Below are 56,005 nucleotides of genomic sequence, written 5' to 3'. Positions count from 1 at the left end.
ATGCCGCTCATCCCCGGCATGTCGTGGCCGGAGTGGCCCCCGCCCGAGCCGCCCATGCCCGCGCTCAGCTCCTTGAGCACGGCGTCCGGGGTCGAGCCGTCCACCCCGTCGACCCAGTCGTCGAGGACGACCACCCACTCCTTGTCGTACGAGAGCGGCTCCTTGGGGTCGTCCACGATCAGCGGCGCGTACAGCCCCCGGTCCTGCTGGACGCCGGAGTGCGGGTGGAACCAGTACGTGCCCGGGTGCGGGACGGTGAAGCGGTAGGTGAAGTCGGCGCCCGGGGCGACGGGCTTCTGGGTGACGCCGGGGACGCCGTCCATGTCATTGCGCAGGGCGATGCCGTGCCAGTGCAGCGATGTGGACTCGGGGAGGTGGTTGGCGAGGGTCAGGGCGAGCGTGTCGCCCGCGGTCACCCGGACCTCCCGGCCGGGCAGGTCGCCGCCGTACGACCAGGACCTGACCGTGCGGTCGCCCAGGTCGAGCGGGGTCGCGGCGGCCGTGAGCCGCACGGTGCGGACGGGGCCGGAGCCGCGCTTCTTCTCCGCGGCCGCGACCTCGGCGCCCGCCGGGTCGACGAATCCCGCGGGCGCGGCGCCGCCCGAGCCGTGACCGCCGTGCCCGGAACCGGAACCGGAGTCCGATCCGGAGCAGGCGGCCAGAACTCCCGTGACGGCCACGGCGAGGGACGCGCCGAGCAGGGCGCGGCGGGTCGGGGAGCTTGGGGGAGGAGTGCTGTTGCGCATGAGTGAGTGCACCTCGATGTCGGTGTCGTGCGTACTGCGTGCGGTGGGCGAACTCATCCGCTGCTTCTGATACACCGCTCGGCCCCAAGAGGTTCCACGCAGCGCGAAGCAGCCGGTGCGCAGGCCTAGATGCGCAGCACCGACAACCGGGACAGCAGGGATCTCGGCGGTGGCGGGTTCGGGCGCCGGGCGAACGCCGTGCGCCGCGGGACCGGGCCCCGCAGGACCGCGCCCGCCAGGGGGCGCAGCACCGCCGCCGTCAGCAACAGCAGCGTGAACGAACCGAGTACGGCCAGACAGACGCTCAGCGGATCCATGCCGCCGTCGCCGGGCGAGGGGTGCTCGTCCACCACGACCCGGGGCACCACGACGTGGGCCGGCGCGGCGTGGGCCGGCGCGACCTGGGCCGGCGCGGCATGCGTGGACATCGCCGTGCCGTGGCCCGCCGGGTGCTCCATCGCGTGCCCCGTCGGATGCCCCAGCGTGTGCATCCCCACGATCCCGAAGAGCAGCGCCACGAACAGCAGCAGCTGCCCGCGGCCCGTGCGGCCCTTCGTCGGTGGGGACGTCATGGCCCGCACCCTACCCCCACCCGGTATCACGCGACGTGCGGCCTCCCCGCCCGCCGCCGATCATGAGCCCATGACGACTACGGACGAACCGGGGCGGAACGCTGCGGTCGGGGACGACGGCACCCGGCGTCAGTTCATCTCCTGGGTCACCCTCGGCCTGATGACGACCGCCTCCGTGGCGAGCCTGCGCCCCTCGCCGACCATGGCGATCTACGGCCTCGCGGCGATCTTCCTCTATCTGCTCCCGGCCCTCGTCTTCCTGCTGCCCACCGCCCTCGTCGGCGCCGAACTGGCCTCCGGCTGGACGGGCGGCATCTACCGCTGGGTCAGCGAGGCGCTCGGCAAACCGCTCGGATTCATCGCCGTCTGGTGCCAGTTCGCCATGACCATCGCGTACTACCCGAGCCTGCTCGCCTACGTGGCGTCCACCTTCGCGTACGTGATCCACCCGAGCCTGGCCGAGAACGGCCTCTACGTCGCCATCTGCATCGTCGTCATCTACTGGACCGGGGTGTGGGTCAGCTCGCGCGGCACGAGGACCGTCGCGGGCCTGTCCTCGCTGGGCCTGATCATCGGGACGCTCGTCCCCGGCGTCGTGCTCGTCGTCCTCGGCATCGTCTTCCTCGGCCAGGGCAACCCGTCGGCCGCCCCGATGGGCGCGAGCCACTGGCTGCCCCCGTGGACGGGCCTGGCCAGCCTCGTCCTGATCGTCAACAATTTCCTCTCCTACGCGGGCATGGAGATGAACGGCGTCCACGTCTCGTCGCTGCGCAACCCGCGCGGCGAGTACCCGCGCTCGATCTTCCTCGCCACCGGCCTCGTCCTGCTGATCTTCATCCTTCCGGCGCTCGCCATCAGCTGGGTCATGCCCGCGAAGCAGCTCAGCCTGACCGCCGGTCTGATGCAGGCCTTCCAGGCGTTCTTCGACCACTTCCACGTGGGGTGGATGACGAGGATCGTCGGCGTCATGCTGGTGTGCGCGGCGCTCGGCGGCATGCTGACCTGGCTCGCCGGACCCGCCAAGGGACTCGTGCTGCTCTCCCGGCAGGAGGGTTATCTGCCGCCCTTCCTGCAGAAGTTCAACAAGCACGGCGTCCCGCAGAACGTGATGATCGCCCAGGGCGTGCTGACCACCCTCATCGGCGTCCTGTACGCCTTCAGCGACAACGTCTCCAGCCAGTACTGGATGTTCTCCGTCATCACGATCCAGATCTACCTGGTCGCCTACCTGCTGATGTTCCTGGCCGTCGTACGGCTGCGGCGCACCCGGCCCGACGTGCCGCGCGGGTTCGTCGTGCCCGCGGTCACCCTCGTCGCGGGCGTCGGGTTCGTGGCGTCGCTGCTCGCCCTCGTCATCGGGTTCGTGCCGCCCGACCAGTACGACACCGGGCCGCTGTGGCGCTACCTGCTGGTCGTCGGCGGCGGGCTGCTGCTGCTCGGCATCGTGGCGCCCGTCGCGTTCCTCAGGTTCCGCAAGCCCGGCTGGATCCACCCCGACCACCGCGACCCGGTGGGCCCGCCCGCCCCGTGACGGACGTGACGGGCCCTACGGGGCGAGGCGGCGCACGCTGTCCCGGATCACGATGTGCGTGCCCAGGAGCTGGCGCTGCTGCCCGCTCCTGCCCGCCCCGTTGAGCGCGAGACGCACCGCGGTGCGGCCCACCTCCTCGCCGGGGATGTGCACCGTCGTCAGCCCAGGGGTGATGTCGGCGGCCACCGGGTCGTCGTTGTAGCCGACCACCGAGATGTCCTCCGGGACTCGCAGGCCGTACTCCCCGAGGGCCCTGATCACGGCGGCCGCCACCCGGTCGTCGCCCGCGAAGACGGCCGTGAAGTCCGGCTTCCCGTCCGCCTTGCGCAGCAGGTCGCGGATCGCCTCGTCGCCGTTGTGCTGGCCGAACCCGATGCCGTGCAGCAGCGCGTCCGCCCTCGGCACCCCGTGGTCGTCCAGGGCCCGCAGATAGCCGCGCACCCGGTCCTCGCCGGTCGTGTTCCCCGGCTGGTAGCCGATCAGCGCGATCCTGCGGTGGCCGGCGCCCAGCAGATGGCTGGTGATCGCGTGGGCGCCCGCCTCGTTGTCGTACTCGACGACCACCGCGGGGACGTCCGGCGCGGGCGCGGGCCGGCCGCACAGCACGAGCCGTGAACCGGCCGCCGCGAGCGACTGCGCGTACTGCGCCATCCGCTCCCGGTACGCGGCGTCCTCCACGACGCCGCCGACCAGGACGACCGCCTCCGCGGCCTGCTCCCGCATCATCTGCACGAGCGCCAGCTCACGGGCCGGGTCCGCGCCGGTCGACGCCACGAGCGTCAGCCGGTCGTGCTGGGCGGCCTCCTTCTCGACGCCCTGCGCGATGGCCGCGTAGAAGGAGCTCACCACGTCGAGCATCAGCACGGCGATCGTCTTGCGCCCGGCGCCCGCCAACGCGCGCGCGTGCGCGTTGGCGACGTAGTCCAGGTCCTTCGCCGCACGCAGCACCTTGGCGCGCGACGCGGCCGAGGTCGGGTAGTTGCCCGCGAGCACCCGGGACACGGTCGCCACCGAGACCCCCGCGCGCGCCGCCACGTCCCGGATCGTGGCCCGCTCGCCCACTTCGCATCTCCCTCGGTCGGCCCGGCGGGGCCCGCAGGTACCGCGGGTCCCGCACCATCATCGCGTGCGCCGCCGCCGGCGGTGCGCCACGTCCGTCAATGGGCCGCCGCGTACTCCGCCGTGAACTCCTCGACGACCTTCTTGCCGCCCTGAGCCTGCCACTTCGCGTACACCGCGTCCCAGTCGGAGACCTTCTTGCGGCCGGACACGATGGCGGTGACCCCGTCGTCGATCAGCTGCTGGAGGGCGGCGCCCTGCCGGTTGTAGGTGTCCGACTGCAGTCCGAAGCGGATGTTCGGCTGCATCAGCGGGACGACCTCCTGCTGCCAGGCGTGCAGCCGCTCGACGACGGTCGGGAAGCCCGGCACGTACAGCACCTGCGGGGCGTCCGAGAGGTAGGTGAACGGCACGTTCGTCTTCGACTCCAGCAGACCCAGCTCGGTGGGGATCGGGTTGTTGTCCTTGTCGCGCTCGAAGTGCGTGCCCTCCAGGCCGAAGTGCGTCAGCTCGTACTCCTCGGTGCCGAACGGCGCCGCCAGGTAGTCCAGGACGCGCAGGATCAGCTCGATCCGCGCCTTGGACGCCTTCTTGAGGACGGTGTAGCCGAAGATGCCGCGGCTCTGCTGGTACTTCGCGGTCGCGCCGTCCACCGCGTACGGGACGAGGGCGTCGAGGTCGAAGGCTTCCTTGATGCCCTGCGCGGCGGCCGGGTAGGCGAGGAAGCCGTCCGTCATGGACAGCACGGAGCCGTTCCAGAACTGCGTCTTCAGGTCGACCTGCGAGACCGAGGTGGCCTCCGGGTAGTACGAGCCCTGCTTGCGCACCTTCGCCAGGTACTCCAGCGTCGCCCGGAACTCGTCGGTGCCGCCCCAGTGCACCGCCTTGCCGTCCTGCATGGCGAACTCGTTGGGCGCGCCGAACCAGTTGGCGTGCGTCTTGTAGCCGAAGAAGGCGGTCGCCGAGGCGCCGAGCGCCCACTTCTTGCCGGCGGTCGCGTCCTTGGACATCGCCGCGAAGTCGTCCGCGGACATGCCCGCCTTGTAACCCGCCTTCGTGAAGGCGCCGCTGTTGAAGAACAGTGTGTCCTGCGGCTTGGGCCGCTCCACCGGCACCCCGTAGATCCGGCCGGAGATCCGGCCCATGCCTTCCCACGCGTACTGGGGGATGCCCGCGAGGTTCGGGTAGTCCTTGATCGCGTCGCCCGACAGGTACTCGGTCAGGTCGGCGCAGCGCGACTTCACGAACTGGGCCTCGCGGGGCAGGACGTAGCCGCCGCCGATGTTGATGACGTCCGGGATGTCGTCGCCCGCGAACAGCGTCGCCATCTTCGAGCGGAAGTCGGCGTCGGGCACGACGGTGAACTCGACGTCCACGCCGAGGGCCTTGTTGACCGCGGCCCAGTACTTGTTCTGCGCGGCGGGCTTGGGCGGGGTGCCGTACGTGATCGAGAGGACCTTGATCTTCTCCTTGCCGGTGCCGGGCCGCTCGGCGATCGCCTTCACCAGGTCGGCCGGGTACTTCGTGTAGCCGGCCTGGACGCCCTCGGCGGTCGGCGCCAGGTCGGGCGTCGCGCCCTTCGCCGGGGTGTACGCGGGCCAGGCGGCGGCCTTCTTGCCCGCGTTGGAGACGGAGCCGCCGCCGGCGGAGTCGGAGGAGCAGGCGGTCAGCAGGGACGGCGCGGCGATCGCGGCGCCGCCGACGGCGATGGAGCGCAGCAGGGTGCGGCGCGACATGGCGGAAGAGGACATGGCGAAGGGCCCTTCGGCTAAAGGAGGTCGGGACGTGCGGAGAGGAGGGGGTGGTGACTCAGCTCTTGATGGCGCCGGTGAGCACGCCCTTGGTGAAGTACTTCTGCAGGAAGGGGTAGACGAGCAGGATCGGCACGGTGGCGATCACCAGGACGGCCATCTGCGTCGTCTGCGGCGCCGAGACCATGCCCGCCTCGCTGAGGCCGGTGTCGGCGATCTGCGCGCCTCCGATGACGTACGTGCGCAGCACCTGGGAGAGCGGCCAGTGGCCCGACTCCAGGTAGATGGAGGCCGTGAACCACGCGTTCCAGTACGACACCGCGTAGAACAGCCCGACGACGGCGAGCGCGGCCTTCGACAGCGGCAGCGCGATCCGCCAGAACGTGGCCCAGTCACCCGCGCCGTCCAGCCGGGCCGCCTCGTACAGCTCCTCGGGAATGCCCTGGAAGAAGCCGCGCAGCACCACCAGGTTGAACACGTTGATGAGGACCGGCGCGATCACCGCCGCGTACGTGTCCATCAGCCCGAGCCCCTTGACCAGCAGGAAGGCCGGGATCATGCCGGGCGGGAAGAGGAACGTGAACAGCACGACCAGCAGCACCGGCTTGCCGCCGTAGACGCCGGGCCGGCTGAGCGCGTACGCGAGGCACGCGGTGCACGCGAGGGAGAGCAGCGTGCCGACGACGGTGATGCCGATGCTCACGCCGAGCGCCTTCGTCACGATGCCGCCGCTGAGGATGTTCTCGTACGCGCGCAGCGTCGGCTCGCTCGGCCACAGCACCCAGCCGCCGTTGGCCACCACCTCCTTGTTGGAGGCGAGCGACGTGGAGACGATCACCAGGAACGGTACGAGGACCAGACACAGCAGCGCGATGACGGCCAGGCCCTTGGCGGCCTTGGTGACGGGCTTCGGCTTCTCCATCCACGCGGGACGGACCGGGGTTGCGGACGTGCTCACTTGTAGACCCCCTGCTCGCCGAGCTTGTGCGCGATCCGGTTGGCGACGAACACGAGGAGCGCGCCCACCAGGCCCTTGAAGAGCCCGGCCGCGGCGGCGTATCCGGTGTCGCCGCCGACGATGCCCTGCCAGAAGACGAAGGTGTCGAGCACCTCGCCGACCTCCGGGCCCACCGACTGCCGCTGCAGCAGCATCTGTTCGAAGCCGACGGAGAGGATGTCGCCGAGCCGCATGATCAGCAGCAGCACGACGATCGGCCGGATCGACGGCAGCGTCACGTGCCAGAAGCGGCGCCACGGCCCGGCCCCGTCGATCGCGGCGGCCTCGTACTGCTGCTCGTCGACCTGCATCAGGGCGGCCAGGAAGATGATGGTGCCCCAGCCGGCGTCCTTCCAGATCACCTCGGCGACGACGAGCGGCCGGTAGGCGTCGGCGTTGCCGATGATGTCGACGGTGTGCAGCCCGCTGTCGCCCAGGAAGCTGTTCAGCAGGCCCGTGTCGGACAGGACCTGCTGGAACAGGGCGACGACGATCACCCACGACAGGAAGTGCGGCAGGTAGACGACGGACTGCACGAAGCGGCGCAGCAGGTCCGAGGTCAGGCTGTGCAGCAGCAGCGCGATCGCCAGCGGCACGGGGAAGTAGAAGGCCAGCTGGAGCACGGCGATGTAGAGCGTGTTCCACGTCGCGTGCCAGAAGTCCGGGTCGCCGAACATCCGGCTGAAGTTGCCGAACCCGACCCACTGGCTGCCCCACAGGCCGGCGAACGGGTCGTACTCCTTGAACGCCACGACGTTGCCGACGAAGGCGCCGTAGTGGAAGACCAGGAAGTACACGACGCCCGGCACCATGAGCAGCAGCAGGGTACGACTGCTTCGAAACCGTTTCCAGCCCGCAGGTCGCGGGCCTTTCGCCGTCTTTGGGCTGTTCTGTGGCCCGCCGGGAGGGACCGCCACCCCGGCATCGGGCCTTTCCTTCGCCACCGTGGGCACGGGAACCCCTCCGTCGTTGGAACAAGGTGAGGCGGAATCTAAAACGGTTACTACGGGCGGTCAACCCCCTTGGCGTCGGAGAACCTTGACCCCATGGCCCGCGAGTGCCTAGCCTCCTGGGAAATTGATGTAACCGGTTACAGAGTCTGAGGGGTGGAACGAGTGACGGCACACCGACCGACCGCGGCACTGGCCATGGGTGCCCAGGTGGTGGAGCGGGTCTTCCCGCCCGACCTGAGGGAACGGCTGGGCCGCAGCGTGCGGTTGGCCGCGCCGCCTCTGACGGGGGAGCTCGACGGGAGCGCGGCCGCGGAGGTGCTCGGCGGGGTCGAGGTCCTGGTCACCGGGTGGGACTGCCCGCCGCTGACGGAGCGGGTGCTGGACGCCGCGCCGCACCTGAAGGCCGTGGTCCACGCGGCGGGGTCCGTCCGGCCGATCGTCACGGATGCCGTGTGGGAGCGCGGGCTGCTCGTCTCGTCGGCGGCCGACGCCAACGCCGCACCCGTCGTCGCCTTCACCCTCGCCGCGATCACCTTCGCGGCCAAGGGGGCGCTGCCCGCCGCCGCGGCGTACGCGACGGCGTGGCCCGGGTTCCTGGAGCGGGAGGGCGCCGACGGACGGGTCGTCGGCGTCATCGGGGCGTCACGGATCGGGCGCCGGGTGATCGAGGCGCTGCGGGCCGACTCCGCGGGGTACCGGCTGCTGCTGTGCGATCCGTACGTGTCCGAGGGGGAGGCCGCGCGGCTCGGGGTGGAGCGGGTGGGGCTCGCCGAGCTGTGCCGGCGCAGCTCGATCGTGACCGTGCACGCGCCTCAACTGCCGGAGACGCGCGGGATGCTGAGCGCCGAGATGCTGCGGCTCGTGCCGGACGGCGGGGTGGTGGTCAACACGGCGCGGGGGTCGTTGATCGATGCGGAGGCGCTGGCCGCGGAGTGCGGGTCCGGGCGGTTGTCGGCCTACCTCGACGTCACGTCCCCGGAGCCGCTGCCCGCCGGGCATCCGCTGCTGACGTTGCCGAACGTGCTGGTCACTCCGCATGTGGCCGGGGCGCAGGGGAGTGAGGTGCGGCGGCTCGGGGTGTATGCGGTGGAGGAGGTCGAGCGGTATGTGGGTGGGGTGCCGTTGGTGGGGATGACGGGGCGGGGGGACATGGCGCGGGTGGCGTGAGCGGGGGCGCTCGCGCGTCTGCCGGGTGCCCGTTCGTCGGCGGGTGCGGGCCGGTGGGGCTTCTCGCGCAGTTCCCCGCGCCCCTGAGATGCGCACTGCGTGCGCCATCTCAGGGGCGCCCCGTCAGGGGCGCGGGGAACTGCGCGACCAGCCACCACGAGAGCCGCGGTGGCCAGGGGTCAGGACGCGGCAGACGCCTCAGTGGCGGCGGAACGACGTCACGTAGCCCGGGGCCGGCGAACCGACACCCGTCACGTCGTCGTAGCCGCGGACCGCCTTCAGCGAAGCGTCCTCACCGAGGCTGCGCACGGAGGTGAGCAGCCCCTCCGACGCGTCGTAGCTGTTGGCGAAGTCGACCCGTGCCACGGCGAGTTCACCCTTGACCGGGTGGTCCGTCACGTCGTGGTAGAGCGGCGAACCGTACCGGGCGTAGATCGACGGGTTGGCGAAGCCGAGCGGCTGCCCGCCCCGCGTCTGCTGCGCCAGCGCCTGCACACCGGCGATGACCGGCGCGGCCAGCGACGTACCGCCGATGCGGTACTCGTCGTAGCCGAGCGACCCGTCGGGCAGCGTCTGCGTCTGGCCCACCAGGAAACCGGTGTTGGGGTCGGCGATGGCCGCGATGTCCGGGACGACGCGGTTCACGCCGCCGTTGGCCTTCGCCAGCGCACCCGGCACGACGCCCTTCTGGTAGAAGGGCTGCGGGACGGTCTTGCTGGTGCCGCCGCCCGCGCCGGAGGTGTACGCGCCGGGGAAGTCGGTCCAGCTCTTGCCGTCCGCCGACAGGTTGGCCTTCAGCGTGCCCCAGCCGGTCTCCCACTTGTACGTGTCGCCCTTGCCGACGGCCAGCGAGGTGCCGCCGACCGCCGTCACCCACGCCGAGTTGGCGGGCGTGTCGACCTGCTTCGTGCCGGTGGAGGCGACGTTGTCGCCGTTGTCGCCGGAGGAGAAGTAGAAGCCGATGCCCTCGACCGCGCCGAGCTGGAACACCTGGTCGTAGGCGGCGGCCAGTTCGGGCGTCTGGTTGGCCTCGATGTCGCCCCACGAGTTGGAGACGATGTCGGCGAGGTGCTTGTCGACGATCGTGTTCAGCGAGTCCAGCAGGTCGTCGTCGTAGCAGGACGACGCGCCCACGTACGTGATGTCCGCCTGCGGCGCCACCGCGTGCACGGCCTCGACGTCGAGGGTCTCCTCGCCGTACCAGCCGGCCGCGCCGCACTCCTCGGTCTTCGTGTAGTTCTTCGGCAGGACCTGCTTCAACTGGCCCTTGGCGTACGGCGCGTCACCGTTCTTGGCCGCGTACGTCGCCGCGTCCTTCGCGATGGTCGGCGAGGCGTACGCGTCGGTGATGGCGACCCGCACGCCCTTGCCGGTGGCCTTGCCCGCGCCGTAGGCGGCGCGCAGCTGCTTGCCCGTGTAGCCCTTCACGGCGTACGGGACCTTCGTGCCGTTGGCGTCCGGGAGGGTCTTGGCGACGTTGGAGCCGTAGTACGAGGAGAACGGCCCGGCGTTGCGGAACACGGCGTCCGGCGGCGGCAGTTGGTCCTGGTGGTCGACCGTGTGCGGGGCGCTGTCCAGGCCCGTGACGGTGAGCACGGCGCCGTCGAGCGAGGCCGGTACGGACGCGGCGGCGGACGGGGCGCGGTAGGTGTGCGTGCCCTTGGCGTAGTTGTGCAGCTGGGTGCCGAACGCCTTCTCGGCGGCGCTCACGTCGCCCGACACGGATATGTAGTGCGCGGTGCTGCCGGTCACGGTCAGGCCCGCGGACTTCAGCCACGCCGACACATCGGCCATCTGCTGCTTCGTGGCGCCGAAGCGGGCCTGCGCCTGGTCCGCGCTCAGGTACTTGCCGTACGAGGCGGAGGACGGGTCGGACACGGCCTTCGCGTAGGCGGCGAGGCCCTTGGCGTCCCGGCCGGCCAGGTACACACGGGCGTTGACCTGGTTGCCGTTCGCGGTGGAGCCCTGGTCGGCGGAGCCGGTGGCCCACAGCGGCCTGGTGCCGGAGAGGGTGTCGCGGCCACCGGTGTCGGCCTGGGCGACCGGGGAGACGAGCGCCAGGGCGCCGGCGATGAGCGGCAGCGTCGCCGCGATGCGGATGGATCTCGTGGATCTCAAGGTGGAACCCCCTGGGTGAGATGCATGCGTGATGCACACGCAGGGGGCCCACTCTCGTCAGGAAGCGTTCACGTGAGGGGAATGGGTCGATCAAGAAGACGTCAAGTCGGATCAAGCCAGTTCAAGTATGGTTCAAGTCCGGTCAGGATGGACCGATTTGGGCCGGGTTCATCGGGTCACGGGGTGGCGCCACGCTCCTTCAGCATCCCCGTCATCAGGTCGATCTCGGACTGCTGCGAGGCCACCATGCCGCGCGCGAGCCGCCGTTCGGCCCCCACCTCGCACCGCTTCACGCACCCCTCGGCCATGTGTACGCCGCCCTTGTGGTGCGCGATCATCAGCCGCAGGAACCGCACCTCGGCCCGCCTGCCGCTGTCCGAACGGAGCTGCTCCAGCTCGGTGTTGGTCGCCATTCCCGGCATCAGCGCGCCGTCCTCGCCCGCGGGCATGTCGGCCATGCCCATCCAGGCCATGGGCGGCTTCTCGGACACCTTCGGCAGTTCCCACAGATCGAGCCAGCCGAGCAGCATGCCCCGCTGGTTGGCCTGGGTCTGCGCGATGTCGTAGGCGAGGCGGCGCACGTCCTCGTCCTTCGTCCGGTCGCGCACGATGTACGACATCTCCACGGCCTGCTGGTGGTGCACGGCCATGTCGCGCGCGAACCCGGCGTCCGCCGACTCGGCCGCCGGCACCTTCAGGTCGTTCGGCCCGCCGTCCCCGTCGGCGACGGCGTACGTGACGGCGCCGCCCGCGACGAGCACCGCCGCCGCGGCCGACGCCAGCCACCCCGTACGACGCCTCACTGCGCGAGACCGCCGGTACAGGCGGCGCCCGGCTCAGGGGTCTGCTTGCCCTGCACGAACGTCGAGAAGAACGAGGCGACGGCCGGGTCCGAGGCGCTCTTCACCGTCCGCTGGTGCCCCCACGCGCTGAGCATGATCGGGTCCTTCTGGTCCTGCACCGGGCTCATCAGCGAGTACGGCGTCGCCTTGACCTTGGTCTGCAGGGCCTTCACGTCGGCCGCGCTCGCCTTGTCGGTGTACGTCACCCAGACGGCCCCGTGCTCCAGGGAGTGCACCGCGTTCTCGTTCGCGAGCGCCTTCTCGTAGACGTCGCCGTTGCAGTTCATCCACACCTGGTTGTGGTCGCCGCCCACCGGGGGCGTCATCGGGTAGGCGACCTTCTTGGCCACGTGGTTACGGGTGAGCTTGCCGCTCCACGTGCCCACGCCCGCCTTGTCGTAGTCGAACTTCCCCGAGCCGGCCGCGGCCTTCGAGTCCGCCTGGTCGGAGCCGGAGTCGTCGCCCTTGGTCACGGCCCACGCACCGACTCCTATCAGAGCGGCCACGACGACGGTGCTCACCGCGACGACGGCGATCCGGCCCCGGCGCTCGCGGGAGCGCTCGGCTCGGCGCATCTCCTCTATGCGGTCCCTGCGGGACGCGGAGGATGCGCTGGACGTGTTCTTGGCGGAACCCATGGAATGTCCTTCGGTGAAAAGGATGAGACGGGCGGGTCCGCTGATCGTAGTGGGGAAAAGGGCCGGTGGGGAGGACGTCTCCGGGCCCGCTGTCGTCGGCGTACCGAACGGCAGGCACTATGGCCCTGGGGGGTTCAACAGGCACTATGAACACAACACCGGCCGATCAAGGATGATCATGGTCGGCAACGCGCACGAAACGGGCGTGTGGTGGGATGTGAGCAGGCCCTTCGACGTCCCCTGATCGACGTCCCGCAGCGTGGGAGCAGGCGGCCTGACCAGCAAGGATGGGTGGAAGCGGAAGATGGACAAGCAGCAGGAATTCGTGCTCCGGACTCTGGAGGAGCGCGACATCCGGTTCGTTCGCCTGTGGTTCACGGACGTGCTCGGCTTCCTCAAGTCGGTCGCCGTGGCCCCGGCCGAGCTGGAACAGGCCTTCGACGAGGGAATCGGCTTCGACGGCTCCGCCATCGAGGGCTTCGCCCGGGTCTACGAGTCGGACATGATCGCCAAGCCGGACCCGGCCACCTTCCAGGTCCTGCCGTGGCGCGCCGAGGCTCCCGGCACGGCCCGGATGTTCTGCGACATCCTGATGCCCGACGGCTCCCCGTCCTTCGCGGACCCGCGCTACGTCCTCAAGCGCGCGCTCGCCAAGACCTCCGACCTCGGCTTCACCTTCTACACCCACCCCGAGATCGAGTTCTTCCTCCTCAAGGACAAGCCGCTCGACGGATCGCGCCCGACGCCCGCCGACAACTCGGGCTACTTCGACCACACCCCGCAGAACGTGGGGATGGACTTCCGCCGCCAGGCGATCACGATGCTCGAATCGATGGGCATCTCGGTCGAGTTCAGCCACCACGAGGGTGCGCCGGGCCAGCAGGAGATCGACCTGCGGTACGCGGACGCGCTCTCCACGGCGGACAACATCATGACGTTCCGCCTGGTCATGAAGCAGGTCGCGCTGGAGCAGGGCGTGCAGGCCACCTTCATGCCGAAGCCGTTCTCCGAGCACCCCGGCTCCGGCATGCACACGCACCTCTCGCTCTTCGAGGGCGACCGGAACGCCTTCTACGAGTCGGGCTCCGAGTACCAGCTCTCCAAGGTCGGCCGCTCCTTCATCGCGGGCCTGCTGAAGCACGCCGCCGAGATCTCCGCGGTCACCAACCAGTGGGTCAACTCCTACAAGCGCATCTGGGGCGGCTCCGAGCGCACCGCCGGCGCCGGCGGCGAGGCCCCCTCCTACATCTGCTGGGGCCACAACAACCGCTCGGCCCTCATCCGCGTGCCGATGTACAAGCCCGGCAAGACGGGCTCGGCCCGCGTCGAGGTCCGCTCGATCGACTCGGGCGCCAACCCGTACCTCACGTACGCGGTCCTGCTCGCCGCCGGCCTCAAGGGCATCGAGGAGGGCTACGAACTCCCGCCGGGCGCCGACGACGACGTGTGGGCCCTCTCCGACGCGGAGCGCCGCGCGATGGGCATCGAACCGCTCCCGCAGAACCTCGGCGAGGCGATCGCCCTGATGGAGCGCTCGGAACTGGTCGCCGAGACGCTGGGCGAGCACGTCTACGACTTCTTCCTCCGCAACAAGAAGCAGGAGTGGGAGGAGTACCGCAGCGAGGTGACCGCGTTCGAGCTGCGGAAGAACCTGCCGGTGCTGTAGTCGCGCAAGAAAGCCGCGGACGCGTCTGCTCGTCGATGAGCAGACGCGTCCGCGGCTTTCGTCGTGGCTGAGGGCGCCCCTGCCGGGGCTACAGCGCGTCGCGCAACGGCACCGTCGCGCGCTTGCGGTACTCCTGGATCGCCCAGCCGTTGCCGTCCGGGTCCTTGAAGTGCATGAACGTGCCGCCGTCGTCCGGGCCGAAGGAGACCGGCTCCGAGACCTCCAGGCCGCGGGCCGTGAGTTCGTCGCGGGCCGCCTTGATGTCGCTGACGACGAGCTGGAGGCCGTGGTACGTGCCGGGGGCCGGGGTGCCCGTCGGGATCGGGACGCCTTCGGCGAGGACGATCGAGCAGCCGGAGCCGGGCGGGGTGAGCTGGACGATCCGGGAGCCCGGCATCACCTCGCGGTCGACGTCGCAGCGGAAGCCGACCTGGTCCACGTAGAAGGCCTTGGACCGGTCGATGTCCGAGACGGGGAGCGGGATCACTTCCAGGGTCATGTCCATCGGTCAAAGGTAGGCGGGGGACACCGCCGCCGTCAGGATTTCGCGCGCGGATCCGGTGCCGTCGGCGGCGACCGTGTACAGGTCGGCGCCGTAGTCGCCCGGAAGCGCGTACGTCACGTGCCGGTCGTCGCTCCACTCCGCCTGATCGTCGACGCTGCGGGTCTCGGCCAGCGGCGTCTCGTGCAGGGTGGCCAGGTCCAGTACGTACAGACGCCAAGGAGCGTCCGCGGGCAGGCCCGGGACACGCTTCTTGTACGCGATCCGGGTGCCGTCGGGGGAGAGCGAAGGGCACTCGACGTTCGTGTGGAGCGTGGTGACCGTGCGGGTGCGCAGATCGCCGCGGACCAGGTACGTCTTCCCGTGCGTGGCGAGCGTCGCGTAGAAGTGGCGGTCGTCCGCGGCGAAGGTGACGCCCCAGAAGTTGACGTCGGGCGCGCGGTAGCGGTGTCCGTCCTTGACGATCGCGTACGCCTCCAGGGACGGGGTGAGGACGCCGGTCGCCGTGTCGAGGATCGCGGCCCGCGTCGAGAAGTTCGTGCCCGCGTAGCTGTCGCCGCCGACGAACGCCGTCCACGCCGCGTACCGCCCGCTCGGCGACACCCGGGCGCGGGACGGGATGCCGGGGACGGCGTAGTGCTCCTTCTCGTGGAGCGCGGAGTCGAGGACGGTGGCCCGGTAGGTGTCGGACAGCGCGCCGTGGACCGCCTGGAGGCAGATGCCCGTGCCCGAACGGGCGTGGAAGCGCAGGCACTTGAGGCCGGTCGCGGTCGCCGTGCGCGGGCCGGAGGGGTGCGCCGCGCGCGTGGTGGTGAGCTCGTCGCGGTGCGGGCCCCAGGCCATGTTGCGGAACACCAGCTCCCGGGTCTCCGAGGTGAGCCGGAACTGGCCGGCGGTGATGGCGGGCCCGCCGGGGCGGGCCCGGTCCCTGCGGTCGGCGCGGGCCGACGCGTGCAGCACCGCGGCGGTCGCCACCGCCGCCAGCGCGAGCACCGCCGCGAGGAGGATCGTGAGCTTGCCGCGGATGGTCATGTGCCCGCTTCCGTACGAGGGGTGGTGGGCCGGAGCACGTACGCCACGACGGCGCATCCGGCGAGCAGGACAGCGGCGACACCGAGCGCGGTGCGGTCGCCCCACGCCGTCCAGGCCGCACCGAACCCGAGGGAGCAGCCGAACCGGGCGAGCGCCTGGCCCGTCTGGATCACGGCGAGGCCGGACGAGCGCCGCGCCTGGGGCAGGCCGGCGGAGGCCGCCGCCATCAGGACGCCGTCGGTCGCCGCGTAGAACGTGCCGTGCAGGAGCAGCACCGCGTAGGGCAGCACGGGGCTGTGCGCGTGGGTGAGGAGCAGTCCGTAGACCGCGAGCAGGGCGACGTGGCCGCCGAGGAAGACCCGCCAGGCGCCGACCCGGTCGGACAGCCGGCCCAGCGGTGCGGCCAGCGTCAGGAACGCGGCGGCCGTGCCCAGCGGGAGGAGCGCGAACCAGCGCTCGGGAACGCCGAGTTGGCGTTGCAGGAGGAGATAGACGAAGGCGTCGCTGACGGTGGCCAGGCCGAGGAGGGTGGCGCAGACGGTCGGCCGGAGCAGGGGGCGCAGGGCCAGTTTCGCGGCCGGCCGGGGCGCGGCGGCGGCCGGCGCGGCGGCCCGCGACGACGGCACGAACAGCACCAGGACCAGCACGCCGAGCACCGCCACGCAGAAGCTCACCGTGAACACCGCGTCGTACCCGTCCACGGTCCACCGCAGGATCAGGAACGCCACCAGCGGCCCGAGGAGCGCGCCCGCGGTGTCCATCGCCCGGTGCACCCCGAACGCCCGCCCCCGCGCGGCCGGTTCGCTCGACAGCGAGATCAGCGCGTCGCGCGGCGCCGTGCGCAGCCCCTTGCCGGTGCGGTCGGCGGCGAGGACCGCGCCGATCAGCGGCAGCGAACCCGCGACCAGGAGCAGCGGCTTGCACAGCGCCGACAGGCCGTAGCCGAGCACGGCGACCGTCTTGTGGCGGCCGCCGCCGCTGTCCGCGAACCGGCCGCCGACCAGCCGGACCAGCGCCGAGAAGCCGTTGTAGACGCCGTCCAGGAGGCCGAAGCCGAGCGGGCTGAGGCCGAGGCCCGCCACCAGGTACAGGGGCAGGACGGCGGTCACCATCTCGGACGAGACGTCGGTGATCAGACTGACCGTGCCGAGCGCGAACACGGTGGGGCCCACGGCGCGCCGCCGCCCGGCACGGGGCCGGGCGGCGGGCTCCGCGGACGTCGGCGCCGACGGTGTGGCGCGGCTGTCCGCTACGTACATGTCACGACGTCCAGATGCCGGTGATGTCCTTGGCCGACGCCGCGTTGCCCGCGTGCGAGGTCAGGCCGTGCATGTCCTCCAGGGTGCGCAGGAGGTCGTAGTGGTTGTAGGTCGTCGAGGAGGTGGCCCCGGGCGTGACCTGCTGCCCGTAGAAGACCGTGGGGATCTTGTTGCCGCTGAGCCGGTTGTCCTCGTCGAAGGTGACGACGAGGAGGCTGTTGTGGGCCTTCGCCCAGGTCGCGTACGCGCCCAGGTTGTCCTTGAGCCAGGTGTCGCCCGTCTTGACCGAGCAGTCGTGCATGTCGCTGCACAGGTCGGGGACCACGAAGGAGACCTGGGGCAGCGTCGAGTAGTCCGAGGGGAACTGCGCGAAGGTCTTGGCGGACGACGTCGGCACGTTGCTGAAGCCGAACCACGGGTTGTGCTTGCGGGCGTAGTCACCGGACGAGCAGGTCGTCGAACCCTGGCTCGGCAGGCCCTCGTTGTAGCTGCCCCACGTCTTGCCCGCGGCGATCAGCTCCGACGCCAGGTTCGGGGCGGAGGAGAAGCCGGGCGTGTAGCAGCTGTCGTCCGTGACGCCCTGCGTGGAGCCGGAGAACAGGGCGAAGTAGTTGGGCTGGCTGGGGTGGGTCTCGGCGTACGAGGCGGTGAGGTTGGCGCCGCCCGTCTTCAGGCTGTTGATGTACGGGGCGCTGGAGGAGCCGATGACCTGGCTGTACGCGTGGTTCTCGAAGACCACGACGACCGTGTGGTCGGGGGTGGGGACCGTCGACGCGGCGTGCGCCGGGGTGGAGCCGGTGAGGGCGAGCCAGCTGCCGGTGGCGGCCGCCGCCAGCGCGAGCGCAGAGGCGAGCACCTTGCCACGGGCACGCCCGAGGAATGTTCTGCCGGACACGTGAGACCTCCGAAGAAGGGGAGGAGCGGGGATCTTGGCGGTGCGGCCAGAGCATGCACACGCCAAGAATCCCCTGAGTCACGTCGTCCGGTTCCGCCGGATGAAGCGTGGGTGAACGCTTACCGCTCGGACAGCGGAGACGGCGCCTCCTGCACCGTCCAGCCGTTGCCGTCCGGGTCCGTGAAGAACATGAAGGAGTTCCACGCCTCGCCGCCGGGCCCCTCCGTCCAGCCCTCGGGCCCCGCGTGCTGCACCGGGCTCACCTCCACACCGCGCCCCACCAGCTCCTCCCGGGCGGCCGCGATGTCCGTGACGCACACCTGGAGCCCGGTGAGCGAGCCGGGCGCCATCGCGTCCTGGCCCGGCGCGCCCGGCAGGCCCTCGGTCAGCGCGATGGAGCAGCGGGAGCCGGGCGGCGTGATCTGCACGATGCGCACGCCGGGCGCGACCTGGCTGTCCAGGTCGACCTTGAAGCCCACCTTGTCCGCGTAGAACTCCTTGGCCCGGTCCACGTCGGAGACGGGGACGACGATCACTTCGAGGGTCCACTCCATGGCCTGTCCTTTCGTAGGCGTCACTGGAGGCGTCACTGGAACCGCCAGCGGGTCTGCGTGAACTGTTCGCCCTTGCCGAAACCGAAGACCGTGCGCGGCGCGACCGCGAAGACCAGGGAGGCGCCCTGCTGCCCCTGGAACGCACCGTCGGCACGGACCTCGAAGTGCCATGCCGGACCGTACTTCCCCTCCCACGCCTTGGCGAGGGCGCCCAACCGGTCGGCCGCGGTGACCCGCACCGCCTCGCCCTCCACGACCACGTCGAAACCGGCGGCCCACGCGTCGCTGCCGGTGGTGAGGGCAACGTGCGGGTTCGCCGCGAGGTTGAGCGCCTTGCGCTCCCGCTCGCCCGTCGTGAAGTGGAGCGCCCCGTCCAGCCAGACCCCGAGCAGCGGCGTCACGTGCGGGCGGCCGTCCGGCCGTACGGTCGAGATCCAGAACAGCTCGGCGGCGGCCAGCTGCCGCTCGGCCACCGGCCAGGGGACGGGGGCGGCGCCCGGCGAGCTGTAGCGGGCGTCCAGCGAGGTGCTGTGCGGTGAACTGCGCGGGGGGCTCTGCGGGGAGCTGTGCGGGGAATCCTGCGACATGGCGACGGTCCTTCTTCCGGCCCTGTGAATCCTCTCCTCATCAGAACGACTCCGCACGCCGTCACAACTCATCGGTCCCGCCGGGACCGCAGTAGGCTCATGCCAGCGTGTGATCGAACAGGAGGCCGGGATGTCGGTGCCGCGAGGGCGACGGAGCAGTACCTTCACCCGTCTGTTGCGGCACGGATTCACCGATCCGTCCGGCGCGGAGCGGCTCCTCGACAGCGAAGCGCTGTCCAGCGTGCGCTCCGACCCGCTGCTCCTGGACGCGCTCGGCGCCACCGCCGACCCCGATCTGGCCCTGCTCGGCCTGGTCCGGCTCGTCGAGGCGCAGGAGCGGGTGGCGGGCGACGCGGGCCGCCGGGAGCTGCTCGACACCCTCATCACGGCGAAGCCGCTGCGCGACCGGCTGCTCGGCGTGCTCGGCGCCTCCGAGGCCCTCGCCGACCACCTGGCCCGGCACCCCGCCGACTGGCAGGCGCTCGTCACGTACGAGCCCAGCGATCTGCACCCGGGCGTCGAGGAGTTCGAGCGCGGGCTCGCCGACGCCACCGACCCCGACTCGCTGCGCGTCGCCTACCGGCGCTGTCTGCTCTCCATCGCCGCCCGCGACGTCTGCGGCACCACCGTCATCACCGAGACCGCCGCCGAGCTGGCCGACCTGGCGACGGCGACGCTGCGCGCGGCGCTGGCCATCGCGCGCACCGCCGCGCCCGGCGACGCCGCCCTCTGCCGGCTCGCCGTGATCGCGATGGGCAAGTGCGGCGGCCACGAGCTGAACTACGTGTCCGACGTCGACGTCATCTTCGTCGGCGACGCGGCCGACGGCGCCGACGAGGGCAAGGCGGTGCAGGCCGCGACCCGGCTCGCCTCGCACATGATGCGGATCTGCTCCGAGACGACCGTCGAGGGCACCATCTGGCCGGTCGACGCGAACCTGCGCCCCGAGGGCCGCAACGGCCCCCTCGTCCGCACCCTCTCCTCTCACCTCGCCTACTACCAGCGCTGGGCCAAGACCTGGGAGTTCCAGGCCCTGCTCAAGGCCCGCCCGGTGGCCGGCGACCCCGACCTCGGCGAGGCGTACCTCGCGGCCGTCTCGCCGCTCGTCTGGCAGGCCGCCGAGCGCGACAACTTCGTGCCCGACGTGCAGAAGATGCGCAAGCGCGTCGTCGAGAACATCCCGGCGGGCGAGGTCGACCGCGAACTGAAGCTCGGCCCCGGCGGGCTGCGCGACGTCGAATTCGCCGTCCAGCTACTGCAGTTGGTGCACGGCAGGGCCGACGCCTCGCTGCGCAGCGGCACCACCCTCGACGCCCTCGCCGCACTCGCCGACGGCGGCTACGTCGGCCGGGTCGACGCCGTCCAGCTCGACGACGCCTACCGCTTCCTGCGCACCCTCGAACACCGCATCCAGCTCTACCGGCTGCGGCGCACGCACCTCGTGCCCGAGGACGACGCGGACCTGCGCCGCATCGGCCGCTCGATGGGCATGCGCACCGAACCCCTCACCGACCTCAGCCGCGCCTGGAAGCGCCACACCTCCGTGGTGCGCCGGCTGCACGAGAAGCTCTTCTACCGCCCGCTGCTCGACTCCGTCGCCCAACTCGCCCCCGGCGAGACCCGGTTGAGCACCGAGGCGGCCCGCGAGCGGCTCGTCGCCCTCGGCTACGCGGACCCCAGCGCCGCCCTGCGGCACCTGGAGGCCCTCGCCTCCGGCGTCAGCCGCAAGGCCGCCATCCAGCGGACCCTGCTCCCCGTGCTGCTCGGCTGGTTCGCCGACTCGGCGGACCCCGACGCGGGCCTGCTCAACTTCCGCAAGGTGTCCGACGCACTCGGCAAGACCCCCTGGTACCTGCGGCTGCTGCGCGACGAGGGCGCGGCCGCGGAGAACCTGGCCCGGGTGCTGTCCGCGGGCCGCCTCGCCCCCGACCTCCTCATGCGCGCGCCCGAGGCGGTCGCGCTGCTCGGCGACGAGCGGGGCCTCGAACAGCGCGGGCACACCCCGCTGGAGCAGGAGGTGATGGCCGCGGTGGGCCGCGCCGACGGCGGCGAACAGGCCGTGGTGGCGGCCCGCGCGGTGCGCCGCCGCGAACTGTTCCGCACCTGCGCGGCCGACATCATCGCCTCGTACGGCACCGAGGACACCCCCGCCGTCGCCGACCAGGGCGCACTGGTGGACCGGGTCGGCGGCGCGGTGTCCGACCTGACGGCCGCCACCCTCGCCGCGACGCTGCGCGCCGTCGTCCGCGACGGCTGGGGCGACACCCTGCCCACCCGCTTCGCGGTGATCGCCATGGGCCGCTTCGGCGGCCACGAACTGGGCTACGGCTCCGACGCCGACGTCCTGTTCGTGCACGAGCCCCGCGAGGGCGTCAGCGACCACGACGCCGCCCAGGCGGCGAACAAGGTCGTCGCCGAGATGCGCCGGCTGCTCGCCCTGCCGAGCGCCGACCCGCCGCTCCTGATCGACGCGGACCTGCGCCCCGAGGGCAAGTCGGGGCCGCTCGTGCGCACCCTCAAGTCCTACGAGGCGTACTACCGCCGCTGGTCCCTGGTCTGGGAGTCGCAGGCCCTGCTGCGCGCCCAGCCCGTCGCGGGCGACGAGGAGCTGGGCCGGGCGTTCATCGACCTGGTCGACCCGCTGCGCTACCCGGCCGAGGGCCTCGGCGACGACGCGATCCGGGAGATCCGGCGGCTCAAGGCCCGGATGGAGTCCGAGCGGCTGCCCCGCGGCGCCGACCCCACCCTGCACACCAAGCTCGGCCGCGGCGGCCTCTCCGACGTCGAGTGGACGGTGCAGCTGCTCCAGCTCCAGCACGGCTGGGCGGAGCCGGGCCTGCGCACCACCCGGACCCGGGAGGCGCTGGCCGCGGCGTGCGCGGCGGAGCTGATCCCCGTCGAGGACGCCGCGATCCTCGACGAGGCGTGGGTGCTGGCCACGCGGGTGCGCAACGCCGTGATGCTGGTGCGCGGCCGGGCGGGGGACACGTTCCCCTCCGACGGGCGGGAACTCGGCGCGGTCGGGCGGTACTTGGGGTACGGGCCGGGGCACGTCGGGGACATGCTCGACGACTACCGGCGGATCACCCGGCGGGCCCGGGCCGTGATGGAGGAGCGCTTCTACGGGGCGTAGGCCTCCGGCGGCCGGGCGGGATCGCGCGGGGGCGTCTGCCGGGTCCTTGCTCGGCGGGTGCGGGTGCGGGTGCGGGTGCGGGTGCGGGTGTGCGGGGCTTCTCGCGCAGTGCCCCGCGCCCCTGGTGGCGGAACCTTTCTCTCAGGTCCTCCGCAAGGTGTGGCAGTGGGTGATGAACGCCGTCAGGGCCAGGTCGAAGGCCGCGTTCGTCCGGCCCTCCGCCACCGCGGCCAGGGCCCGCTCAAGGAGCGGGGTGGGTGTCTCGTCGGACAGTTCCCACATCGCCTCGGGCGCCGCCATGTCGAGCGCCGAACCGAGCACCACGTTCTCCAGCCCGATGATCACCGGCATCACGTCGGCCAGCGCGAACCCTGAATCCAGGAGCAGCGCCACCGCCAGCTCGTACTGCGCGAGCACGCGCGGCGCCCGCACCGGGTTCGTCGTCAGGAGCGGGATCGCCCTCGGGTGCGCGGCGAACGCCGCACGGTAGGAACGCGCCCACGCCGCCATCGCCTCGTCCCACGGCAGCCCCGAGGTGAGCGGTGCCGGGTCGATCGCGGCGGCGACCCGCTCCCGCAGCAGCTCCACGATCCCGTCCCGGCCGTCCACGTGGTGGTACACCGAACCCGTCTGCACACCCAGCCGCCTGGCGATCTGCGGGACGCTGAAGTCGCCCTGCTCGTCGACGAGTTCCAGCGCCGTCGTCGCGATGCGCGCCCGGTCGAGGAGTGGCTTGCTCGGCCGTCCCATCCGCTGCGTTCCTCCGTCACGTTCGAAAAACGGGTCTTCCCGTGAGCCCGAACAGGAGGTTACATTGCCGAAACCGAAAGCCTTTAGGTTTACGTCGCCGCGGCCAGAAGGGCTCCCCTCCGCATGTCCGTGACCTCCCCGCAGTCAGCCCCGCCGAGCACGCCACCAGGCCTGCGCACCGGCACCCTCGGCACCGCCGACATCGCCTTCTTCGTCGTCTCCGCCGCCGCCCCGCTCACCGTCATGGCGGGCGTCGCCCCCATCGCCATCGCCCTCGGCGGCATCGGCGCCCCCGCCGGCTACCTCCTGGCCGGCCTCACCCTCGCCGTCTTCGCCGTCGGCTTCACCGCCATGAGCCGCCACGTGAAGGGCGGCGGCGCCTTCTACGCGTACATCACCCAGGGCCTCGGCCGCCCCGCGGGGATCGGCGCCGCCCTGCTCGCCATGGTCGGCTACAACGGCATGGAGATCGGCGTCTACGGCCTCCTCGGCTCCGCCACCCAGGACACCGTGCACGCCCTCTTCGGCACCGACGTCCCCTGGCTCCCGGTCTCCCTCGCCGGGCTGCTGCTCATCTGGTACGGCGGTTTCCGCTCCATAGACTTCGGCGCGAAGCTCCTCGGCGTGCTGCTCGTCGCGGAGACCGGCATCCTCGTCCTGCTCGCCGCCGGAGTACTGCTCGACGGCGGCGCCCACGGCCTGTCCGCCGCGTCCTTCGCGCCCGGCAACGTCCTGGTCCCCGGCACCGCCGCCGTCCTCGCCTTCGCGTTCGCCGCGTTCACCGGCTTCGAGTCGACCGTCATCTACCGCCGCGAGGCCCGCGACCCGGACCGCACGGTGCCGCGCGCCACGTACATCGCGGTCGGCTTCCTCGGCCTCTTCTACGCCTTCACCGTGTGGATCGCCATCCAGTCCTTCGGCGACGCGGCCGTCGTGAAGGCGGCGGGCAGCGACCCGGGAGGCCTCTTCTTCACCGCGATCACCACCTACGTCGGCGGCTGGGCGGCCGACCTGATGCACGTCCTCATCGTCACCAGCGTCATCGCCTCCCTCCTCGCCTTCCACAACGCCATCAACCGCTACGGCCTCGCCCTCGCCGACGAGGGCGTGCTGCCCCGCGCCATCGCCCGCATCCACCCCAAGCACCGCTCCCCGTACGTCGCCGGGGCCGCGCAGACCGTCCTCGGCGCGGTCGTCGTGCTCGGCTTCTGGGCGGCCGGCGCGGACCCGTACGACCAGCTCCTGCTCTGGGTCAACACCCCTGGAATGCTGGGCCTGATGGCCCTCCAGCTCCTCGCCGCCCTCGCGGTCCCGTTCTTCTTCCGCCGCGTCACGCACCAGGAGGGCGTGTGGCGCACGGTGGTGGCCCCCGTGGCCGCGACCCTCCTCCTGGCGGTCGCGATCACCCTGGTGGCCACCCACATCGACCTGTTCACGGCGGCGCCCCCGCTGGTCAACGGCGCCCTGATGGCAGTGGCCCCCGCGGTCTTCGTCATCGGCCTGGCACTGGCGTGGCGACTCAAGCGCACCCGCCCGACGACCTACGAACGGTTCGGACACTAGGGCCGCGGGGCCGTATCGATGTGCGGCTCCGCCGCGTGAGCGCGACCAGCCACAACAGACCCGCACCCGCCGACACATCAGCAACCCGGCAGACGCACCAGCCCCAACGGAGACGCCCACATGCCATCCGCCGACCTCCTCCTCACCGACACCCGCATCCGCACCATGGACCCGCTCACGCCGGAGGCCACCGCCCTGGCCGTGAAGGACGGCCGCATCGCAGCGGTGGGCGACACCGACACCCTGGTCAGGGACTGGCAGGGCCCCGCCACGGAACGGCTCGACCTCCGCGGAGCCACCGTGACGCCCGGCCTCACCGACGCCCACAGCCACCCCGTCTGGGGCCTCCAGATGGCATCCGGTGCCGACCTCACCGGCGTACAGGACCTGGACGACCTGCGCGCGGCGCTGCGCATGGCCGACCGCATCGACGGCTGGGTCGTCGGCTGGGGTCTCGACCACAACGCGTTCGGCGGCCGCCCCGTCCACCGCGACCTCGTCGAGGACGTGCTCGACGGCGCCCCCGCCTTCCTGCGCCTCTACGACGGCCACTCCGCCCTGGTCAGCGGCGCCGCCCTGAGCGCGGCGGGGATCACCGGGCCGCGGGAGTTCGCCCAGCGCTCCGAGATCGTCTGCGACGCCGCCGGACAGCCCACCGGCCACCTGGTCGAGCACGCCGCCATGGACCTGGTCGACCGCGTCGTACCGCGCCTGTCCTACGAGGCCAGGCGCGCGGGCCTCGTCGACCTGCTCGGCGCCATGGCCGCCACCGGCCTCACCACCGCCCACGTCATGGACGGCGCCGACCTCGACCTGCTCGCCGCCGTCGAGGAGGACACCGGCCTCCCGCTGCGCCTGACCATCGCCCCCTGGTGCATGCCGGGCGTCGACCGCGCGGGGCTCGACGAACTGATCGCGCTGCAACGACGCCACGGGCGGGCCTGGCGGGTCGGCGGCGTCAAGTTCTTCATGGACGGCACGGTCGAGGGCGGCACGGCCTGGCTGGAGCACGCCGACTGCCACGGCCAGGGCACCGACGCGTTCTGGCCCGACCCGGCGGCGTACAGCGCGGCCGTGCGTCACCTCCACGCCGCCGGGGTGCGCACCGCGACGCACGCCATCGGCGACGCGGCCGTCCGGCACGCCCTCGACACCGTCGAGGCGCTCGGCCCGACCGGCCGCGGCGCGCACCGCATCGAGCACATCGAGACCGTCCCCGACGACACGCTCCCGCGGTTCGCCGCGCTCGGCGTCGCCGCGTCCATGCAGCCGCCGCACACCGCGTACACGAAGGGCGACCGCAGTGACGAGTGGTCCCGGCGGCTCGGCGACGAGCGGGCCGCCCGCGCCTGGCGCACCCGGGACCTGCGGGACGCGGGCGCCGTGCTCGCCCTCGGCTCGGACTGGCCGATCGCCCACTACGACGTACGGCGGGTCCTCGCGACGGCCCGGGTGCCGGCGGGCGCCGCGGGCCCCGGGCAGGGCCTGACCGGGCTCGAAGCACTGGAGGGCGTCACCTCGCACGCCGCGCTCGCCGCGGGGGAGCGGGGCGGCCGGATCGCGACCGGCCTGCGCGCCGACCTCACCGTGCTCGGCCTCGACCCGGTGACCGCCCCGGCGGGCGAGCTGGCCGAGGCACCGGTCCTGCTCACGACGGTCGACGGACGCGTCACGCACCGCGGCGACCGGTGACGCACGGAAGGGGCGGCGCCACCGGCGCCGCCCCTTCCGTGCGTGCGGACCGCGGACCTAGGGCCTGTCTCCCAGATCCCTCCTGCCCCGCGGCGTCTGGTGCGTGCTCTCGCCGCACCGGGCGCAAGGCCAAGTACATCCAGTACGAGGCCTTGAGCCCGGCACGCCGAGAGCACGCACCAGACGCCGCGGGGCCCGCCCTTCGGGCGGACGGAGGGATCTGGGAGACAGGCCCTAGGCCTTCACGGACACCATCGGCGGCGGTGCCACCAGACGCGGCAGCGCGTACGGCAGCGCCCCGTACCAGAACCGGGCCACCGCGAAGCCGAACGCCAGGCAGACCATGCCGCCCACCGCGTCCAGCCAGAAGTGGTTCGCCGTCGCCACGATGACCACCAGGGTCGCCGCCGGGTACAGCAGGCCGAGCACCCGCACCCACGGCACCGACGCGAGCGCGAAGATCGTCAGTCCGCACCACAGCGACCAGCCGATGTGCATCGACGGCATCGCCGCGTACTGGTTCGACATGTTCTTCAGGTTGCCCGAGGCCATCGAGCCCCACGTCTGGTGGACGGCGACGGTGTCGACGAAGTGGCCGCCGGTCATCAGGCGCGGTGGGGCCAGCGGGTAGAAGTAGTAGCCGACGAGCGCGACCGCCGTCGTCGCGAACAGCACCAGGCGGGTCGCCGCGTAGCGGCCCGGATGGCAGCGGAACAGCCACACCAGCACGCCGAGCGTGATCACGAAGTGCAGGGTCGCGTAGTAGTAGTTCATGCCGACGATGAGCCAAGTCACCGAGTTCACGGCATGGTTGACGCTCTGTTCGACGGCGATCCCGAGATGGTGCTCCAGCCGCCAGATCCAGTCCGCGTTGCTGAGCGCCTGTGCCTTCTGTTCCGGGACCGCGTTGCGGATCAGGGAGTACGTCCAGTAACTCACCGCGATCAACAGGATCTCGAACCAGAGCCGGGGACGTCGCGGCGCACGGAAGCGGCGCCCGACACGGTTCTCCGCGATGGGTGAGGTGGTGGGCCCCTGTCGGCCTTCCAGTGTCGTCACGGTCGTTTCACCCATAGGCACAGAGTCTGCCAGATTTCGGCCTCCGTCCGATCATCCCTCGGGCGGGTTCGAGCCGCATCCTCTACGCCCTACGGACGAGGCCGCACCCCAGGGGACGAGGCCGTGGAACCCCGCACCACCAGCTCGGGCATGAACACGAATTCACTCTGTGGAGCGGGCGTGCCCCCCATCTCCTCCAGCAGCGTGTTGACGGCCGCCTGCCCCATCGCGTGCACCGGCTTGCGGACCGTGGTCAGCGGCGGATCGGTGAACGCGATCAGCGGCGAGTCGTCGAAGCCGACCACCGACACGTCCGACGGCACGTCCAGGCCGCGCTCCCGCACCGCCCGCACGGCACCCAGTGCCATCATGTCGCTCGCGCAGATCACCGCCGTGCAGCCCCGGTCGAGCAGCGCGGACGCCGCCGCCTGGCCACCCTCCAAGGTGTAGAGGGAGTGCTGGACGAGGTCGTGCCCGGCCTCAGCCGCCCCCGGGCCGACCAGCTCCTTCATCGTGCGCAGGAAACCCTCGATCTTCCGCTGTACGGGCACGAACCGGACCGGCCCCAGCGCGAGCCCTATCCGGGTGTGCCCCAGCGACACCAGATGCGTCACCGCGAGCCGGGCCGCGGCCCGGTCGTCCGGCGAGATGAACGGCGCCGCTATCGACGGCGAGAAACCGTCGACGAGCACGAACGGGACGCCCTGGCCGCGCAGCCGCTCGTAACGGCCGGTGTCGGCCGTGGTGTCGGCGTGCAGCCCGGACACGTAGATGATGCCGCTCACGCCCCGGTCGACCAGCATCTCGGTCAACTCGTCCTCGGTGGAGCCGCCCGGCGTCTGCGTGGCCAGCACCGGCGTGTAGCCCTGCCTGGTCAGGGCCTGCACCACGACCTGCGCGAGCGCGGGGAATATCGGGTTCTCCAGCTCCGGCGTGATCAGGCCGACCAGGCCCTCGCTGCGCCGGTTCAGCCGGACGGGACGCTCGTAGCCGAGCACGTCGAGCGCGGCGAGCACGGACTGGCGGGTGGCGGCGGCGACGCCGGGCTTGCCGTTGAGCACGCGGCTGACAGTCGCCTCGCTCACCCCCGCTTGTGCTGCTATGTCGGCAAGGCGTGCGGTCACGGGACGGGACCTTACCGGTCACCCGGCGTATTTCCCACCGTCGCCCGCCGGGGAGGAAGTGCCCTGCGGGTGGGCCGGGTTGGGGGCGGCCACCCGGATCGGTGAACGTGCCCGATCAGGCGTCGCACCACCCGGTTCCGGCGGTAGCTTGGTGCGGCGGGCCGAGGGGGCCCGCACCCGGATCTGCCCCGAGGGGCTGCCCCGTGAACGGCACCACTGAAGCATCCCGGACCGCAGACGGCAGTACGGTCCTGGTGGTCGACGACACCGCCACGAGCCGCTATGCGCTGGGCGCCGTCCTGGCCCGCGCGGGACACGTCGTCGTCCCCGTCGCCTCCGCCGGGGAGGCCCTCGTCGAGCTCGACCTGCGGCTGCGGGCCGGAGCACTGCCCGACGTGGCACTCGTCGACGTGGGGCTGCCCGACCTGAACGGGTACGAACTGTGCCGCCGCGTCAAGGCGTTGCCCTCGCTCTCCGGCATCCCCGTCGTCCACTTCTCGGCCACGCCGTCGGGCTCGGGCGACCGCTGCCGGGCGCTCGACGCGGGCGGCGAGGCGTATCTGACGGTCCCCGCCGAGCCGGAGGAGATCCGGGCCGTGGTGCGGGCCGCGCTGCGCGGCGCCCGCGAACTCGTCCACGCGCAGGCCCAGTTCGGCCGGCTCGCCCTGCTGTCCGAGGCGGTCGTCGAGGTGCAGGGCGCCCGCTGCCTCACCGAACTCGCCGCCGTCGCCGCCGAGGTGACCGCCCGGCTCACCGAGCAGAGCGCCGCCGTGTTCGTCCACGGCGAGGAGGGCGCGATGTACACCGGCGAGTCCCGGCGCGCCCGCCGCCTCGGCGTGCCCGGCACCGAGGACCGGGACCGCGCCGTCGCGCTGGTCCGCCGCCTGATGTGCGAGGGCGGCGGGGTGCGCACCACCGTGGTGCCCGGACCGCTGTGGCCCGAGGCGTACTTCGGGTCCGGCGACGTGCGCCTCGTGCTCGCCTGCAACCGGGACGGCCGGCTGCCCGTGTGCCTGGCCACCCCCGCCTACCCGGACCTGGCGGGCCGGATCTCCCCGCTCGTCACCCAGCTCGCCCGCGCCACCGCGCTCGCCGCCGAGCCGCTCCTCATGTACGAGCAGGAGCGCCACGTCGCCCTCACCCTGCAACGCAGCTTCCTGCCCAGCCAGTTGCCCGTGGCCCCGGGGATCGAGGTCGTCTTCCGCTACGAACCCGCCTCCCAGCAGACCGAGATAGGGGGTGACTTCTACGCCGCGCTGCCCACCCCCGCCGGAATGCTCGTCGGCATCGGGGACGTGGTCGGGCACTCCCTCGACGCGGCCACCGTCATGGTCGAGATCCGGCACGCGCTGCGCGCCTACAGCATCGAGGACCCGTGCCCCGCCCGGCTCGTGACCCGGCTCGACCGGATGCTCCAGCACTACCACCCGGAGTGCACGGCCACCCTGTGCCTGGCCCTCGTCGACCCCGACACCGGCCGCACGTCCATCGCGAACGCGGGCCACATCCCGCCGCTCCTCGTGCCCCCGGGCGGCCCCGCCCACTACGCGTCCGCGTCCGGGCCGCTGCTCGGCCTCGGCCTGCCGCACCCCGGCCCGAGCGAGGCGCGGATCGGGCCCGGCGAGCGGCTCCTCATGGTCACGGACGGCCTGATCGAGACGCGCGGCACCGACCTCGCCGTCTCGATGGAGCAGCTCCGCCGGGCCGCGACCGCCGCACCCCCGGCCCCGGACGACCTCTGCGACACGCTCCTCAGCTGCTTCGGCCGAGACCGGGCGGACGACATAGCCCTGCTCGCCCTCCGCCTCAGCCCAGGCGTCTCGCCCTGAGCGTCACCCCGCTGCATCTCCCGGGGGCGACCCCCGGACCCCCGGCCGGACGGGCGGTCAGCCCACCCGCTTCTCCATGAGCGTCACCCCGCCGCATCTCCCGGGGGACGACCCCCGGACCCCCGGCCGGACGGGCGGTCAGCCCACCCGCCTCTCCATAAGCGTGACGCCGTAACTACTGCCTCCCGCACCGGACTTGAAGGGCTGCTCGCCGACCGCGGTGTAGCCGCGGCGCTCGTAGTAGGTGCGCAGCCTGGGGTTCGAGGAGGCGCAGTCGAGGCGGCACAGCGGGCGGCCCGCCTCGGCGATCCGGTGTTCCGCGTGGGCGAGGAGCGCGGCGCCCGTGCCGGCCGCAACGCCGCGGCGCACCATCAGACGGTGCACGTAACCGGCGACGGGCGGCTGGGCGCCCCACGCGGGCTCGTCGTCCCACCACAGCTCGTAGCCGCCCGCTGCCGTGCCGTCGGCACTCTCCGCGAGCCACACCTCGCCCTCCTTCATCCGCAGCAGGAAGTGCTCCGCGCTCTTCTCGCCGGGCTTCCACTGGTCGATGCCGTTGGCCAGCATCCAGCGGGCCGCGCCGTCGTACAGCGCGACGAGGATGTCCAGGTCGTCCGTGTCCGCTCTGCGGAACGTGAGTTGTGCCGTCATGCCGATCACCGTAAAGGTGATCGTCGACACGTCCGTACGCACCTTCCGGAGCTCCCATGCCTCAGATCACCGTCGACTACTCCGCGGGCCTCGACGACCGGCTCGACCGGGCCGGGCTGGCCGGCGCCGTCCACCAGGCCGCCGTCGACACGGTGGCCGCGCGGATCCCGGCCTGCAAGACGCGCTTCCGCCGGGCGGAGGAGACCGTCGTCGGCGACGCGGACGCCCCGGTCCTGCACGTGGAGGTCGCCCTGCTGGCCGGCCGCACCGAGGAGGCCAAGGCCGCCCTCGCGGACGCCGTGCTCGGACTGCTGCCCGCCCACGTCAAGGCCCCGGAGGGCGTCCACTTCTCCGCGGAGGTACGGGACCTGGAGCCCGCCTACAGGTCCGCCATCGGCTGACCGGACGGCGCGAGCGCGACCAGCCGGCCGACCAGGTCGGCGAAGGGGCCGTCGGCCGGCTCGTCCGCCAGGATGCGGCGCAGCAGTGCCGCCATCTCCTCGTCGTACGCGGCGCTGACCGCGGCCAGCGCCGCGAAGTCGTGGACGAGCTGGAGCTGGAGCTCCTCGCGCGGGATGCGCCGGCCGTCCAGCCAGATCAGCGCCGTCGACTCGGCGAGCGACACCCAGGAGCGCACCACCAGGTCCAGGCGTGGGGACGGCGTGGCGACCCGCAGGTGCGCGAGGATCTGGAGGTACGCCGCCTGCCGCACCGAGTCGATGAGTGCGTTCGTCGTCGAGGAGCCGACCGCCGGGCCACCGCGCATCAGCGCCGAGAAACCCGGCCCGTGCTCGTCCACGAAGTCGAAGAACCGGCCCATCACCCGCAGCAGGCGCGCCCCGAGCGGCCCGTCCTGCGGCTCCCTGAACCGCTCCGCCAGATCCTCGGCGGCCCGCTTCAGCGCGGCCTCGTACAGGCTCAGCTTGCCCGGGAAGTAGTGGTAGACGAGCGGCCGCGAAATGCCCGCGGCGGCCGCTATCTCGTCGATGGAGACCTCGTCGGGGGAGCGGTGACTGAACAGTTCGAGGGCGACCCCGATCAACTGCCGCCGCCGCTCCTCGACTCCCATTCTGCGCCGCACCCCGGTAGTCATACCGAACACTCTACCGAGCGGATCGAGCCCGCCCGCCTAGAGATCGAGGGTCAGCCGCTCACCGCGGGCCCGCGACACGCAGATCAGCATCGTGTCGGCCCGCTCCGCCTCGGTGAGGAGCTCGTCGCGATGGTCGATCTCCCCTTCCAGGACCCGCTGTTGGCAGGTTCCGCAGAAGCCCTGCTCGCACGAGTACATCACGCTGGGCAGCTCCGCACGGACCGCCGCGAGCACCGTGGTGCCGGCCGGCACGGGAACGACCTTGCCGCTGCGCCGCAGTTCGACCTCGATCGGGCGGTCGCCGTCGGCCGTGCCGCGTGGCGCGAACCGTTCGAGGTGCAGCGTCCGCCCCTCGGGCAGCGCCTCCTCCACGGCCGCCATCAGCCCCTCGGGCCCACAGCAGTACACGGCCGTGCCGGGCGCCGTGTCCGCGAGCGCCGCGCCCAGGTCGGGCCGCCCGTCCTCGTCCTCGGCGACGACGGTGACCCGGTCGCCGGCCAGCTTCCGCACGTCCTCCAGGAACGGCATCGAGGCCCGCGTCCGGCCCCCGTACAGCAGCTTCCAGTCGGCGCCGCGCGCCTCGGCCGCCCGCAGCATCGGCAGGACCGGGGTGATCCCGATGCCGCCCGCGACGAACAGGTAGGCGGGCGCGGCCGGGTCCAGCGGGAAGCGGTTGCGCGGCCCGCGCACCTCCACCTCCGCGCCCTCGGCCAACTGCTCGTGCACCTCGCGCGAGCCGCCGCGCCCGCCCTCGTCGGCCGGGACGAGCCGGGTGGCGACGGTGTACGACGAGGAGTCCTCGGGGTCCCCGCACAGCGAGTACTGCCGCACCAGCCCTGAGGGCAGCACGAGATCGAGGTGGGCGCCCGGCTGCCAGGCAGGCAACTGATGCCCCTCCAGGCGGAGTTGGACGACCTCGTCGGCTATCCGCTCGTGCCCGGCGACGAGCAGCTTCAGGGCGCGGGCCCGCGGCCGCCCCGAGACCGGCTCCTCCAGGGCGGGCAGCGGCCACAGCGGGGAGACCTGCACGCGGCGGCGCAGCGCACGGCGCACGACGAGCGCGGCACCGGCGACGACGACGGCCCTGCGCAGGGTACGGGGCTTCATCGGGCGACTCCCCGGCGGGCGCTCTCGCGGGCCTCGGCGGCCGACGCGGCGGGCGACGAGGCGAGGTAGGCGACGGCCTGCTCCGTGTCGCCCTCCTGCTCGGGGTGGTAACTCCGGCTCAGATAGCGGGGGATGGACCGCACCATCGCCCCGGTCGACGGCAGCACGCCCCGCTTGCCGCCCCGGTAGAAGTCCTTGAAGGAGGCCTTGCCGTCCAGCAGCGTCGGATCGTTCTCCATGAAGAAGCGCGCGCCACGCTGCCACAGGAAGACGAGGGCGGTGAACGCGGTGGCCCAGGTGCGTACCCGGCGCCGGTAGCTGCCGTCGACGTGCTGGAACAGCTCGAAGGCGACCGAGCGGTGCTCGACCTCCTCGGCGCCGTGCCAGCGCAGCAGGTCCAGCATGGTCGGGTCGGCGCCGCGGCGGTCCAGCTCGTCCGCGTTCAGGACCCAGTCGCCGAGGAACGCCGTGTAGTGCTCGATGGCCGCGATGAGCGCGACCCGCTCCATCAGCCACCACTCGCGGGCCTTCCCCGGCGGCAGCGTCCGGTCGCCGAGCAGCTTCTCGAAGAACCAGTCCACCTGGGCCGTGTACGGCGTCGGGTCGAGACCCTGCTCCTTGAGGTGGGGCAGCACCTCGTCGTGCGCTTGCGAGTGCATGGCCTCCTGGCCGATGAACCCGATGACGTCCTCGCGCAGCCGGTCGTCCCGGATGTGGGGCAGGACCTGCTTGTACACGTGCACGAACCAGCGTTCGCCCGCCGGGAGCAGCAGGTGCAGCACGTTGATGGTGTGCGTGGCGAACGGGTCGTCGGGGAGCCAGTGCAGAGGGGTCTTGTCCCAGGCGAAGGACACCTGGCGTGCCTTCAGCGTGACGCGCGTATTAGACATGGCGTCAATGTACTGACGGGTAGGCCGAGGGGTACACCCCTCGGACGCGACTTTCTTTACGTGATCGTCAGCAGCGGTCCGGCGCGGTGACGTCAGCGCAGCGTCGTCACCCGGGTGCCGTCCGCCGTCCGGCCGGTCAGCGTCAGTTTCGCGCCCCGCGGAGCCTGCACGGCCAGCAGGTTCCCGGCCCCGGTCGCGCCCGCCGCCACCACGGAGTCGACCTTCTTGCTGCCCGCGGCGACCAGGTACCAGGTGCCGGCCCGCGACTTCCAGCGCACGCCCGCGAGCACCAGCGGATCACGCGCGCCGCAGGCGGGGGAGCCCTCCGACTTCGCCGCGACCACCGCCGTGGCGGCGCCCGGCGCACCGAACAGGGCGAGGGTGCGCGGACCGCCGCCCCGCCAGGTCTCGGCCCGGGTGCACACCCACTGCGCGACCCCGTTCGCCTCGGGCAGCTGCTGGCTCGCGTACGCCCACGCGTTGACGGAGCTCACCCCGTGCGAGCGGGCCGCCGCGAGGGAGCACGCGGTGGTCCGCCAGTCGCCGGGCGCGGACTCGCGGGGCGCGTCGGGGCGGCCCGACGTGAGGTGCGCGGGCACGAGTTCGCCGAGGTCCGTGGCGAGCCGGGTGCCGGTGGCGTCGGTCAGCGCCAGCGCGTTCCACGACGTGCACGACGCGGCCAGGGCGGGGCTGGGGAACGGCGCCGTCACCCCGTCCTTCGTCCGCGCCAGCGGCTGCGGCGCCGCGGCCGGGCGCAGCAGGTCCCGGACCGCCGAGCGGGTCACCCAAGGGGCGGTCAGATAGCGGACGTTGCCGTCGGCGCGGTTCAGGACGACGGCGCCCGACTGCGGGCCCGTCGCCCCGTCGACCCGCGCGAAGTCGAGCGCGGCGCCGCTCGTGCCGCTCTCCGGCTCGGCGTAGCGCACGATGCGCAGGCCGTCGTAGAGCAGCACGATGCGGGCCCGGTCGACCACGCCCGCGTAGAGCAGCTGCGCGGGTCCCGGCGGGGCGCCCGCCTGGGTGCCGGGCGTCGCCGACACCTGCACGGACCCACCGGGCCGCGCCCACACCGCGAGGGCCCGGCGCAGCAGGTCCCGGTCGCCCGTGAGGGAGCCGCGGGCCGGCCACACCGAGAAGTCGGTGCGCGCGGAGTTCTGCCACGCGCCCACCGCGACCTTCGTCAACTTCCCCGGATCCAGGGCGGCTTGACCGGCCGGGTTCTGTGCGTACGGCGGCGCCGCCGCGCCGTCCCGGCCCCAGCCGCCACCGGGCAGACCGAGCAGCGCGCCGCACACCAGGGTCGCCGCGACCGCCGCGGCCACCGCCTTCACGTGCTGGCGGCGGCGCATCAGATCGGTGGGGCGGGCGTGCAGGGAGCACGGGTCGAACTCCGGCGATTCGAGCAGCGCGTACTGCGCCTCGACCCCGTCCGCAGCCGCGAGCGCCGCCGCCGTCTCCTCGGGGGTGCAGCCCGCGGCGGTGAGCGTGGTGCGTACGGCGGTGTCGTCCAGGCGCTCCAGACCGCGCAGCACGTACGCGGCGCGGGCCGGACCGGTCAGCGCCGACAGCCGCTGGTCCAGGGCGAGTTCATCGGCGCCGCCGGACTTGGGGAAGAGCTTGAGCCCCCGCACCTGCGGCAGCAGCGGCGGCAGCTGGGCCCGCTTCGGCCAGGCCGCACGGCGCAGCGGCAGCCCCGCCTCCAGGGCGCTGCGCAGCACCCGGAGGCGCACGTAGGCGTAGCCCGGGTCACCGGTGCGGTGGTCGCTGCCGCGCTGGGCGGGGACCGCCGGGGGCGCCGGTGCGGTGCGGCCCCGGGGGAGCGCCCGTTGGGTCATCGAGTGGGCGGTGAGCACGCGGCGGTTGCGGCCCAGGCCCGGCGGCAGCACCAGGTAGGCGAGGCGGACCAGGCGGGGGTAGTGCTCGACCAGCGCGGCTTCGGCGTGCTCGACGTCGATGACGTCGGCTCCGCCGGGGGACGGGGGAGTGGGTTGCTGCACCTTTGACTGCACGTTCAGCAGAACGAGCGAATCGTGGGATGGTCACAGGGGTGTGGCTTCGGGTGCGGCTCTCGCCGTGGTTGCTCGCGCAGTTCCCCGCGCCCCTGAAGGCCTGCGCTGCGCGCTGCCTTCCCCCACGGGGAGACGCCGCACCGAAGACGCGCATCTCAGGGACGCGACCAGCCACCACGATGCGACCCGCGCTCAAAGAACCGACCGCGACATGGCAGACGCCCAGGGGCGCGGGGAACGGCGCGACCAGCCACGACGAGACCCACGCTCAAAGAACCGACCGCGACATGGCAGACGCCCAGGGGCGCGGGGAACGGCGCGACCAGCCACGACGAGACCCACGCTCAAAGAACCGACCGCCACCCGGCACACGCTCAGGGGCGCGGGGAACGGCGCGAGCAACCACGACGAGACCCCCGCTCAAAGAACCGACCGTGACATGGCAGACGCTCAGGGGCGCGGGGAACTGCGCGAGAAGGCCCAACGGCCCGCACCCGGCACACGCCCCCGAAGCTACGGCGCGACCCGCAGCGCTCGCGCATAGTTCCCCATCGACCGCTGATATCGCGGCAGATGCGGCGCCAGAGCCTCCAGCACCAACGACAACCCCTCCCGATCCCGCCCCAGCGAGGAGTAGCACAGAGCCAGACACCCCCGCACCGCATCGTCCAACTCATCGCCGGGCGCGCCCAGTTCGGGCTCCAGCAGAGCGACCCCCTCCGCGGCCCGCCCGACGTTCCGCAGGGAACTCGCCAGCTGGATCTTCGTGCGCCGGACCCGATACCCGGCCAACCCCAGCCGCAGCCCCTCCTGGTACAGCGGCACCGCCTGGTCGGAGTGCCCCGTCGAGTCCCAGGCGCAGGCGCGCTCGAAGGCGGCCACGGGGCTACCGGCGGGCAGTTCGGCGACGAGGTCGTCGACGAGCGCGCGGAAGTCGCCCGCGCTCTCCTCGTCGTAGTCGTCGAACGTCGCCCACAGCGCCGCGATCCGCGCTTCCCAGTCACTGCCCTCGATGCCCATCGGGTCACCCTCGGCGATCACCCGTCGGCCGTCAACCGCTTTCGGATCACGGCCACGGCCTCGTCCGGCACGCCGAGCCCCTCCCGTACGTAGGTCTCGACGCCGCCGTACCGCGTGGCCACCTCGTCCAGCGCGGCCCCCAGGTAGCCGGGCACCACCCCGACGACGGAGAGCGCGATGTCCGGGTCGCCGCCCTGCGCCGTGAACCCCTCGACGAGCGGCGCGAACGACCGCCGCACCGCCGCGTTCACCGCCAGGTACTCCGCCTCGACCGTGGCGTCGTCCGCGCCCAGCAGGGTCAGGATCACGGTGGCGCCCCAGCCGGTGCGGTCCTTGCCCGCCGTGCAGTGGAAGAGCAGCGGCCCGGCGTCGGGCGCGGCGAGTTCCAGGAGCAGCGTGCGGTACGCGGCGCGCGCCGAGCCCGACGAGACCAGTGACCGGTACGTGTCGGCGAACAGCGCCTCGGCCTTCCCGCCGCCCAACTGCCGCTCAGCGCGCACCGGATCGGCGAGCACCTCCTTCAGCCGGGCCGCCGCGGGCGCCACCCCGGCCTGCGCCAGCTTGTCGGCGAGCGCGTCCGCGGCCAGGGCGCGCACCCCGTCCGGGGTGCGGTCGGGGCGCGCGGCGCGCTCGGCGTCCGTGCGCAGGTCCAGGATCGTGCGGATGCCGAGCGCCGCGAAGGCGGGGTCGGCCGCCGGGTCGAGCCGGTCCAGCTGGCCCGAGCGGAAGACGAGCCCGGGCCGCACCCGGCCGCCGTCGGCGAGCGGGGTGCCGCCCAGGTCGCGCAGGTTGGCGACGGTGGTGGCGGGGATGGGGACGGCCATGGGCGGAACTCCCGTACGTTCGGGTTTGCGCGGTATGTCCCGCCCAGTGTCCCCTACCGGCCCCGCCGCGCTACGACAGCTGCCAGCCGCTGAACCCGACCGTGCCGCGCGCCCCGTTCCCGCCGTTCGTCGCGGTCATGAACAGGCCCACGTCCTGCGTCGCCGCCGCCCCCGGCACCGGCACGGTCGCGACGGTCCGCCAGGTCGTCCCGCCGTCCGTGGAGCACTCGCCGGTGTACGACCCGCCGGCCCGGCTCAGCCGCAGCAGCACCGGCGCCTTGATCCCGGTGATCCGCTTGTACGTGTCCAGGGTGCCGTCGCCGTTCGTGTCGTAGGACAGGACCACCCCGTTCGACGGCGTCACCGACAGGTTGAGGAAGCCCTGGGAGCCGGACGTGGCCAGGGAGTTGCGCACGATGATCCCCGCCCGCGCCCAAGCGCCGGTGACCGCCTGCGCGTCCACCCGCAGCACCGCCGACGAGCCGTCCGTGAAGGCGCCCTCCCGGTACGCCGTGCCGAACTCCGTCGTGCCCTTCCACAGATCGGCGCCGCCACCGTCGATCGCGAAACGGTCGTCGAGCTGACCGAAGACGGCCGCGTTGTTGCTGTACGTCTTCCAGCCCGCCGCCAGCGGACCCGCCTCGAAAAGCGTGCCCTTGTGCTCGTACGTGACCCGTTCCTCGCCCGCCGGCCCGTACTGCACGTCGAGGGTGTACGGCAGCGGACGCAGCGGCTCGTCGAGGGGCGTGCCCGGCGCGCTCGCCCGCCACGCCACCGTGCCCTCGCCCGCGGGCGCGACGCTCCTGAGGGAGGTGGCGCCCTCCGGCTCCGCGTCGATGCCCTTCAGCGTGAAGTCGACGCGGCCGGTCGCCCGCAGCCCGTTGACGTTGCGGAACGTGGCCGCCACGCGCGCGTGCCCGCCCGGCGGGAAGGCGGGCGGCTCGGCGGTGACCGTGAGGGCGCCCTGGTAGGGGGCGCGGGCGAGCACGTCCCGGACGCGGGCGGCCGTCCTGTACGTGTCCCCGTACGGGCGCAGCGGATAGTCCTTGCGCTCCCGGGTCCACGGCTCCTCGAACGCGAACCAGTCGATCGTCGCCGGCGCCCGGCCCGCCGCGAGCGCGTCCTGCAGCTCGTCGAGCCACTTCTGCCAGCGCGGCAGGTAGAAGTCGGCCATCAGGCCGTGCCATTCGCGGTTGCCGTACTCGTGCAGGTTGCCGGGGTCGGACGTGGCCCGGTCGCCCCACACGGTGATCAGGACCTTCGCGCAGCGCTCGAACTCGGCGCGCTCGGCGTCGTTCGTGGCCAGGTTCCTGGCGTCCTGGATCCACGGGCCGAGCAGGAACGCCTGGGCGGTGCCCGTCACGTCGTCCGACAGCCGCATCAGCTTCAGCCACAGCGTCGACAGGGCCTTGAAGGTCGCCTGGTCCTTGGCCGCGTACGCAGCCTTGAGCTGGGGCAGCAGCTGGCGGCTGCGGTGCGCGAGGGCCTGGCGCGCGACGTCCACGAGGTCGTTCTTGTAGGCGGCGCTGCCCCGCAGACCGCCCGCCACGCCCAGGAGCCCGGCGAGCGCCGCGTCGAAGCGGCCCGGGTCGTAGGTCAGGGCGCGCGGCGCGTAGTAGGCGGCGCGGTCGGCCGACAGGTCGGGACGGGCGGCGAACAGCGAGTCGTGCGGGTCGGAGCGCTCCACCGCCTTCTGCTGGTACGCGGTGTCGTGCAGCGCCTGCCAGGCGGCGCGGGCGTCCTTGTCGCGGCGGCCGTAGCGGAAGTCGGCGTACGAGGCGAACCAGGCCGCCCGGTCCACCTTGCTCTCCGTCCACGCCAGTTCGGACCAGAGCTCGAACGCGGCCGGGTCGCGGTCCGTCGCCTCCGGCATGAAGGCCGTCCCGGCGAGCGCGCTGCCCGGCTTGTCGCGCCACGCGAAGAACTTCTCGTTCCAGATGTGCGCGCGGGCCCCGATCGTCGTGCGGCCGCCGAAGTTCGGGATCGTGCCGAACGCGTACGGGGTGCCGCCCCAGTCCTTCTCGCGGTCGGTGACGGACGTGTACCGGTCCGAGACGCCGTCGACGATCAGCATCTTCTTCTTGTCGATGGCGTCGAGCAGCTCGGGCAGCGGGTTGGCCTCCCAGCCGAGGATCACCCAGGTCGCGCCCGGGCGGTTCTTCCGCAGCGCCGCCTCCACGCCGCGCGCCGCGTCCGGCACCGGCACGTCGCCCGCCGTGCCGCCCTCGTGCAGCAGGTCCATCTTGAACGCGTCGACCTCGCCGAACAGGTCCTTCTGGTGGCCGTAGAACGACTCGGCGACCTGCGCGAACGACGTGGTGCGCGGATCGAGCCAGTCGGGGCGCTCGAAGCCGTGCCAGACGCCCTGCGGCACGACGTGCGCGTCCCCGCCGTTGCGCTCGACGAAGCCCTTCGGGACGTGCCCGTAGTAGCCGGGCAGCACCGGCTTCATGCCGAGCGCGCGCAGCCGGTCGGTGATCTTCCGGCCCAGCGCGGCGCGCTTCGCGATGAGTTCGGGGGTGAGCGGACCGCCGTAGCCGGAGAGGTTCTGCAGCAGCCACCACGGCTGGTGCGAGGGCGCCGGGAGCCAGGCCCTCGACTCCTCGTCGCTGTAGCCGAAGTCCTTCAGGACGCGGTGGTAGACGGCCTCCATGCCCGCGATGACGAGGACCTCGTTGCAGCCGTGCAGCGCGAGCACGTCGATCATGCGCTCCCAGTACGGCCAGTCGGCGAAGGGCGCCGTGTAGCCGTCGTTGGTGTCGTTGAGCGCGAAGCGGTGCGGGAGCGACGTCGAGCGCTCCAGGGGGCGGGCGGGTGCCGGCAGCTTGTTCGGCAGGTCCAGCTGGCTGCCGTTCCACGCGATGTGCGCCCCGCACACGTACTTCAGATACCAGTGGACCCCGGCCAGGATCACGGCCGGGGTCGTCCCGTACACCTCGATGCGGCCCCGTGTCCCGGACACCCGGAAACGGTCCGCGCCGCCCTGCGGGGCGACCAGTCTGAGATCGAACTGGTCCGCATGGTGCGGCAGTTGCCTTTTGAGCGCGGCGAGCGCCGCGGACGTATCAACCGCCGGAGCGGCATGTGCGGCCGTCGGCACGGCCAGGCCCCCCAGGGCAGTGCCGAGCCCGACGGCACCTGCCGTGCCGAGAACCGTGCGTCTCGTTGGCGCGGACATACGTGTGACCCCCCTGCGTCGCGGATGGTGCGGCGCACGCTAACCGGGCGCACGTCCGTGCTCAACGGTGCGCACGGGGTCGGCGCGAACGTGTCGGTGCACGGAACGCATACGGGACAGGAGTGCGCAATGAGGAAGCTGCTGGTGGCGGGGGTCGTGGCGCTCGCGGCCGCGACCGGGTGCACGGCCCACGGGGACGGCCGCCCGGCGCCGAAGATCCCCCGAACGGCGAGCGGCTCACTGGAGCAACTGGCACACCGGGCGGGCTGTGCGAAGCCCGACGTCCAGACCGACGCCGACGAGCTGCGCCAGGCCAACTGCGGCTCGGGTCGCTCCCGTTGGGTGCTGGCCACCTTCGCCACCGACCGCGGCCAGGCCGAGTGGCTGGACGCGGCCGACGACTACGGCGGCACCTACCTCGTCGGCCGCCGGTGGATCGCCGTCGGCCCCGACCGGGTCGTGACAGAGCTGCGCGGCCGGCTCGGCGGGACCGTGGAGCGGTCCTCCTCGCACCACTCGGGGAGTAGCGGTGGTGGGGGTCACGAGGAGTCGCCCGGCTCCGGGCACACGGGTCACCACTGAGCCGGCCGCGCAGCGGCCGGGGGAGTGCGGTCAGGTGCAGCGGTCGCCCCGGTTGATGCAGCTCGCGACGCGCTGCATCAGCCGGGTGTCGAAGACGTTGATGAAGTCGCCGTGGTCGGTGACCGGCTTGTGCAGCTGCTCGGGGAACGAGTCGACGGCAAAGCCGGGACCCGGCGGCACGTCGTACACGATGCGCTGCACCAGCTGCGGGATGGCCTTGAAGCCCTGCGGGCAGGCGCCGGTCCGCGGGTCCTCGAAGGCCACGTGCGTGCGGTGGTTGGCGCTGTCGGTGTTCGTCCCGTCCCAGCAGCTCTGGAACCGGAAGGTGCGCACGACCTTCGAGCCGTCCGGGCAGATCGGGTACTTGTCCTTCAGCTGCCGGTTCTCGAACCCGGTGCAGCTCCACGAGGCGTTGGCGTTCGCGTCGCCGTTGGTGAACGCCTTCGCGTCACCCGTGATGATCCGCAGGAAGCGCGGCATCGCCACGACCTTGCTGGTCGGATTCCCGTCGAATTTCAAGGTCACCGAGGCCGGTGTCTGGATCTCTCCGACGTTCTGGTCCTTTCCGCCGCCGTCGGCGCCCGCGTCCGCCTCGTCCTTTCCGTTCTGCAGCCTGAGCACCGGCCAGTAATAGGTCGACTTGTCCCCGCGATTGCGGCAGCTGGTCTGCCCCGCGGCGAGATCGTCGTCACTGGAGAAGGCGTCCGTCGCCTGATTTCCCACGTAATCGTGCATGTGGTGAGCGCCATTGCTCACACCGGGCGCGACAATGACATTGTCCGGATTGAACTTGCCGTTCTGATTGCGCCCGCAGGCGGTCGTGAACGTGCCGCGTGACGCGCCGCGCTGGTTGCGGGCGGCGTTGACATTGGGCTGGACGGACTCGATGGCGACGAAGTCGCCCGCCTCCGGGCCGTTGCCGGTGCTCGGCTGCCCGGGCTGTCCGGACTGACCCGGCTGCCCGGACTGGCCGGGCTGGCCGGGCTGCTCCGGCTGCTGCGACGGGTTCTGGCCGGGCGCCGAACTGCCGGACGGCGCGGGCGAGCTGCCCCCGCTGTTGCCGGTCGACCGGCCCGTGCACTGCGCCATCCCGTCGAGCCCGTCCGGCGGCTGCCCGCCCGCACGCCCGATGTCCTGGCCGATCCGGCCGAGGACGGCCACGCGCTTGTCCTTCAGCGGGCCCAGAATGCTGTTCTGCACGAAGTTCGGGTCCTGGGCGGCGGCGGCCCGGTTCGACGCGAGCCGCTGATACGCCTCGGTGATCTGGCTGTCCAGCGTGGCCAGTTCACCGTCGACCCGGCCACGGGCCCCGTCCGGCACGTCGGGCAGGGCGTTGCCGACGTCCGGGCAGTCGATGGTGGCCACTTGTGTCTGCTGCGCTGCGCTGCTCGCGTCCTGTCCCGATTCCCCGGAGGTTTCTTCATGGGCCGACGCGTACACATTGACAGCGACCAGCCCACCTCCGCCCAGGAGCAGTGCGGCCGACGCGATGGTCATCCGCGTCGCCAGCGAAGAGCGCCGTTTCCGTGAGGTGCGTCCCATGGGACTACGTACGCAACGCGAGCCGCCGATGTTCAAAGCGGCCCTCAGGAAACTCCGGAATCCCTTATCGCCCTTGATCCAGATAGGCGAGCACGGCGAGAACCCGCCGATTGTCGTCGTCCGACACCGGAAGTCCCAGTTTTCCGAAGATATTCGACGTGTGCTTCGCGATCGCCCGTTCCGTGACCACGAGTTGACCGGCGATCGCCGCGTTGGACCGGCCCTGCGCCATCAGTTCGAGGACCTCCAGCTCCCGCGGGGTGAGCCCGCCGAGCGGCGGGTCCGCCGCCCGCCGCGACAGCAGCTGCTGGATCACCTGCGGGTCCATCGCGGTCCCGCCGGCGGCCACCCGCCGCACCGCGTCGACGAACTGATCGGCGTCGAAGACCCGGTCCTTCAGCAGGTACCCGACCCCGCCGGTCCCGTCGGCGAGCAGCTCGCGGGCGTACAGCTGCTCCACGTGCTGCGACAGGACGAGCACCGGAAGACCCGGCCGGGCCCGCCGCGCCGCGAGCGCGCACTGCAGGCCCTCGTCCGTGTGCGAGGGCGGCAGGCGCACGTCGACGACGGCGACGTCCGGGTCCAACTCCGCCAGGGCCTTGGTGAGTTCGGGTCCGCTCTCGACGGCGGCCGCGATCTCGAAGTCGTACGCCTCCAGCATCCGCACGAGCCCGTCCCGCAGCAGGAACAGGTCTTCGGCTAGGACAACACGCAAGGGATCTCCATGGTCACCATGGTCGGACCGCCCGCGGGGGAGCTGACGGCGAGGACACCGTCGAATGTACCGAGCCTGCGCTCGATCCCGCTCAGCCCGCCGCCGGCTCCGATCACCGCGCCGCCCCTGCCGTTGTCGGTGACGGAGACCCGCAGCATGCCGTCGCCGTGCGCGATGTCGACCCAGATCCGGTCCGCGCCCGCGTGCTTCACGGCATTGGTGAGCGCCTCGCTGACCGCGAAGTACGCGGCGGACTCGACGGGTGCGTCGGCCCGCCCGGCCGGCTCCACGTCGACCTCCGTCGCGACGGGCAGCCGCAGCGCCAACGCCCGTACGGCGTCGCCGAGTCCACGCTCGGCGAGCACCGGCGGATGGATGCCGCGCACCAGGTCGCGCAGTTCGGTCAGCGCGTCCGCCGACGACTGCCTGGCCTGCGCCAGCAGCTCCTTCGCCCGGGCCGGGTCCTTCTCGATCAGCGCCTCGACGGTGCCCAGGTCCATGCCCATCGCGACGAGCCGGGCCTGCGCCCCGTCGTGCAGATCCCGCTCGATGCGCCGCAGTTCGGCCGCGGAGGTGTCCACGGCGTCCCGTCGGGTCTCGGTCAACACCCGGACCCGCTCGGCGAGTTCACCGTCCGCCGGGGCGAGTACGGACCGGGTCAGCAGGAAGTGCACGCGCAGCAGGGCGGGCGCCGTGAACAGCCCGGTGACCAGCAGCGCCGTCGCCAGCAGCGCGGCGAGCAGCGCCGTGCCCTGGCCGCTGATCGGCACGAACCCGTACCAGTAGCCGACGTGCGTGCCGTCCGTGAACACCCGCCACAGCCCGGCCGCGATGGCGTACCCCTCCAGCGGATAGAACACGAGCCCCGCCGGCAGCACCGCCGTCACGAATCCGGCCGTCATGTCGACCAGCAGCCAGCGCAGGTCCCGCCAGGTCGCCGGATCGCCGAGCATCAGCCGGCACCGCTCCAGCTGCCCGACGATCCCGCCGCGCAGATCGTCCGGAAAGGGCCGGTACGTCGCCGGGATCCGGACCCCGCACCACTCGGCGGCGACGACCCGCCGCCAGTTCGCCCAGTGCCGCACCAGCCCGAGCACCCACGGCGTGGTCAGCGCGCCGACCCCGAGCAGCACGAAGACGATCGACAGCACGGACAGCACGAACAAGGTGATCGACCCGGCGAGCCCGACCGCGGCGAGACACAGTCCCCGCAGCCCCGCCCGCACGGCGCTCCGCACCCTCGCAGCCATTCCGCACTCCGTCCGTTCCCCGACTCCCGACCCTCACAGTGTCGCCGCTGGAACGGCCCCGGTCAGTGGGAACGGCACCCGTACCGGGGTGTCACTGGGTACACCCCGGCACGCGCGGATCAGCGGCCGGCCGGCGGTGCGTACTTGTAACCCACGCGCCGCACCGTCTGGATCACCTTGCGGTGCTCGGCGCCCAGCTTGCGGCGCAGCCGGGCGACGTGGACGTCGACGGTGCGGCCGTCGCCGACGTGCCCGTAGCCCCACACCGTGGTGACCAGCTGGTCCCGGGTGTGCACCCGGTGCGGGTGCGCGACGAGATGGGCGAGCAGCTCGAACTCCAGGTAGGTGAGGTCGAGTTGGCGTCCGTCGACCCGCGCGGTGCGCTGCGCGCCGTCGATGCCGATGAGCGTGTCGGAGGCGGCCGGCGCGGGCTCGTCGGCGGGCACCGGTGTGGGGAGCAGCGGCTGCTGGTCGGCCGGCACGAGCACCAGGTAGCCGATCATCGGCGGGCGGCCCGGCAGGGTGGGCAGGGTGTGCGGCGGGGCGGGCAGCAGGGTCGCGCCCGGCGGCAGGAACTCCGTCACGTCGACGATCTCGTCGCGGTCGACGGCGCGCAGCCGGGTACGGGCGGGGGAGGGGGCAACGGAGAGGGAGCGGGCGTTAGCCATGAGTGGTCGACTCTTTCGCGCGAGAGGCCGTCTGGGAAGGGACGTACGTCGTGCGCGCAGACCGAAGGCCGTACGGCTTTAGAGGGCCTGCGCGTTCATCGCGCGGCAACACACCCGGTCGAAGTCGTGGTGCTGTCGGGAAGGCCAGAACGGCTCGAGGTCGTCACGGTGACCTCGTGCGGTGGTGTCCTGGAAGCTGGCCATGCCCATATTGAAGCAGACGGAGTGCGCAAAGGAGAGGGCGCCCGCGCAAGACGCGGGCGCCCAAGTGCGGCTCATGGCCGGAATCAGACCTGGCCGGCCTTCTCCAGGGCGGAGCAGCAGGTGTCGACGAGGAGCCGGGTGACGACGTACGGGTCGACGTTGGCGTTCGGGCGGCGGTCCTCGATGTAGCCCTTGCCGTCCTTCTCGACCTGCCACGGGATGCGGACCGAGGCGCCGCGGTCCGAGACGCCGTAGGAGTACTCGTTCCACGGGGCGGTCTCGTGCAGACCGGTCAGGCGGTCGTCGATGCCGGCGCCGTAGTTCTTGACGTGGTCCATCGGCTTGGAGCCCTCGCCGAGCGACTCGCAGGCGGTGATGATCGCGTCGTAGCCCTCGCGCATCGCCTTGGTCGAGAAGTTGGTGTGCGCGCCGGCGCCGTTCCAGTCGCCCTTGACCGGCTTCGGGTCGAGGGTGGCCGAGACCTTGAAGTCCTCGGCGGTGCGGTAGAGCAGCCAGCGGGCCACCCACAGCTGGTCGGAGACCTCCAGCGGGGCGAGCGGGCCGACCTGGAACTCCCACTGACCGGGCATGACCTCGGCGTTGATGCCGGAGATGCCGAGGCCCGCCTTGAGGCAGTTGTCCAGGTGCGCCTCGACGACGTCACGGCCGTGGATCTCGTCGGTGCCGACGCCGCAGTAGTAGCCGCCCTGCGCGGCGGGGAAGCCGCCGACCGGGAAGCCGAGCGGGCGCTCGCCCTCGAAGAACGTGTATTCCTGCTCGATGCCGAAGATCGGCTCCTGCGCGCCGAACTTCTCCTCGACCTCGGCGAGCGCGGCCCGCGTGTTGGACTCGTGCGGCGTCATGTCGATGTTGAGGACCTCGCACATGACGAGCACGTCGTCGCCGCCGCGGATCGGGTCCGGGTACACGGCGACGGGCTTGAGCACGCGGTCGGAGGCGTGGCCCTCGGCCTGGTTGGTGGAGGACCCGTCGAAGCCCCAGATCGGCAGCGTGTCCAGGCCGGCGGGCGTGCCCGCGATTATCTTCGTCTTCGAACGAAGCTTGGCCGTCGGCTCGGTGCCGTCGATCCAGATGTACTCAGCCTTGAACGTCACGGGGCCACATCCTCACTCACGGGTCTCTATCTGCCGGGCAGCCTGTCAACAGGCGATTTCCCGGCCGTTGCCCGTGTGTGAACCCCGTGTTACCGGAGTCGCCCGGGGCGGGACGCGGCCCGTGACCTCGTATGCGATCAGGGGGGGGCGGTCAGCCGCGGCCCAGCGCGTCCCGTACCGCCTCCTCGCTGCGCGCCACCACCGCCGTGCCGTCGTCGGCCGTGATGATCGGGCGCTGGATCAGCTTCGGGTGCGCGGCGAGGGCCTCGATCCACTGCTCGCGGGCGTCCGCGTCGCGCGCCCAGTCCTTCAGGCCCAGCTCCTTCGCGGCCGCCTCGCCGGTGCGGGTGATGTCCCACGGTTCGAGTCCGAGCCGGTCGAGCACGGCACGGATCTCGTCGGGGGCCGGTACGTCCTCCAGGTAGCGGCGCACCGTGTAGTCGGCGCCCTCGGCGTCGAGCAGGGTGAGCGCGCTGCGGCACTTCGAGCAGGCCGGGTTGATCCAGATCTCCATGGGGCCAACGGTACGCGAGAGGCCTTTCGCGACGGTCCCAACTGGGGTCTGGCCAGCGGCTTTTGTCAGTGGTCGGCAGTAGAATAGAAGCAGTGTTCGAGAGCTTTCGGGGGCTTTCGAGTCCGCGACAGGAGGATGCCTGTGCCCGCTGCCGCCGCTCCGATGTTGATCGATCTGCCGTACACGCCGCTCGAGAAGAGGCCGCTCCCCGCGGGGCGACCCCGCGACTGGTACATCACGCACAACCGTCGCCTGAAGGCCATGCGCCTGGCGATAGCCCTGCTCGACTCCGGCGTCTACCTTCCCAACCAGGCCCACAACCGAAGGATCCGTTCCACGGCCGAGCTCATCGGCATCCACCCGCCGTCGGACACGACGTGCCACATGGTGCGGGCGCTGATGCGCTACAGCCGCTGACCCGTGCGTTTCCCGGTGGCCGGGTGACCTCGGCCACCGGGTGTGCGCGTGCGCGCCGTGGTGGGGCGGCCGTTCACCGGCGGGTGCGGGTCCGTCGTGGCTGGCCGCGCAGTTCCCCGCGCCCCTGGAGGCGCGGCTCCGCCGCCGCCTCTGTCCGCCTCAAGAGCCCGTCGCCGCCAGCTCCTTCTCCAGGGGCGTGCGGAAGCGGGGCGTCACCCGCGTTCCGGCCGCCCACGCGGACAGGCGCGCGGCCTGCGCCGTCACCGCCCGCTCCGCCGCCCGGCCGCCCGTCGTGTCCAGGAGGCGCCACACCACCTCGCCGTCCGCCCGCTGCGCCCAGCCGCCCACGATCCGCCCGCCCCACCACACCGTGGGACCGATGTTGCCGCTGCCGTCGAAGAGGGCAGGACGCAGCTCCGGCGGGCAGTACCAGTCGCGCTCCTGCCAGCCCATCGCCGTGGGGTCGAGGCCCGGCAGCAGCGCCGCCCACGGCCCGGGATCGGCGTCGGGCGCGTCCACCCGGTCCGGCATGACGTACCCCGTGCCGCCGCCGTCGAGCGACACCGGCACCGCCTCCACCGCGGCCAGCGCCCTGCGCACGTCCGTGACCTTCCAGCCGGTCCACCACTTGAGGTCCCCCTCCGTGGCGGGCCCGCACGCCGTGAGCCAGCGGCCGAGCAGCTCCGACTGGGCCTCGGCGACCGGGAGTTCGGGATGCGGCGGGGCGATCGCCCAGCGGAACTGCGTCGAGGTCCACGAGCCGAGCGGCCGGCCCCGTACGACCCGCCCCTCCACCCCGAGCACCCGCATCAGCCGCGACGACACCGTCTGCTCGGCCTCGTAGCTCTTCCCCCTGCCGTACGTGAACTGCTCCTTCAACCGGGGCTCGTCCACGGTCAGTTCGGTCACCGTGGCCTCACCGCGCCGCTCCAGCGCGGCCAGCGCCGACGCCTCGACCTCCGTCAGCCACTCGGGCGTGAGCCGCCCGTCGCTGCCCGTCGTCAGGTCCTTGAGCAGCCCGGCCCGCGCCTTCGCCGCGACCGCGAGCCCGGTCGACGCGTGCACGGTCGCCGCGAACTCCGTCGGGAACACGAACACGGTGTGCCGCATCCCGTGCATCCGCACCAGCGTCCGGTCCTCGTACAGGGCCCGCTCCAGATCCGGCACGGTCGGGCCCGGGTCGGCGAGCCGCGCCCCGACCCCGAGGTAGACGGTCGCCGGGTCCGTGCCGTGCAGCGCCACGAGCGAACGCGCCACGTCCTCCGCGTGCTCCGCCCGCGCGGCCGGGGCGAGCCGGTGCGCGAGGGCGAGCCGGACGCGCCGCTCGGCGGTGCCGATGTGCCTCCTGGGTCCGCTGTTCATGCCGGCCATCCTGCCGGACCGGTCACCTGTTTGCCGTACTTGGCATGCGGGCCCCCGGAGGCGCACCGTTGACTGGGCGGACGCAGTGGAGCGCGCGAGCGGAGGTGTTCGGATGGCCGGCATGCGAGGTGGACGAGCGGTGGGCGCGACCGTGCTGGCGGCAGCCCTGGCCGTCGGTGTCGCGGGCTGCTCCGACAGCGACACCAGCCCCTCCGACGCCGCCTCCAAGGCGGCCGACGTGCTGGCGTCCGCGACCGCCGAGGCGCAGGACAAGATCGACGAGTTCAAGAACGGCGTCGACGCCAAGGGCGACGTGAAGCTCGGCGACGTGAGCAAGGACGGCGACCGCGCCACGGTGCCGGTGACGGCCACGAACGGGGCCTCGTCCACGAAGTCGTACCTCGTCCTCGTCTCCTTCAAGGACAGCGGCGGCAACACGCTCGACACGGTCGCGCTCAACGTGAACGGGGTCGAGGCAGGAAAGTCGAAGGAAGCCACGGCCCGCAGCCACCGCTCCCTCGACGGTGACATCACCGCCGACGTCACCCGCGCCCTGCGCCACTGAACGGCGGGGCGTACGCCATGAGCAGCCCCGCCGACCGCGCAGCCCAGGGGAAACGTGCCCGCAAGCACGCCCCCCGGTCCGCGCACGCCCCCTGGATACCGGCTGCCGACCGCCCCGACCCCGTCGTCGTCCTGGAACGGCAGGGCGCCGACCGGCTCCCCGACCTGCTGCCCATCCGGTACGGACGGATGGCGGCGAGCCCGTTCGCGTTCCTGCGCGGCGCCGCGGCCGTCATGGCGGGCGACCTCGCGGCGAACCCGCACACCGGGCTGACCGTCCAGCTCTGCGGCGACGCGCACCTGCTGAACTTCGGCCTGTTCGCCTCGCCCGAGCGCTCCCTCCTCTTCGACCTCAACGACTTCGACGAGACCTATCCCGGCCCCTTCGAGTGGGACGTCAAACGGCTCGCCGCGTCGGTCGCCGTCGCCGCCCGCGGCAACGGCCACAGCGACAAGGAGGCCCACCGCGCGGCCCTCGCCGCGACCGCCGCGTACCGCACGAACATGCGCAGACTGGCCGGCCTCGGGGAGCTCGCCGTCTGGTACGAGCGCATCGACGCCCACGACCTGCTGCCGCTGATCCGCTCCGCCCGGCACCGCCGCCGCGCCGAGCACACCCTCGCCCAGGCCACCCGGCGCACCAGCCTCCACGCCCTCGCCAAACTCACCGAGACCACGCCCGACGGCCGCCGCCGCATCGTCCACGACCCGCCCCTGCTGGAACCGGCGGGCGTCTCCGACGCGGCGGCCATCCGCAAGATGTTCGGCGACTACCGCTCCACGCTCGCCGAGGAACGCCGCCGGCTCCTGGACCGGTACCGGTTCGTGGACGCCGCCCGCAAGGTCGTCGGCGTCGGCAGCGTCGGCACCCGCTGCTTCATCGTGCTGCTCGCCGGCCGCGACACCGACGACCCGCTCTTCCTCCAGATCAAGGAGGCGACCCGCTCGGTGATCGAGGACCATGTCCCGTACCACGGCCCCTACATCCACCCCGGTCACCGCGTCGTCTCGGGACAGCGCCTCCTCCAGGCGGCGAGCGACATCTTCCTCGGCTGGATGACGGGCCCCCAGGGCCGCGCCTTCTACTGGCGCCAGCTGCGCGACATGAAGGGGTCCGCCGACGTCGCCGTCATGCGCCCCGACGAGCTCACCGCCTACGCCCGGCTGTGCGGCGTCGCCCTGTCCCGCGCCCACGCCCGCTCCGGCGACCGCATCGCCATCGCCGCCTACCTCGGCAAGACGGACCCCTTCGACCGCGCCGTCGCCGCGTTCGCCCTGCGCTACGCGGACCAGACGGACCGCGACCACGCCGTCCTGCGCCGCGCCGTCTCGGAGGGCGTCCTGACGGCCACCCCCGGCGCCTGACCAGTCCTTCGGCCATCGCATGCGCCGCTCGAAGGCCCGCGCGGGACTACGCTCGTACTGTGCCGTCCAACCTCAGCACCGCCGACAGTTTCGCCGTCATCGCCGTCGCCGCGTCCGCCGGTGGCATCCACGGCCTGGCGACCTTGCTCGGCGGCCTCGGAGCGGACTTCCCGGTGCCCGTGCTGATCGTGCAGCACCTGGACCCGCGCCACCGCACCGTGCTGGCCGAGATCCTCGACCGCCGCACCGATCTGACCGTCAAGCTCGCCGAGCAGGACGAGCCCGCCCACGCCGGCACCGTCTACATCGCGCCGCCCGACCGGCACCTCCTGGCCGGACCCGACGGCACGCTCTCGCTGTCCCGGAGCGAGCTCGTCCACTTCCTGCGGCCCTCCGCCGACCTGCTCTTCGAGTCCGTCGCGGGCGCCTACGGATCCCGCGCGGTGGCCGTCGTGCTCACGGGCACCGGCAACGACGGCGCCATGGGTGTCGACGCGGTGAAGTCGCGGGGCGGTACCGTGATCGCCCAGGATCCGGAGACCGCCGAATTTTCCGGCATGCCGGAGGCGGCCGTGGGTACGGGAGCAGTTGACTTCGTGCTACCTCTGGAGGAGATCCCCACGGTGATCCGGGGACTTGTCGACATCAAGAGGCAGTAGGACGGACCATGGCGGCTGACGCGCAGGACGTAGAGACGGACGAGGAGCTCGAGGGGCTGCTCGAATTCCTGCGGGACGCGCGGGGATTCGACTTCTCCGGCTACAAGCGCTCGTCCCTCGGGCGGCGCATCCGCAAGCGCATGTCGGACGTCGGCATCGACTCGTACGCCGACTACCGCGACCAGCTGGAGACGAACGCGGGCGAGTTCGGCGCCCTGTTCAACACCATCCTGATCAACGTCACCTCCGTCTTCCGCGACGCCGACGCCTGGACGTTCCTGCAGCGCGAGGTGGTGCCCGAGCTCCTCGCGCAGGTCGGCGGCGACGAGGAGATCCGGGTGTGGAGCGCGGGCTGCTCCAGCGGCGAGGAGGCGTACTCGCTGGCCATCATGTTCGCGGAGGCCCTCGGTCTCGAGGAGGCGCTGAACCGGGTCAAGATCTACGGCACCGACGTCGACGACGAGGCGCTGCGCGACGCCCGCTCCGGCCTCTACCCCGCCAAGACCCTCGAACCGCTCGCCCCCGAACTGCGCGACAAGTACTTCGAGCAGAACGGCTCGCAGTTCAGCTTCCGCTCCGACCTGCGCCGCCGGGTCATCTTCGGCCGTCACGACATCACCCGCGACGCCCCGATCTCCCGCCTCGACCTGCTCGTGTGCCGCAACACGCTGATGTACTTCAACGTCGAGGCGCAGACACAGATCATCGACCGGTTCCACTTCGCCCTGCGCGAGGGGGGCTACCTCTTCCTCGGCAAGGCCGAGATGCTGCTCAACGACTCCGACCGGTTCGATGTGATGAGCATGCGCCAGCGTGTCTTCCGGCGGCGGCCCGGCGAGGCGTCGACGCCGTACCAGCCCGTTCCGGTCAAGATGCGGCAGGGCTTCGGGCTGGAGGTCCAGAGCGTGACCCGCAACCGGCAGTTGCGCGACCTCATCCTCGACGCCTCGCCCGGCGCCGCCCTCGCGGTCGACGTCGACGGCATCGTCGTCCTCATCAACAACCACGCCCGCGTCCAGTTCGGACTGACCGCCAACGACATCGGGCGCCCCTTCCAGGACCTGGAGATCTCCTACCGTCCCGTCGAACTGCGCTCCCTGATCGAGCAGGCCACGCACGAGCGCCGCACCCTGCGGGTGAACGGGGCGGAGCGCCGGGTCGGCGAGGACGTCCAGTACTTCGACATCCTCATCCAGCCGCTCGTCGGCTCGGCCGGACTGCCCGCCGCCACCAACATCACCTTCACCGACGTCACGGTCGCCACGCAGCTCAAGGCCGAGGTCAAGCGGGTGCGCGAGGACCTGGAGACCGCCTACGAGGAACTCCAGTCCACGAACGAAGAGTTGGAGACGACGAACGAGGAACTCCAGTCCTCCATCGAGGAGTTGGAGACGACGAACGAAGAACTCCAGTCCACGAACGAGGAGTTGGAGACCACCAACGAGGAACTCCAGTCGGGCAACGAGGAACTGGAGACCATGAACGAGGAGATGCGGATCCGCAGCGAGGAGCTGGACGAGGCCCGCGCCTTCCTGGAGGGCGTCCTCACCTCCATCGCGGCCGCCGTCGTCGTCCTCGACAAGGGGTTCAAGGTCAAGAGCTGGAACCGGGGCGCCACCGACCTGTGGGGACTGCGGCAGGACGAGGTGATCGACGAGCCGTTCTTCGGCCTGGACTTCGGTCTGCCGACCAGCGAACTGCTCGCCACGGTCGAGGAATGCGTCAAGACGCGCAAGCGCGGCGCGACGGCCGTGATCAACGCGGTCAACCGACTCGGCCGTCACATCACGTGCACCGTCCAGTGCAGCCCGTTCGACGGCCACCGTGGCGGTGTCGTTCTGCTGATGGAAGAAGGCCGGAGCGACGGTACGGAGTGACCCCGGCGGCGTAGGCTGAGGACATGACGGCCCGGGACCAAGTGCCCGACGGCGCTGCGGTGACATGGCAGAGGGCGGTCCGCGCACGCGAGCGCGCCGACCGTGAGGAACGGCTGGCCGACCATCACGAGGTCTTCGCCCGGCAGACCCGGACAGAGCTGCACTTCAGGATGGCCCACATCCACCGTACGACCGCCGCGCGGCACCGGGTGGCGGCGGACCTCCTCGAGGCCCACGCCGTCCGTACCACCGAATGGACGCGCAGGGGCGGTCCGCCGCCCCTGTTCATGACCGGAGTCGCGGAGGCGTGCGGCACAGCGAGCGTGGCGGTGACCCTCGTCGACGCGGACAGCAACCAGCTGGCCGCCGCCGCGTCCGACGAACCGGCGCGCCACGCACAGGACTTGGAGTACACGCTCGGCGAGGGCCCGGCGCGGGACGCGGTGGCCGAGCTGATCCCCGTCGCCGCGTCCGGAACCGTGCTGCGGTCCCGCTGGCCGGGATACGGACCGGCCATCGAGTCGCTCGGCATCGGCCGTGTGGTCGCCGTGCCGCTCCAGGTGCCGGGGGACTGCATCGGCGCCCTCGCCGTGTTCGACGCGCGCTCCGCCACCACGGACATCACGCGGTTCATGCGGGTCGCCGACGCTCTGACCCGCAGTTTCATCCTCGGCCGCGAGGCGGGCGACGGCCTGTTCGACGAGATCGACCACCGGCCCGAGGTGCACCAGGCCGCCGGAATGGTCTCCGTCCAGACGGGCTGTCACGTCACGGATGCGCTGGAACTGGTCAAAGCGCGCGCGTTCTCCGACGGCCGGGCCGTCGGCGAGGTGGCCCGGGATATCGTCGCAGGACTACTCAAACTCGGCTGAGAGGTCGCTACCGTGACGCTGCAGGAGCAGGAACTTGCCGCGGTCTTCGCCCGGTTGACGGGGGAGGCCGCCCGCGATCCGCTCGACACGCAGGCCCTGCTCGCCGCCCTCGTGGAGAGCGGCCGGCGGTTGTTCGGCGCGCGTGGCGCGATCGTCCAGTACACCCCGGGCGGCGCCGCCGCGATCCAGACCGACGGCACCGACGGTGCCCTGCAGGCCCTGGCCGCGGACGCGGTCGGCTGGCGGGAGGGGCCCGGTCACGACGCCCGTACGACGGGCTGCGCCCTCATCGACGTGGACGTGACCACCCGCCCCACGCAGGTGCGCTGGCCGCGCTGGTCCCCGCGCGTCCTGGCCCTCGGCCACGGCCGCGTCACGGCGCTGCCGCTGTTCTCCAAGGACGGCCCGGCCGGCTGCCTCGTCCTGTTCACGGCGCCCGGCAGTCTCCTCGACGAGCGGGCCCTGAAGCTGTCCCGCTCCCTCGCCGAGACCGCGGGACACACCCTGTCCCTCCAGCGCGAGGTGAGCGAGAGCCGGGTGCTGGCGGGACAGTTGGAGCACGCCCTGTCCAGCCGGGTCGTCGTCGAGCAGGCGAAGGGCATCCTCGCCGCCCGGTACGACCTCACCCTCGAAGCGGCCTTCGCCCGGTTACGCCGCTACGCGCGATCCCGCCAACGAAAGGTCGCCGACGTGGCCCGGGAGGTCATCGAGGGCCGCATCGAACTCCCCACCGACTGACGGAACCTCAGGCTCCCGCAGGCTGCGCCGTGTCCGGCACCGTCTCCTGCGCACTCGCCTGTGTGTCGTGCTGTGCGCCGTGCTTCTCCTGCGCGGCCTTCAGCATGTCGCGCAGCTGCTCCTCCTCCTCGTTGCTCAGCGAGGTCTGCACCAACTGCCCGCCGAACTGGGCGAGTTCCGGCACGACCTTGTCCTTGGCGGCCTGCTTCACCAGCACGAACAGCGCTGCCGCGCCCGGCCGCAGGTTCTGGCTGAGCTCCTTCATGAAGTTGTCGTTGATCCCGGTGTCCGTCATGGCCCCGCCGGCCGCACCGGCGGCCGCGCCCACGGCGGCCCCCACGAACGGCACGAGGAACAGCAGCCCGATGACCCCACCCCACAGCGCCCCGCCCGCGGCGCCCATCGCGGTGTGGTTCACGGCCTGGTGCAGCTTGATCTTCCCGTCGCTCTCCCGCCGCTCGACCACGACGATGTCCTCGAGCTCGACGAGGTGCTCCTTGGTCATCGCCAGGATCTTGTCCCGGACCTGCTGGGCGGTCGCGAGATCGTTGTAGGCGACGACGAACAGATTGCTCATGGCTGCACTCCTCCGAGGCATTCAGTGCGGTCGATTTCGCCCGAGTTTAGGAGCCTTTGCCCCGCTCCGCACGGGGAGACGACCGAACCGGCCCGGCCCGGCCCGGGAACGCACGAGGGCCGGTGCCCCACGAGGGGACACCGGCCCTTGGCTGTGCTCGGGTCGACTTAGATGTCGAAGTACAGCTCGAACT

At 72.2% G+C, this 56,005-nt stretch carries 51 protein-coding genes (1 of these 51 cut by a window edge); 16 read left to right on the top strand and 35 right to left on the bottom strand.

What is annotated here, in order from left to right:
- Together RBJ77_RS26230 and RBJ77_RS26225 are read right to left on the bottom strand one after the other, a co-directional pair.
- On the bottom strand, positions 1-746 hold the start of the coding sequence (locus tag RBJ77_RS26230) for a multicopper oxidase family protein (RefSeq protein ID WP_372347416.1). It extends 880 nt beyond the left edge of the window; the window shows 746 of its 1,626 coding nt (coding positions 1-746); its start codon is at positions 744-746; its stop codon lies beyond the left edge, outside the window.
- A gap of 125 nt (positions 747-871) precedes the next feature.
- Positions 872-1,318, bottom strand: coding sequence for a DUF6153 family protein (locus RBJ77_RS26225; protein WP_372347290.1), 447 nt, complete (start codon positions 1,316-1,318; stop codon positions 872-874).
- A gap of 70 nt (positions 1,319-1,388) precedes the next feature.
- Between RBJ77_RS26225 and RBJ77_RS26220 the strand changes: the two genes are divergently transcribed.
- Positions 1,389-2,849, top strand: a complete 1,461-nt coding sequence (locus tag RBJ77_RS26220; RefSeq protein ID WP_372347289.1) for an APC family permease — start codon at positions 1,389-1,391, stop codon at positions 2,847-2,849.
- A 15-nt stretch (positions 2,850-2,864) separates the two neighbouring features.
- Here RBJ77_RS26220 and RBJ77_RS26215 read toward each other — a convergent pair whose 3' ends face one another.
- From RBJ77_RS26215 to RBJ77_RS26200, 4 genes are all read right to left on the bottom strand, one after another.
- Positions 2,865-3,911, bottom strand: coding sequence for a LacI family DNA-binding transcriptional regulator (locus RBJ77_RS26215; protein WP_255979373.1), 1,047 nt, complete (start codon positions 3,909-3,911; stop codon positions 2,865-2,867).
- 95 nt (positions 3,912-4,006) lie between these two features.
- Positions 4,007-5,659 carry a sugar ABC transporter substrate-binding protein gene (locus tag RBJ77_RS26210; protein ID WP_372347288.1) on the bottom strand — a complete coding sequence of 551 codons (1,653 nt, stop codon included), beginning with the start codon at positions 5,657-5,659 and terminating at the stop codon, positions 4,007-4,009.
- 58 nt (positions 5,660-5,717) lie between these two features.
- Complete coding sequence (locus tag RBJ77_RS26205; RefSeq protein ID WP_372347415.1) at positions 5,718-6,581, bottom strand: carbohydrate ABC transporter permease; 864 nt, start codon at positions 6,579-6,581, stop codon at positions 5,718-5,720.
- Positions 6,582-6,613: 32 nt separating this feature from the next.
- Positions 6,614-7,468: an ABC transporter permease gene (locus RBJ77_RS26200; RefSeq protein WP_372347287.1), complete on the bottom strand. Its 855-nt coding sequence runs from the start codon at positions 7,466-7,468 to the stop codon at positions 6,614-6,616.
- A gap of 336 nt (positions 7,469-7,804) precedes the next feature.
- Here RBJ77_RS26200 and RBJ77_RS26195 point away from each other — a divergent pair, with 336 nt between their 5' ends.
- Positions 7,805-8,776 carry a hydroxyacid dehydrogenase gene (locus RBJ77_RS26195; protein ID WP_372347414.1) on the top strand — a complete coding sequence of 324 codons (972 nt, stop codon included), beginning with the start codon at positions 7,805-7,807 and terminating at the stop codon, positions 8,774-8,776.
- A gap of 198 nt (positions 8,777-8,974) precedes the next feature.
- Here the strand turns inward: RBJ77_RS26195 and RBJ77_RS26190 are convergent, their stop codons facing one another.
- The 3 genes from RBJ77_RS26190 to RBJ77_RS26180 all read right to left on the bottom strand — a co-directional run bounded on the left by RBJ77_RS26190 (position 8,975) and on the right by RBJ77_RS26180 (position 12,374).
- Complete coding sequence (locus RBJ77_RS26190; protein WP_372347413.1) at positions 8,975-10,870, bottom strand: protease pro-enzyme activation domain-containing protein; 1,896 nt, start codon at positions 10,868-10,870, stop codon at positions 8,975-8,977.
- Positions 10,871-11,070: 200 nt separating this feature from the next.
- Positions 11,071-11,697: a DUF305 domain-containing protein gene (locus tag RBJ77_RS26185; protein WP_372347286.1), complete on the bottom strand. Its 627-nt coding sequence runs from the start codon at positions 11,695-11,697 to the stop codon at positions 11,071-11,073.
- Entirely contained in the window at positions 11,694-12,374 is a 681-nt protein-coding gene (locus RBJ77_RS26180; RefSeq protein WP_372347285.1) for a DUF3105 domain-containing protein, read from the bottom strand. Before RBJ77_RS26180 ends, RBJ77_RS26185 begins: the two co-directional genes overlap by 4 nt.
- Before the next feature lie 304 nt (positions 12,375-12,678).
- Between RBJ77_RS26180 and RBJ77_RS26175 the strand changes: the two genes are divergently transcribed.
- Positions 12,679-14,040 (top strand): glutamine synthetase family protein, encoded by a 1,362-nt coding sequence (locus RBJ77_RS26175; RefSeq protein ID WP_255968977.1) that lies wholly within the window; start codon positions 12,679-12,681, stop codon positions 14,038-14,040.
- An 88-nt stretch (positions 14,041-14,128) separates the two neighbouring features.
- Here RBJ77_RS26175 and RBJ77_RS26170 read toward each other — a convergent pair whose 3' ends face one another.
- The 6 genes from RBJ77_RS26170 to RBJ77_RS26145 form a co-directional block, all read right to left on the bottom strand.
- Positions 14,129-14,545 carry a VOC family protein gene (locus tag RBJ77_RS26170; protein WP_372347284.1) on the bottom strand — a complete coding sequence of 139 codons (417 nt, stop codon included), beginning with the start codon at positions 14,543-14,545 and terminating at the stop codon, positions 14,129-14,131.
- Positions 14,546-14,548: 3 nt separating this feature from the next.
- On the bottom strand, positions 14,549-15,574 hold the full coding sequence (locus tag RBJ77_RS26165; RefSeq protein ID WP_372347283.1) for a TolB family protein: 1,026 nt from the start codon (positions 15,572-15,574) through the stop codon (positions 14,549-14,551).
- A complete protein-coding gene (locus RBJ77_RS26160; RefSeq protein WP_372347282.1) occupies positions 15,571-16,833 on the bottom strand; it encodes an MFS transporter in 1,263 nt (420 codons plus the stop codon). Before RBJ77_RS26160 ends, RBJ77_RS26165 begins: the two co-directional genes overlap by 4 nt.
- 1 nt (position 16,834) lies before the next feature.
- Complete coding sequence (locus RBJ77_RS26155) at positions 16,835-17,728, bottom strand: alkaline phosphatase family protein (protein ID WP_372347281.1); 894 nt, start codon at positions 17,726-17,728, stop codon at positions 16,835-16,837.
- A 119-nt stretch (positions 17,729-17,847) separates the two neighbouring features.
- Positions 17,848-18,282, bottom strand: coding sequence for a VOC family protein (locus tag RBJ77_RS26150; RefSeq protein ID WP_372347280.1), 435 nt, complete (start codon positions 18,280-18,282; stop codon positions 17,848-17,850).
- Positions 18,283-18,314: 32 nt separating this feature from the next.
- Positions 18,315-18,869 carry a pyridoxamine 5'-phosphate oxidase family protein gene (locus RBJ77_RS26145; protein ID WP_372347279.1) on the bottom strand — a complete coding sequence of 185 codons (555 nt, stop codon included), beginning with the start codon at positions 18,867-18,869 and terminating at the stop codon, positions 18,315-18,317.
- Between the two features lie 130 nt (positions 18,870-18,999).
- Between RBJ77_RS26145 and RBJ77_RS26140 the strand changes: the two genes are divergently transcribed.
- Positions 19,000-22,002 (top strand): bifunctional [glutamine synthetase] adenylyltransferase/[glutamine synthetase]-adenylyl-L-tyrosine phosphorylase, encoded by a 3,003-nt coding sequence (locus RBJ77_RS26140; RefSeq protein ID WP_372347278.1) that lies wholly within the window; start codon positions 19,000-19,002, stop codon positions 22,000-22,002.
- 141 nt (positions 22,003-22,143) lie between these two features.
- On the opposite strand, the gene RBJ77_RS26135 is transcribed toward RBJ77_RS26140, so the two are convergent.
- A complete protein-coding gene (locus RBJ77_RS26135) occupies positions 22,144-22,752 on the bottom strand; it encodes a TetR/AcrR family transcriptional regulator (RefSeq protein ID WP_372347277.1) in 609 nt (202 codons plus the stop codon).
- Positions 22,753-22,875: 123 nt separating this feature from the next.
- Here RBJ77_RS26135 and RBJ77_RS26130 point away from each other — a divergent pair, with 123 nt between their 5' ends.
- Both RBJ77_RS26130 and RBJ77_RS26125 read left to right on the top strand, forming a co-directional pair.
- Positions 22,876-24,315, top strand: coding sequence for an APC family permease (locus RBJ77_RS26130; protein ID WP_372347276.1), 1,440 nt, complete (start codon positions 22,876-22,878; stop codon positions 24,313-24,315).
- 120 nt (positions 24,316-24,435) lie between these two features.
- Positions 24,436-26,007 (top strand): amidohydrolase, encoded by a 1,572-nt coding sequence (locus RBJ77_RS26125; RefSeq protein ID WP_372347275.1) that lies wholly within the window; start codon positions 24,436-24,438, stop codon positions 26,005-26,007.
- A gap of 234 nt (positions 26,008-26,241) precedes the next feature.
- On the opposite strand, the gene RBJ77_RS26120 is transcribed toward RBJ77_RS26125, so the two are convergent.
- On the bottom strand, positions 26,242-27,081 hold the full coding sequence (locus RBJ77_RS26120) for a phosphatase PAP2 family protein (protein WP_372347274.1): 840 nt from the start codon (positions 27,079-27,081) through the stop codon (positions 26,242-26,244).
- A gap of 74 nt (positions 27,082-27,155) precedes the next feature.
- A complete protein-coding gene (locus RBJ77_RS26115; protein WP_372347273.1) occupies positions 27,156-28,190 on the bottom strand; it encodes a LacI family DNA-binding transcriptional regulator in 1,035 nt (344 codons plus the stop codon).
- Between the two features lie 203 nt (positions 28,191-28,393).
- Here RBJ77_RS26115 and RBJ77_RS26110 point away from each other — a divergent pair, with 203 nt between their 5' ends.
- Complete coding sequence (locus RBJ77_RS26110; protein WP_372347272.1) at positions 28,394-30,019, top strand: SpoIIE family protein phosphatase; 1,626 nt, start codon at positions 28,394-28,396, stop codon at positions 30,017-30,019.
- A gap of 138 nt (positions 30,020-30,157) precedes the next feature.
- Here the strand turns inward: RBJ77_RS26110 and RBJ77_RS26105 are convergent, their stop codons facing one another.
- Complete coding sequence (locus RBJ77_RS26105) at positions 30,158-30,670, bottom strand: GNAT family N-acetyltransferase (protein WP_372347271.1); 513 nt, start codon at positions 30,668-30,670, stop codon at positions 30,158-30,160.
- Positions 30,671-30,726: 56 nt separating this feature from the next.
- Between RBJ77_RS26105 and RBJ77_RS26100 the strand changes: the two genes are divergently transcribed.
- The gene (locus tag RBJ77_RS26100; RefSeq protein WP_372347270.1) at positions 30,727-31,071 is read left to right on the top strand and encodes a 5-carboxymethyl-2-hydroxymuconate Delta-isomerase; all 345 of its coding nucleotides are present in this window, start codon (positions 30,727-30,729) and stop codon (positions 31,069-31,071) included.
- Here RBJ77_RS26100 and RBJ77_RS26095 read toward each other — a convergent pair.
- The 7 genes from RBJ77_RS26095 to RBJ77_RS26065 all read right to left on the bottom strand — a co-directional run bounded on the left by RBJ77_RS26095 (position 31,050) and on the right by RBJ77_RS26065 (position 40,791).
- Positions 31,050-31,763 (bottom strand): TetR/AcrR family transcriptional regulator, encoded by a 714-nt coding sequence (locus RBJ77_RS26095; protein WP_372347269.1) that lies wholly within the window; start codon positions 31,761-31,763, stop codon positions 31,050-31,052. The two genes, RBJ77_RS26100 and RBJ77_RS26095, sit on opposite strands and share 22 nt — an antisense overlap.
- Before the next feature lie 36 nt (positions 31,764-31,799).
- Entirely contained in the window at positions 31,800-32,870 is a 1,071-nt protein-coding gene (locus RBJ77_RS26090; protein ID WP_372347268.1) for a 2Fe-2S iron-sulfur cluster-binding protein, read from the bottom strand.
- Entirely contained in the window at positions 32,867-33,760 is an 894-nt protein-coding gene (locus RBJ77_RS26085) for a metal-dependent hydrolase (RefSeq protein WP_372347267.1), read from the bottom strand. Before RBJ77_RS26085 ends, RBJ77_RS26090 begins: the two co-directional genes overlap by 4 nt.
- Before the next feature lie 92 nt (positions 33,761-33,852).
- Positions 33,853-35,757: a hypothetical protein gene (locus RBJ77_RS26080; RefSeq protein WP_372347266.1), complete on the bottom strand. Its 1,905-nt coding sequence runs from the start codon at positions 35,755-35,757 to the stop codon at positions 33,853-33,855.
- Between the two features lie 525 nt (positions 35,758-36,282).
- Positions 36,283-36,789 (bottom strand): tetratricopeptide repeat protein, encoded by a 507-nt coding sequence (locus RBJ77_RS26075; protein WP_372347265.1) that lies wholly within the window; start codon positions 36,787-36,789, stop codon positions 36,283-36,285.
- 17 nt (positions 36,790-36,806) lie between these two features.
- Entirely contained in the window at positions 36,807-37,613 is an 807-nt protein-coding gene (locus RBJ77_RS26070) for a tyrosine-protein phosphatase (protein WP_372347264.1), read from the bottom strand.
- 70 nt (positions 37,614-37,683) lie between these two features.
- Positions 37,684-40,791, bottom strand: a complete 3,108-nt coding sequence (locus tag RBJ77_RS26065) for an alpha-N-acetylglucosaminidase (RefSeq protein WP_372347263.1) — start codon at positions 40,789-40,791, stop codon at positions 37,684-37,686.
- A 129-nt stretch (positions 40,792-40,920) separates the two neighbouring features.
- Between RBJ77_RS26065 and RBJ77_RS26060 the strand changes: the two genes are divergently transcribed.
- Complete coding sequence (locus RBJ77_RS26060) at positions 40,921-41,373, top strand: hypothetical protein (protein WP_372347262.1); 453 nt, start codon at positions 40,921-40,923, stop codon at positions 41,371-41,373.
- 30 nt (positions 41,374-41,403) lie between these two features.
- Here the strand turns inward: RBJ77_RS26060 and RBJ77_RS26055 are convergent, their stop codons facing one another.
- The 7 genes from RBJ77_RS26055 to RBJ77_RS26025 form a co-directional block, all read right to left on the bottom strand.
- Positions 41,404-42,915, bottom strand: a complete 1,512-nt coding sequence (locus tag RBJ77_RS26055; protein WP_372347261.1) for a DUF1996 domain-containing protein — start codon at positions 42,913-42,915, stop codon at positions 41,404-41,406.
- A 64-nt stretch (positions 42,916-42,979) separates the two neighbouring features.
- Positions 42,980-43,630 carry a LuxR C-terminal-related transcriptional regulator gene (locus RBJ77_RS26050; RefSeq protein ID WP_372347260.1) on the bottom strand — a complete coding sequence of 217 codons (651 nt, stop codon included), beginning with the start codon at positions 43,628-43,630 and terminating at the stop codon, positions 42,980-42,982.
- Complete coding sequence (locus RBJ77_RS26045; protein WP_372347259.1) at positions 43,615-44,880, bottom strand: sensor histidine kinase; 1,266 nt, start codon at positions 44,878-44,880, stop codon at positions 43,615-43,617. The genes RBJ77_RS26050 and RBJ77_RS26045 overlap by 16 nt, the downstream gene beginning before the upstream one ends.
- A gap of 119 nt (positions 44,881-44,999) precedes the next feature.
- Positions 45,000-45,548 (bottom strand): winged helix-turn-helix domain-containing protein, encoded by a 549-nt coding sequence (locus tag RBJ77_RS26040; protein WP_255969031.1) that lies wholly within the window; start codon positions 45,546-45,548, stop codon positions 45,000-45,002.
- Positions 45,549-45,626: 78 nt separating this feature from the next.
- The gene (locus RBJ77_RS26035) at positions 45,627-45,752 is read right to left on the bottom strand and encodes a hypothetical protein (protein ID WP_372347258.1); all 126 of its coding nucleotides are present in this window, start codon (positions 45,750-45,752) and stop codon (positions 45,627-45,629) included.
- 83 nt (positions 45,753-45,835) lie between these two features.
- The gene (gene glnII / locus RBJ77_RS26030) at positions 45,836-46,867 is read right to left on the bottom strand and encodes a glutamine synthetase (RefSeq protein ID WP_372347257.1); all 1,032 of its coding nucleotides are present in this window, start codon (positions 46,865-46,867) and stop codon (positions 45,836-45,838) included.
- Between the two features lie 151 nt (positions 46,868-47,018).
- Positions 47,019-47,381: an arsenate reductase family protein gene (locus RBJ77_RS26025; protein ID WP_372347256.1), complete on the bottom strand. Its 363-nt coding sequence runs from the start codon at positions 47,379-47,381 to the stop codon at positions 47,019-47,021.
- Positions 47,382-47,516: 135 nt separating this feature from the next.
- Between RBJ77_RS26025 and RBJ77_RS26020 the strand changes: the two genes are divergently transcribed.
- Positions 47,517-47,798: a hypothetical protein gene (locus tag RBJ77_RS26020; RefSeq protein ID WP_372347255.1), complete on the top strand. Its 282-nt coding sequence runs from the start codon at positions 47,517-47,519 to the stop codon at positions 47,796-47,798.
- Between the two features lie 159 nt (positions 47,799-47,957).
- Here the strand turns inward: RBJ77_RS26020 and RBJ77_RS26015 are convergent, their stop codons facing one another.
- On the bottom strand, positions 47,958-49,160 hold the full coding sequence (locus RBJ77_RS26015; RefSeq protein ID WP_372347254.1) for a winged helix DNA-binding domain-containing protein: 1,203 nt from the start codon (positions 49,158-49,160) through the stop codon (positions 47,958-47,960).
- Between the two features lie 112 nt (positions 49,161-49,272).
- Between RBJ77_RS26015 and RBJ77_RS26010 the strand changes: the two genes are divergently transcribed.
- Genes RBJ77_RS26010 through RBJ77_RS25985 form a run of 6 tightly spaced genes read left to right on the top strand, consistent with a single transcriptional unit; the run spans position 49,273 to position 55,235 of the window.
- Positions 49,273-49,725, top strand: coding sequence for a hypothetical protein (locus tag RBJ77_RS26010; RefSeq protein ID WP_372347253.1), 453 nt, complete (start codon positions 49,273-49,275; stop codon positions 49,723-49,725).
- A 17-nt stretch (positions 49,726-49,742) separates the two neighbouring features.
- Positions 49,743-51,089, top strand: a complete 1,347-nt coding sequence (locus RBJ77_RS26005; RefSeq protein WP_372347252.1) for a DUF2252 domain-containing protein — start codon at positions 49,743-49,745, stop codon at positions 51,087-51,089.
- Positions 51,090-51,148: 59 nt separating this feature from the next.
- Entirely contained in the window at positions 51,149-51,748 is a 600-nt protein-coding gene (locus tag RBJ77_RS26000) for a chemotaxis protein CheB (protein WP_372347251.1), read from the top strand.
- A gap of 8 nt (positions 51,749-51,756) precedes the next feature.
- Positions 51,757-53,625, top strand: a complete 1,869-nt coding sequence (locus RBJ77_RS25995) for a CheR family methyltransferase (RefSeq protein ID WP_372347250.1) — start codon at positions 51,757-51,759, stop codon at positions 53,623-53,625.
- A 59-nt stretch (positions 53,626-53,684) separates the two neighbouring features.
- Positions 53,685-54,497 carry a GAF domain-containing protein gene (locus RBJ77_RS25990; protein ID WP_372347249.1) on the top strand — a complete coding sequence of 271 codons (813 nt, stop codon included), beginning with the start codon at positions 53,685-53,687 and terminating at the stop codon, positions 54,495-54,497.
- Between the two features lie 12 nt (positions 54,498-54,509).
- Positions 54,510-55,235 (top strand): GAF and ANTAR domain-containing protein, encoded by a 726-nt coding sequence (locus tag RBJ77_RS25985; protein WP_372347248.1) that lies wholly within the window; start codon positions 54,510-54,512, stop codon positions 55,233-55,235.
- A gap of 7 nt (positions 55,236-55,242) precedes the next feature.
- Here RBJ77_RS25985 and RBJ77_RS25980 read toward each other — a convergent pair whose 3' ends face one another.
- Positions 55,243-55,812 (bottom strand): DUF1269 domain-containing protein, encoded by a 570-nt coding sequence (locus tag RBJ77_RS25980; protein WP_372347247.1) that lies wholly within the window; start codon positions 55,810-55,812, stop codon positions 55,243-55,245.
- Positions 55,813-56,005 lie beyond the last annotated feature (193 nt).

This window comes from Streptomyces sp. KL116D (genome assembly GCF_030766975.1).
GTDB classification, from domain to species: domain Bacteria; phylum Actinomycetota; class Actinomycetes; order Streptomycetales; family Streptomycetaceae; genus Streptomyces; species Streptomyces longispororuber_A.
This window is presented reverse-complemented; position numbering and strand designations above follow the sequence as displayed.

Bases quoted from the DNA above. Each gene is read 5' to 3' on its own strand.
- RBJ77_RS26105 (WP_372347271.1), bottom strand. From the start codon at position 30,670: ATGACGGCACAACTCACGTTCCGCAGAGCGGACACGGACGACCTGGAC.
- RBJ77_RS26045 (WP_372347259.1), bottom strand. From the start codon at position 44,880: ATGGCTGCGAGGGTGCGGAGCGCCGTGCGGGCGGGGCTGCGGGGACTG.
- RBJ77_RS26070 (WP_372347264.1), bottom strand. From the start codon at position 37,613: ATGGCCGTCCCCATCCCCGCCACCACCGTCGCCAACCTGCGCGACCTG.
- RBJ77_RS26100 (WP_372347270.1), top strand. From the start codon at position 30,727: ATGCCTCAGATCACCGTCGACTACTCCGCGGGCCTCGACGACCGGCTC.
- RBJ77_RS26020 (WP_372347255.1), top strand. From the start codon at position 47,517: ATGCCTGTGCCCGCTGCCGCCGCTCCGATGTTGATCGATCTGCCGTAC.
- RBJ77_RS26055 (WP_372347261.1), bottom strand. From the start codon at position 42,915: ATGGGACGCACCTCACGGAAACGGCGCTCTTCGCTGGCGACGCGGATG.
- RBJ77_RS26170 (WP_372347284.1), bottom strand. From the start codon at position 14,545: ATGGACATGACCCTGGAAGTGATCCCGCTCCCCGTCTCGGACATCGAC.
- RBJ77_RS26025 (WP_372347256.1), bottom strand. From the start codon at position 47,381: ATGGAGATCTGGATCAACCCGGCCTGCTCGAAGTGCCGCAGCGCGCTC.
- RBJ77_RS26135 (WP_372347277.1), bottom strand. From the start codon at position 22,752: ATGGGACGGCCGAGCAAGCCACTCCTCGACCGGGCGCGCATCGCGACG.
- RBJ77_RS25995 (WP_372347250.1), top strand. From the start codon at position 51,757: ATGGCGGCTGACGCGCAGGACGTAGAGACGGACGAGGAGCTCGAGGGG.
- RBJ77_RS26040 (WP_255969031.1), bottom strand. From the start codon at position 45,548: ATGGCTAACGCCCGCTCCCTCTCCGTTGCCCCCTCCCCCGCCCGTACC.
- RBJ77_RS26175 (WP_255968977.1), top strand. From the start codon at position 12,679: ATGGACAAGCAGCAGGAATTCGTGCTCCGGACTCTGGAGGAGCGCGAC.
- RBJ77_RS26195 (WP_372347414.1), top strand. From the start codon at position 7,805: ATGGGTGCCCAGGTGGTGGAGCGGGTCTTCCCGCCCGACCTGAGGGAA.
- RBJ77_RS26160 (WP_372347282.1), bottom strand. From the start codon at position 16,833: ATGTACGTAGCGGACAGCCGCGCCACACCGTCGGCGCCGACGTCCGCG.
- RBJ77_RS26095 (WP_372347269.1), bottom strand. From the start codon at position 31,763: ATGACTACCGGGGTGCGGCGCAGAATGGGAGTCGAGGAGCGGCGGCGG.
- RBJ77_RS26225 (WP_372347290.1), bottom strand. From the start codon at position 1,318: ATGACGTCCCCACCGACGAAGGGCCGCACGGGCCGCGGGCAGCTGCTG.
- RBJ77_RS26210 (WP_372347288.1), bottom strand. From the start codon at position 5,659: ATGTCCTCTTCCGCCATGTCGCGCCGCACCCTGCTGCGCTCCATCGCC.
- RBJ77_RS26180 (WP_372347285.1), bottom strand. From the start codon at position 12,374: ATGGGTTCCGCCAAGAACACGTCCAGCGCATCCTCCGCGTCCCGCAGG.
- RBJ77_RS26120 (WP_372347274.1), bottom strand. From the start codon at position 27,081: ATGGGTGAAACGACCGTGACGACACTGGAAGGCCGACAGGGGCCCACC.
- RBJ77_RS26090 (WP_372347268.1), bottom strand. From the start codon at position 32,870: ATGAAGCCCCGTACCCTGCGCAGGGCCGTCGTCGTCGCCGGTGCCGCG.
- RBJ77_RS25980 (WP_372347247.1), bottom strand. From the start codon at position 55,812: ATGAGCAATCTGTTCGTCGTCGCCTACAACGATCTCGCGACCGCCCAG.
- RBJ77_RS26205 (WP_372347415.1), bottom strand. From the start codon at position 6,581: ATGGAGAAGCCGAAGCCCGTCACCAAGGCCGCCAAGGGCCTGGCCGTC.
- RBJ77_RS26065 (WP_372347263.1), bottom strand. From the start codon at position 40,791: ATGTCCGCGCCAACGAGACGCACGGTTCTCGGCACGGCAGGTGCCGTC.
- RBJ77_RS26165 (WP_372347283.1), bottom strand. From the start codon at position 15,574: ATGACCATCCGCGGCAAGCTCACGATCCTCCTCGCGGCGGTGCTCGCG.
- RBJ77_RS26060 (WP_372347262.1), top strand. From the start codon at position 40,921: ATGAGGAAGCTGCTGGTGGCGGGGGTCGTGGCGCTCGCGGCCGCGACC.
- RBJ77_RS26150 (WP_372347280.1), bottom strand. From the start codon at position 18,282: ATGGAGTGGACCCTCGAAGTGATCGTCGTCCCCGTCTCCGACGTGGAC.
- RBJ77_RS26005 (WP_372347252.1), top strand. From the start codon at position 49,743: ATGAGCAGCCCCGCCGACCGCGCAGCCCAGGGGAAACGTGCCCGCAAG.
- RBJ77_RS26140 (WP_372347278.1), top strand. From the start codon at position 19,000: ATGTCGGTGCCGCGAGGGCGACGGAGCAGTACCTTCACCCGTCTGTTG.
- RBJ77_RS26130 (WP_372347276.1), top strand. From the start codon at position 22,876: ATGTCCGTGACCTCCCCGCAGTCAGCCCCGCCGAGCACGCCACCAGGC.
- RBJ77_RS26085 (WP_372347267.1), bottom strand. From the start codon at position 33,760: ATGTCTAATACGCGCGTCACGCTGAAGGCACGCCAGGTGTCCTTCGCC.
- RBJ77_RS26035 (WP_372347258.1), bottom strand. From the start codon at position 45,752: ATGGCCAGCTTCCAGGACACCACCGCACGAGGTCACCGTGACGACCTC.
- RBJ77_RS26010 (WP_372347253.1), top strand. From the start codon at position 49,273: ATGGCCGGCATGCGAGGTGGACGAGCGGTGGGCGCGACCGTGCTGGCG.
- RBJ77_RS26125 (WP_372347275.1), top strand. From the start codon at position 24,436: ATGCCATCCGCCGACCTCCTCCTCACCGACACCCGCATCCGCACCATG.
- RBJ77_RS26015 (WP_372347254.1), bottom strand. From the start codon at position 49,160: ATGAACAGCGGACCCAGGAGGCACATCGGCACCGCCGAGCGGCGCGTC.
- RBJ77_RS26220 (WP_372347289.1), top strand. From the start codon at position 1,389: ATGACGACTACGGACGAACCGGGGCGGAACGCTGCGGTCGGGGACGAC.
- RBJ77_RS26145 (WP_372347279.1), bottom strand. From the start codon at position 18,869: ATGTCGCAGGATTCCCCGCACAGCTCCCCGCAGAGCCCCCCGCGCAGT.
- RBJ77_RS26075 (WP_372347265.1), bottom strand. From the start codon at position 36,789: ATGGGCATCGAGGGCAGTGACTGGGAAGCGCGGATCGCGGCGCTGTGG.
- RBJ77_RS26200 (WP_372347287.1), bottom strand. From the start codon at position 7,468: ATGGTGCCGGGCGTCGTGTACTTCCTGGTCTTCCACTACGGCGCCTTC.